Annotated in this window: 38 protein-coding genes and 7 tRNA genes (1 of these 45 cut by a window edge); 14 read left to right on the plus strand and 31 right to left on the minus strand. The window is 38.4% G+C overall.

Going from position 1 to position 46,904, the window contains the following annotated elements; all coding sequences use genetic code 11:
* The 7 genes in view from CHB66_RS13035 to CHB66_RS13065 are tightly spaced (at most 37 nt apart) and all read right to left on the minus strand, a layout consistent with a single transcriptional unit that may run on beyond the window.
* Window positions 1–904 carry the 5' portion of a cytochrome c oxidase subunit II gene (locus tag CHB66_RS13035; protein WP_089241652.1) on the minus strand. Its footprint begins 134 nt before the window's first position, so 904 of the gene's 1,038 nt are visible here — the first part of the coding sequence; its start codon is at window positions 902–904; its stop codon lies beyond the left edge, outside the window.
* Window positions 905–928: 24 nt separating this feature from the next.
* Complete coding sequence (locus CHB66_RS13040) at window positions 929–2,218, minus strand: quinol:cytochrome C oxidoreductase (protein WP_089241654.1); 1,290 nt, start codon at window positions 2,216–2,218, stop codon at window positions 929–931.
* Window positions 2,219–2,220: 2 nt separating this feature from the next.
* On the minus strand, window positions 2,221–2,847 hold the full coding sequence (locus CHB66_RS13045; protein ID WP_089241656.1) for a c-type cytochrome: 627 nt from the start codon (window positions 2,845–2,847) through the stop codon (window positions 2,221–2,223).
* Between the two features lie 13 nt (window positions 2,848–2,860).
* Window positions 2,861–3,391: a DUF3341 domain-containing protein gene (locus CHB66_RS13050; protein ID WP_089241658.1), complete on the minus strand. Its 531-nt coding sequence runs from the start codon at window positions 3,389–3,391 to the stop codon at window positions 2,861–2,863.
* Between the two features lie 2 nt (window positions 3,392–3,393).
* Window positions 3,394–4,758 (minus strand): NrfD/PsrC family molybdoenzyme membrane anchor subunit, encoded by a 1,365-nt coding sequence (gene nrfD, locus CHB66_RS13055; protein WP_089241660.1) that lies wholly within the window; start codon window positions 4,756–4,758, stop codon window positions 3,394–3,396.
* A gap of 18 nt (window positions 4,759–4,776) precedes the next feature.
* Window positions 4,777–7,860: a TAT-variant-translocated molybdopterin oxidoreductase gene (locus CHB66_RS13060; RefSeq protein WP_089241662.1), complete on the minus strand. Its 3,084-nt coding sequence runs from the start codon at window positions 7,858–7,860 to the stop codon at window positions 4,777–4,779.
* Window positions 7,861–7,897: 37 nt separating this feature from the next.
* Window positions 7,898–9,157: a c-type cytochrome gene (locus CHB66_RS13065; RefSeq protein ID WP_089241664.1), complete on the minus strand. Its 1,260-nt coding sequence runs from the start codon at window positions 9,155–9,157 to the stop codon at window positions 7,898–7,900.
* Window positions 9,158–9,486: 329 nt separating this feature from the next.
* Between CHB66_RS13065 and CHB66_RS13070 the strand changes: the two genes are divergently transcribed.
* The 3 genes from CHB66_RS13070 to CHB66_RS13080 all read left to right on the plus strand — a co-directional run bounded on the left by CHB66_RS13070 (window position 9,487) and on the right by CHB66_RS13080 (window position 12,399).
* A tRNA-Cys gene (locus CHB66_RS13070) sits at window positions 9,487–9,557 on the plus strand.
* A 148-nt stretch (window positions 9,558–9,705) separates the two neighbouring features.
* Entirely contained in the window at window positions 9,706–10,170 is a 465-nt protein-coding gene (locus CHB66_RS13075) for a (2Fe-2S)-binding protein (protein ID WP_089241666.1), read from the plus strand.
* A gap of 3 nt (window positions 10,171–10,173) precedes the next feature.
* Window positions 10,174–12,399 carry a xanthine dehydrogenase family protein molybdopterin-binding subunit gene (locus CHB66_RS13080; protein ID WP_089241668.1) on the plus strand — a complete coding sequence of 742 codons (2,226 nt, stop codon included), beginning with the start codon at window positions 10,174–10,176 and terminating at the stop codon, window positions 12,397–12,399.
* An 18-nt stretch (window positions 12,400–12,417) separates the two neighbouring features.
* Here CHB66_RS13080 and CHB66_RS13085 read toward each other — a convergent pair whose 3' ends face one another.
* The 4 genes from CHB66_RS13085 to rpsA all read right to left on the minus strand — a co-directional run bounded on the left by CHB66_RS13085 (window position 12,418) and on the right by rpsA (window position 18,350).
* Window positions 12,418–13,725: a TolB family protein gene (locus CHB66_RS13085; protein ID WP_089241670.1), complete on the minus strand. Its 1,308-nt coding sequence runs from the start codon at window positions 13,723–13,725 to the stop codon at window positions 12,418–12,420.
* 351 nt (window positions 13,726–14,076) lie between these two features.
* Complete coding sequence (locus CHB66_RS13095) at window positions 14,077–15,219, minus strand: hypothetical protein (RefSeq protein WP_089241672.1); 1,143 nt, start codon at window positions 15,217–15,219, stop codon at window positions 14,077–14,079.
* Window positions 15,216–16,400, minus strand: coding sequence for a hypothetical protein (locus CHB66_RS13100; RefSeq protein ID WP_089241674.1), 1,185 nt, complete (start codon window positions 16,398–16,400; stop codon window positions 15,216–15,218). The genes CHB66_RS13095 and CHB66_RS13100 overlap by 4 nt, the downstream gene beginning before the upstream one ends.
* 180 nt (window positions 16,401–16,580) lie before the next feature.
* Window positions 16,581–18,350 (minus strand): 30S ribosomal protein S1, encoded by a 1,770-nt coding sequence (rpsA, locus tag CHB66_RS13105; protein WP_089241737.1) that lies wholly within the window; start codon window positions 18,348–18,350, stop codon window positions 16,581–16,583.
* Window positions 18,351–18,678: 328 nt separating this feature from the next.
* On the opposite strand from rpsA, the gene CHB66_RS13110 reads away from it, so the two are divergent.
* Window positions 18,679–19,407, plus strand: a complete 729-nt coding sequence (locus CHB66_RS13110; protein WP_089241676.1) for a lysophospholipid acyltransferase family protein — start codon at window positions 18,679–18,681, stop codon at window positions 19,405–19,407.
* A 134-nt stretch (window positions 19,408–19,541) separates the two neighbouring features.
* On the opposite strand, the gene CHB66_RS13115 is transcribed toward CHB66_RS13110, so the two are convergent.
* From CHB66_RS13115 to CHB66_RS13125, 3 genes are read right to left on the minus strand one after another with little or no spacing between them, the layout of a single operon-like run.
* On the minus strand, window positions 19,542–20,276 hold the full coding sequence (locus tag CHB66_RS13115) for a 3-keto-disaccharide hydrolase (RefSeq protein ID WP_089241678.1): 735 nt from the start codon (window positions 20,274–20,276) through the stop codon (window positions 19,542–19,544).
* Window positions 20,277–20,282: 6 nt separating this feature from the next.
* Window positions 20,283–20,705 (minus strand): c-type cytochrome, encoded by a 423-nt coding sequence (locus CHB66_RS13120; RefSeq protein ID WP_089241680.1) that lies wholly within the window; start codon window positions 20,703–20,705, stop codon window positions 20,283–20,285.
* A 22-nt stretch (window positions 20,706–20,727) separates the two neighbouring features.
* Window positions 20,728–21,780, minus strand: a complete 1,053-nt coding sequence (locus CHB66_RS13125) for a sugar phosphate isomerase/epimerase family protein (protein ID WP_089241682.1) — start codon at window positions 21,778–21,780, stop codon at window positions 20,728–20,730.
* A gap of 448 nt (window positions 21,781–22,228) precedes the next feature.
* Here CHB66_RS13125 and CHB66_RS13130 point away from each other — a divergent pair, with 448 nt between their 5' ends.
* The 5 genes from CHB66_RS13130 to CHB66_RS13150 all read left to right on the plus strand — a co-directional run bounded on the left by CHB66_RS13130 (window position 22,229) and on the right by CHB66_RS13150 (window position 27,599).
* Complete coding sequence (locus CHB66_RS13130) at window positions 22,229–23,464, plus strand: nucleoside permease (protein WP_089241684.1); 1,236 nt, start codon at window positions 22,229–22,231, stop codon at window positions 23,462–23,464.
* Between the two features lie 13 nt (window positions 23,465–23,477).
* The gene (locus tag CHB66_RS13135) at window positions 23,478–24,353 is read left to right on the plus strand and encodes a hydroxypyruvate isomerase family protein (protein WP_089241739.1); all 876 of its coding nucleotides are present in this window, start codon (window positions 23,478–23,480) and stop codon (window positions 24,351–24,353) included.
* Window positions 24,354–24,382: 29 nt separating this feature from the next.
* Window positions 24,383–26,059, plus strand: a complete 1,677-nt coding sequence (locus CHB66_RS13140; RefSeq protein ID WP_089241686.1) for a GMC oxidoreductase — start codon at window positions 24,383–24,385, stop codon at window positions 26,057–26,059.
* Window positions 26,060–26,076: 17 nt separating this feature from the next.
* Window positions 26,077–26,634: a gluconate 2-dehydrogenase subunit 3 family protein gene (locus CHB66_RS13145; protein ID WP_089241688.1), complete on the plus strand. Its 558-nt coding sequence runs from the start codon at window positions 26,077–26,079 to the stop codon at window positions 26,632–26,634.
* A gap of 62 nt (window positions 26,635–26,696) precedes the next feature.
* On the plus strand, window positions 26,697–27,599 hold the full coding sequence (locus tag CHB66_RS13150) for a sugar phosphate isomerase/epimerase family protein (protein WP_089241690.1): 903 nt from the start codon (window positions 26,697–26,699) through the stop codon (window positions 27,597–27,599).
* Between the two features lie 54 nt (window positions 27,600–27,653).
* On the opposite strand, the gene CHB66_RS13155 is transcribed toward CHB66_RS13150, so the two are convergent.
* The 6 genes from CHB66_RS13155 to CHB66_RS13180 form a co-directional block, all read right to left on the minus strand.
* Entirely contained in the window at window positions 27,654–28,307 is a 654-nt protein-coding gene (locus tag CHB66_RS13155; protein WP_089241692.1) for an MCP four helix bundle domain-containing protein, read from the minus strand.
* A 174-nt stretch (window positions 28,308–28,481) separates the two neighbouring features.
* A tRNA-Arg gene (locus CHB66_RS13160) sits at window positions 28,482–28,555 on the minus strand.
* Window positions 28,556–28,674: 119 nt separating this feature from the next.
* Window positions 28,675–28,747, minus strand: a tRNA-Lys gene (locus CHB66_RS13165).
* Window positions 28,748–28,850: 103 nt separating this feature from the next.
* A tRNA-Arg gene (locus CHB66_RS13170) sits at window positions 28,851–28,924 on the minus strand.
* A gap of 47 nt (window positions 28,925–28,971) precedes the next feature.
* A tRNA-Pro gene (locus CHB66_RS13175) sits at window positions 28,972–29,045 on the minus strand.
* Between the two features lie 63 nt (window positions 29,046–29,108).
* A tRNA-Lys gene (locus CHB66_RS13180) sits at window positions 29,109–29,181 on the minus strand.
* Between the two features lie 225 nt (window positions 29,182–29,406).
* Between CHB66_RS13180 and CHB66_RS13185 the strand changes: the two genes are divergently transcribed.
* Window positions 29,407–30,024, plus strand: a complete 618-nt coding sequence (locus tag CHB66_RS13185) for a tetratricopeptide repeat protein (RefSeq protein ID WP_245812732.1) — start codon at window positions 29,407–29,409, stop codon at window positions 30,022–30,024.
* A 3-nt stretch (window positions 30,025–30,027) separates the two neighbouring features.
* Here CHB66_RS13185 and CHB66_RS13190 read toward each other — a convergent pair whose 3' ends face one another.
* The 3 genes from CHB66_RS13190 to gap form a co-directional block, all read right to left on the minus strand.
* Window positions 30,028–30,657, minus strand: a complete 630-nt coding sequence (locus CHB66_RS13190; RefSeq protein WP_245812733.1) for a peptidase — start codon at window positions 30,655–30,657, stop codon at window positions 30,028–30,030.
* Between the two features lie 51 nt (window positions 30,658–30,708).
* Window positions 30,709–31,362, minus strand: coding sequence for a hypothetical protein (locus CHB66_RS13195; RefSeq protein ID WP_089241696.1), 654 nt, complete (start codon window positions 31,360–31,362; stop codon window positions 30,709–30,711).
* A 192-nt stretch (window positions 31,363–31,554) separates the two neighbouring features.
* Window positions 31,555–32,559: a type I glyceraldehyde-3-phosphate dehydrogenase gene (gene gap, locus CHB66_RS13200; RefSeq protein ID WP_089241698.1), complete on the minus strand. Its 1,005-nt coding sequence runs from the start codon at window positions 32,557–32,559 to the stop codon at window positions 31,555–31,557.
* Window positions 32,560–32,880: 321 nt separating this feature from the next.
* Here gap and CHB66_RS13205 point away from each other — a divergent pair, with 321 nt between their 5' ends.
* Window positions 32,881–33,768: a S1 family peptidase gene (locus CHB66_RS13205; protein ID WP_089241700.1), complete on the plus strand. Its 888-nt coding sequence runs from the start codon at window positions 32,881–32,883 to the stop codon at window positions 33,766–33,768.
* Between the two features lie 89 nt (window positions 33,769–33,857).
* Here the strand turns inward: CHB66_RS13205 and CHB66_RS13210 are convergent, their stop codons facing one another.
* The 5 genes from CHB66_RS13210 to CHB66_RS13230 all read right to left on the minus strand — a co-directional run bounded on the left by CHB66_RS13210 (window position 33,858) and on the right by CHB66_RS13230 (window position 38,841).
* Window positions 33,858–36,086 (minus strand): NADP-dependent isocitrate dehydrogenase, encoded by a 2,229-nt coding sequence (locus CHB66_RS13210; RefSeq protein ID WP_089241702.1) that lies wholly within the window; start codon window positions 36,084–36,086, stop codon window positions 33,858–33,860.
* 180 nt (window positions 36,087–36,266) lie between these two features.
* A complete protein-coding gene (locus CHB66_RS13215) occupies window positions 36,267–37,067 on the minus strand; it encodes an amidohydrolase (protein ID WP_089241743.1) in 801 nt (266 codons plus the stop codon).
* Between the two features lie 51 nt (window positions 37,068–37,118).
* On the minus strand, window positions 37,119–37,673 hold the full coding sequence (gene def / locus CHB66_RS13220; protein ID WP_089241704.1) for a peptide deformylase: 555 nt from the start codon (window positions 37,671–37,673) through the stop codon (window positions 37,119–37,121).
* A complete protein-coding gene (ruvX, locus tag CHB66_RS13225) occupies window positions 37,670–38,083 on the minus strand; it encodes a Holliday junction resolvase RuvX (protein ID WP_089241706.1) in 414 nt (137 codons plus the stop codon). The genes def and ruvX overlap by 4 nt, the downstream gene beginning before the upstream one ends.
* Entirely contained in the window at window positions 38,083–38,841 is a 759-nt protein-coding gene (locus CHB66_RS13230) for a hemerythrin domain-containing protein (RefSeq protein WP_089241708.1), read from the minus strand. The genes ruvX and CHB66_RS13230 overlap by 1 nt, the downstream gene beginning before the upstream one ends.
* A gap of 156 nt (window positions 38,842–38,997) precedes the next feature.
* Between CHB66_RS13230 and CHB66_RS13235 the strand changes: the two genes are divergently transcribed.
* Both CHB66_RS13235 and CHB66_RS13240 read left to right on the plus strand, forming a co-directional pair.
* Window positions 38,998–40,641 carry a S41 family peptidase gene (locus tag CHB66_RS13235; RefSeq protein ID WP_089241710.1) on the plus strand — a complete coding sequence of 548 codons (1,644 nt, stop codon included), beginning with the start codon at window positions 38,998–39,000 and terminating at the stop codon, window positions 40,639–40,641.
* 148 nt (window positions 40,642–40,789) lie between these two features.
* On the plus strand, window positions 40,790–41,188 hold the full coding sequence (locus tag CHB66_RS13240; RefSeq protein ID WP_245812734.1) for a VOC family protein: 399 nt from the start codon (window positions 40,790–40,792) through the stop codon (window positions 41,186–41,188).
* A 32-nt stretch (window positions 41,189–41,220) separates the two neighbouring features.
* On the opposite strand, the gene CHB66_RS13245 is transcribed toward CHB66_RS13240, so the two are convergent.
* Window positions 41,221–43,179 carry a M1 family metallopeptidase gene (locus CHB66_RS13245; protein ID WP_089241714.1) on the minus strand — a complete coding sequence of 653 codons (1,959 nt, stop codon included), beginning with the start codon at window positions 43,177–43,179 and terminating at the stop codon, window positions 41,221–41,223.
* Window positions 43,180–43,437: 258 nt separating this feature from the next.
* Here CHB66_RS13245 and CHB66_RS13250 point away from each other — a divergent pair, with 258 nt between their 5' ends.
* Complete coding sequence (locus tag CHB66_RS13250; RefSeq protein WP_089241716.1) at window positions 43,438–45,294, plus strand: TonB-dependent receptor plug domain-containing protein; 1,857 nt, start codon at window positions 43,438–43,440, stop codon at window positions 45,292–45,294.
* A gap of 58 nt (window positions 45,295–45,352) precedes the next feature.
* On the opposite strand, the gene CHB66_RS13255 is transcribed toward CHB66_RS13250, so the two are convergent.
* Both CHB66_RS13255 and CHB66_RS17010 read right to left on the minus strand, forming a co-directional pair.
* Window positions 45,353–46,447 (minus strand): acyloxyacyl hydrolase, encoded by a 1,095-nt coding sequence (locus CHB66_RS13255; protein ID WP_089241718.1) that lies wholly within the window; start codon window positions 46,445–46,447, stop codon window positions 45,353–45,355.
* Window positions 46,448–46,614: 167 nt separating this feature from the next.
* Window positions 46,615–46,675 (minus strand) — tRNA-Leu (locus tag CHB66_RS17010).
* Window positions 46,676–46,904: the final 229 nt, after the last annotated feature.

A 46,904-nucleotide genomic window follows, 5' to 3' on the forward strand; every position in this document is an offset into this window, starting at 1 on the left:
CTCTGATTTCTCTACGCATTGAGAAATGACCCCTTCCACATATTTCAGTACAAGCAATTTCATAAACAAATTCCTCGTCACCCAGTTCTTGACGCATTTCTGCTGTTGTTTTTGTGGGCGTAAACCAAAATCTAGTAGGCATACCAGGAACTGCATCCATTTTCAATCTCATATGTGGTGCAAAAACAGAGTGAAGAACATCTCTAGCTCTAATTTTAAATAGAACAGGTTCTCCCTTTGGGATCACTACGACTGGAGATGTAAAATCATCTAAAGCATTTCTATCCGTAAAATCAACTCCAGAAGGATTATTTACTTCGTTGACTAATCTATAGTCATGATCACCTAGAACATTGTCCAAACCGGGATATCTAACTTCCCAAGCAAATTGATAACCCATGATCTCAACGACATGAGCATTTTCAGGTGCAGGAGCTGTAATATCAGACCAAGCTTTCCATCCGCCTATCACAAGAATAGCCAATACAACAGCAGGGACTACTGTCCAAATAACTTCTAGTTTATTGTTATCAGGGTAAAACGTAGCCTTCCTCTTCTCACTATATTGATACTTGTATGGGAAAATGAAAAGAAGAATATGAGTTATAATGAATACAACACCAGTTACAGCCATTGTAATCCAAAATAACTGATCTGTCACAGCACCATGTTCGGAGCCTAAAGGAAGATTGTAGTTATCAAACTCTTTAATTGAATACCAAAACATCAAACCTCCAGCTCCAAAAAGGAATACAACAAACAATAAGGCGTTTACCTTATTACTACTTGAAGCAATCTTCTTATCAGAACCTTTAACAACTGAAACTAGGGTTTGTATTCTGTAAACCATCCATATCAAGGACAGCAACAACAAAACACCAACTGCAATAAGAAATCCGTACATAATTTTTACTTTTTCGGATAAATATTAAATGTGATGATGATATGACTCTTCAAGCATTGGGTGATTTTTGGCTACCAAATTTTTACCTGCTAGAGATTTAAACACTACGAAAACAAAAGCGGCACCAAATATCAACAACATTCCAATTTCCATTAAGCCAAACCCTCCATTGTGACCTAAAGTACCTGGTTGAACCATCAAGAAGAAATCAAACCAATGTCCTAAGATAATCAAAGAACAAACAACTTTAAGAAAGACACCATGTCTTTTAGAATCACGTGTCATAAGAACAAGGAACGGCAACACAAAGTTTAGTGCTAGGTTTACAAAAATGAACGGGCTATACACGTCGCTTTGTAATCTTTCTACGAAGTAAACAGATTCCTCAGGAATATTGGCATAATAGATCAATAAGAACTGTGAAAACCAGATGTATGTCCAGAAAATAGAGAATGCAAATACAAACTTACCTAAGTCATGAATATGATTTTCATTGACCATTTCCAAGTAACCTTTACCTTTTAGATAAAGCGTAATCAATGTGATCACTGAAAGTCCTGCTACAAACCAAGATGCAAATACATACCAACCAAACATAGTAGAAAACCAGTGTGTATCGATAGACATGATCCAGTCCCAGGCAGCAATTGAAGAGGAAACAGCAAATAAAACTAGAAAAATAGCTGACCATTTTCTGATATTTGACCAATCATGAGACCCTGAAAGGTTATCCTCTGCAAAAGAAAGATTCTTCAATTTATTAAAGAAAAAGACCCATATACCAAAGAATGCAATCATTCTAATGATAAAGAAAATAGGGAAGGAACCTTTTTCCATTGGCCAATAGAAGAATGCTCCTTTACCATCTATGATGTAATCATATTGAGGATCATTTTTATCAAACAAATAGCTATGTGTCCAGTGAAATAAATCATGGCTAGCTACAAAGAAGGTAACAATCATTAAAACTCCAGCTATCGGTAACCAGTTGCCAAGTGAAAGCATCACTCTCAATATACCAGTTGACCAACCAGCTTGTGCAGCATACTGTATTGCAAAGAAGAAAACTCCGATAACAGCGATACCCGTGAAATAAACATTGTTGATCCAAAGGTTTGCAAAAACCCTATGATACCAATGATAAGCATGACCACTAGCATCAGCTGCTTCATCATGATGACCACCAAACAAAGATGTAATAACTCCAACAGCGAACAAAGCTACACCAAGACCCAAAACAGTCATGATGGACTTCTTCAAAGAAGCTGTGAAATCAAATTTTTGATCTAAATTATAACTTGATACCTGCGCCATGATTATTGCTTCTGAATTTCTTGTTTAACATAGTGAACAATTTTCCAAATTCTTTCTTGAGGAATTTGAGAGCCGTGAGCGCCCATTCTGCCTTTTCCTTTCATGATCACATGAAAAATATGGCCTTCAGGAAGATTGATATAAGCACCACCTTTAAGGTTAGCAACACCACCAATAACTTCACCAGCTTTACCATCTCCCTCACCAGCTGCACCATGACAGGCTGAGCAATACTGAAGATAAAGTTGTCTACCCTCTTCAAGAACTTGATCTGTCAATTCAACTGGGTTCTGGATTTCCGCGGCCTTTTCAAGTTCGAAAGCCTTCAACCTGTATGGCAACATTCCATCTTTAGTTCGAGGAACTGTATTAGCTACAGGTTCTCTCATATTCATTCTATGCGGGTTATTGATATTAGAGTTGAAGAACTCACCCTTTTCATCTTCTCTCGTAGACAACCATTTACCTTCATCTTCATTGATAATTTGAGTCAATGGTTCATACGCTACAGAATTGTACATTTGAGGTGCGTATTCGTACCCAGGATGATCTCCTGAGGCACTACAAGATGCAAGCCCTATGGCAACACCAGCAGTAGCTAATACATATATGGATCTTATCAATTTCATATTGTCTGAGTTACTATTCAAAACTTTTTTTATTGACTTCTGTAGCACCAGAAGATTTTAGAATATCACCAATCTTTTCTTCTCCCAAAGATGCATTAGTCGCTAAATCGATAGCCATCACATGCTTATCATCTGTGATTCTTAGATCGAAGATTCTTGGCTGAGCCCAAGGCTTCAAGTTGGAAGATACCATAAATACTCCCACCATACCGAAAGCAGCCAAAAGGACAGTCAATTCGAAAGTAACTGGGATAAAATCAGGGAATGCAGCATGATCCTTACCGCCTATAATCATAGGCCAGTCAATTTTCATCATATAAAATTGCATGACTAAAGCCAAAGTCGTTCCAAGTATCCCAAAAAGGAAAGCTGCAATAGGAAGCCTGCTCCTTTTATATCCAAGTACATCATCAATCCCATGAACTGGAAAAGGTGAATAAACTTCATGAATCTTAACACCACTACCTCTAACCTTAGATACGGCGTCTAACAAAACATCCTCATCATCAAATACACCGAGGACAAAATTCTTATCTCTTTCCATGATTATTTATTTACTTTTTCTGATGAAGACTTAACAATAGATTTCACCTCAGCCATGTTGATTACTGGGAAGAACTTTGCGAACAACAAGAATAAGGTAAAGAACAAACCAAAAGTGAATAAGTACACTCCGATATCTGACAAAGTAGGATAGAACATCGCCCAAGATGATGGCAAGAAATCCCTATGTAAAGATGTCACAATGATTACAAATCGTTCGAACCACATACCGATGTTTACTACCAAAGAAAGTATGAAAGTAGCGACAATTGAAGTTCTGATCTTTTTGAACCAGAATAGTTGTGGGGAGATCACATTGCATGTCATCATAGACCAATATGCCCACCAATAAGGGCCAAATGCTCTATTGATGAATGCGTACTGCTCTGCTGCTACACCAGAATACCAAGCTATAAAGAATTCAGTAATATAAGCTATACCTACAATTGAACCAGTAATGATGATTACGATATTCATCAACTCAATGTGTCCTATGGTAATGTAATCTTCCAGCTTAAACACCTTCCTTGTAATGATCATCAAGGTCAATACCATGGCAAAGCCAGAAAAAATCGCACCCGCCACGAAATATGGGGGGAAGATTGTAGTATGCCAACCAGGGATTACGGATGTCGCAAAGTCAAAGGATACAATAGTGTGAACTGACAATACCAAAGGAGTGGCCAAACCAGCCAAAATCAAAGCAACTGATTCGTATCTGCTCCAAGTTTTAGCAGCACCATCCCAACCAAAAGAAAGCGCACCGTAGATAGTTTTTCTAAGGCCAGTTGCTCTATCTCTGATCGTAGCGAAATCTGGAATCAAACCGATGTACCAGAATACCAAAGAAACAGAGAAATAGGTAGAAATCGCAAATACGTCCCAAAGAAGCGGTGAGTTGAAATTTACCCAAAGTGACCCAAAGGTATTTGGTAATGGTAGTGCCCAATAAGCTCCCAACCAAGGTCTACCCATATGTATTATTGGGAACATAGCGGCACAGATAACGGCGAAAATCGTCATGGCTTCCGCAGCTCTGTTGATCGCCATTCTCCATTTCTGTCTGAATAGCAGCAATACAGCCGAGATCAAAGTACCAGCGTGACCAATACCAACCCACCACACAAAGTTGGTGATATCCCATGCCCAACCAATAGTTTTATTTAGACCCCACATACCGATACCTTCCCAAAGGGTAGCTACCAGCGCAAGGCTTCCTAACAATAAGGCACCCACTGCAACCAAAAGGCCAAGGATCCAACCAAGAGTTGGTTTGCCTTCTACCTGTCTTGACACGTCATGGGTGACGTCTTTTAAGGTTTTACCGCCTGTAATCAGCGGCTCACGTACGGATGAAGTAACCTGCATATCTTATAAAATTATTTATTACGCTTCTGATTTATCCTTATTTCTGATTTTGGTAAAGTACCATACGTTAGGATTGACATTGATCTCTTCTAACACGTGGTATGCTCTTTCTTCATTCACCTCTTTAGTTGCAGAAAGAGTCTCTTCCTGAATCTTCAAAGTAGCTGTAATCTTACTATTTGGGTCATTCATATCACCAAATACAATCGCATCTGTAGGACACGCCGTAGCACAAGCTGTATTGATTTCTCCATCTTGGATTTTTCTACCTTCTTTCTTGGCAGTCAATTTTCCAGATTGAATTCTCTGAACACACATAGAACATTTTTCAATTACACCTCTAGCTCTTACAGTTACATCAGGGTTCAATACCATTTTACCCATATCGTCATTCTGAGCCACATTGACAGCAGCAAATGATTTATTGTCATGGTATTTGAACCAATTGAATCTTCTTACTTTATAAGGACAGTTATTAGCACAGTATCTTGTACCAATGCATCTGTTGTAAGTCATTTGATTAAGACCTTCAGAAGAGTGCGTTGTAGCAGCCACTGGGCATACTGTCTCACAAGGAGCGTTGTTACAATGCTGACACATCATTGGCTGGAATACAACCTCAGGATTTTCAGCAGCGATTTCCAAACCATCATTATCTCCAACCTCTGCATCAGAAGAATAGTATCTATCAATTCTGATCCAAGCCATTTCTCTTCTATTGAGCACTTCTTGCTTACCAACTACTGCCACGTTGTTTTCAACTTGACAAGCAACAGTACAAGCACCACAACCAATACAAGAGTTCATGTCTATAGCAAGACCCCAATGATGCTGGCTGTATTGATGGCCTTTCCAAAGAGATATTTTAGAAGGTTTCACAAACTCACCTTCCTTGTAAATTTTAGGCTGATATCTACCTGCAAAGGCATTTTCTTTGTACTCAGGAAGGATTGATTCCTGTACGACAAAGTTTCTACCCATGTAAGTTTGATGAGTCTGAGTTTGTGCAATCTTATATTTATCTGAGGTCAACTCTACAGTTACACCTTCAATTACGTCAAAGTTTACAAAACCATTATTAACAGATAGCAATTCATAAGCATTGATACCAACACCATTAGCAACTCTACCCGCTTTGGTTCTTCCATATCCTAATGCTAAGCCAACTGTTCCTATTGCTTGACCTGGTTGAACTAAAACTGGAACAACAATAGATTTATCACCGATAGTCACTTTGGCTTTCTGAGTTGCTCCTTCGAACATCTTCAAACCATTTTCATTTGCCCACTTCTGAGAAACTGTCAAATAGTTATCCCATGTAGCTTTAGAGATTGGATCAGACATCTCTTGCAACCATGGGTTGTTTGCAAAAGTACCATTACCAATACCTATTTTTGTATAAACAACCAACTCTGTTCCTGCATTATCAGCTTTGTAAGTCCTTGCAACGGCAGCAGCTGCAGCAGAAGCATCTCCATTAGCAGTTAAGGCAGAAGAAGTAGATTCTAGGCTATATACACCGTTGAAAAGTGATCTATCCCAGAATTCTTGAAAGTCTGAAGTTTCAGATTGAGCGGCAAAAAGTGAAGCTCTCCAATTTTCTTGTAAGAAATCGTAGTAGTTAGTTTCTTCACCAGCCCAAACCAAGAAAGACTCCTGCGCTTGTCTTGTATCGAAAAGAGGAGAAATAGTAGGCTGAGCAAGAGAGAATTCACCTTTTCTTGGATTAAAATCATTCCAAGACTCTAAGTAATGATGATCAGGAGCTACAAACTGTACCAAAGAAGCTGTCTCATCCATAGTGCCATTTGTTGCTACGGATACTTTTGCCTTTTCGATTCCTGAAGCTACCTCAGCACCTCTTACAAAATCATATACAGGATTACAGTTGTAGAAAACTACCCCTCCAACTCTTCCAGCATTCAAATCAGTAACAAACTGATTCATTTTAGCATCATCTCCTTTACGGAAATAAGAAGGTGTAGAGAAATCAACAGTAACACCATTATTATTTAGTAAGTCATTAATAGCATTAACAATGACTTGAACATTAGGATCATTTGAGCCTGATACTACTAAAGAGGCTCCTCTATTTGCCCAAAGTTCATTGGCTGCCTTATCAAGGTTTGAAACATCCACAGCAGCAGCATTAAAAGTAATAGCCCCTGCTTTTTTTGCTAATGCATTATATAAGGCAAGTACCGCCAAACCACTAGCAGAAGCCTTGATTGGTGTTCTATAATCAGCATTAGAACCTGTCAAAGAAAGGTTGGATTCAAACTGATAATGTCTAGACATTTCAGGCTTTTCTTTGGTAATTTTTCTACCTTTTGCATATTGCTTCGCAAACTCAATTGGTGAAATCCAAGTACCAAGGAAATCAGCACCGAAACTCACAATTACTTTTGCTCTGTCAAACCTATATGTAGGAAGCACTGCAGATCCATAAACAGTCTCAGATGCTTTGGTAATACCATAGCTTGAAACAGGATCATAGGTAATCACTTCAGCTCCTCCAAAAGACTCAGAAAACTTAGCTAAAGCTTTTTCTGTGGAAGGAGAAAGGATGGTGTTTGTTACAATTTTAACAGTACCAGCAGCTGCAAGCTTAGACTTCACTTCAGCGTCGATAGAAGACCAGTCTGACTTTTCCCCATTGATAAAAGGGCCAGCCAATCTTTGTTTGTCATAAAGAGAAAGTACAGAAGCTTCAACTATAGCGCTAACTCCTTTTCCATTGATCGGAGACAATTCATTTCCGTCAACTTTAATAGGTCTACCTTCCCTTGTTTTTACAACAACAGATGCATAATCACCTCCAGAAGCAAAAGTAGAAGCGTAATAGTTAGGAATAGATGGGCTGATATCAACAGGTTTGTTAACATAAGGAATAGCCTTTCTTACGGGAGCTTCACAGGCTGCTAATGATGCAGCCGCTAAGCTAAATCCCATCAACTTGAGAAAGTCTCTTCTAGAAGGCCCTTCTTCACCGTTGGAAGATGATGTAAATTCAGGGAATTCTCTATCAGCATTTTTAACAAACTCAGGATCGTTTGTCAATTGCTCTATTCCTTTCCAATATGTCTTATTATTTTCTTTCATTTTATAGTCAAGAAAAGTAGGTTCTGAATTGATTTAATTAATAGTGACACTTAGCACATTCCAAGCCTCCGATATCCTTCACTTTCAGTGCATTCTTGCTGTCGGAATGTAATTGCACCAATTTATCATAATACTCGTTGCCAGCAGCATTGATATCAGTCTGTCTATGACAGTCGATACACCAGCCCATTGTAAGTGAACTGTGCTGATAAACAACCTCCATTTCTTCAATCGGCCCATGACAAGTTTGACACTCGATACCACCTACAGCCACGTGCTGAGCGTGATTAAAATAGGCCAAGTCTGGTAGGTTGTGGATTCTCACCCACTCGATTGGTTGATTATTATCAACGGCATTATAGATTTTTTGAATTTCTGGTGAAATACCATCTTTACCACCCACATTTTGAATGTGTGTATGACAGTTCATACAAATGTTGGCTGAAGGGATATTTGCAGATTTACCGAGCTCTACACCGGTGTGACAGTATTGACACTCAATTTCATATTGACCAGCATGTAGTTGATGCGAAAATGCAATAGGCTGCTTAGGAGCATATCCTTGTTGTATACCTACGGAGTATAATCCATCTATGGCAGTCTTTGCTACAAGAGCAATAACAAGAGCTGTTACAATGATCACAAAAGCATCACTCTTAAGTACTTTAGAGAAATTAAACTTCTGATTGATGAATTCTTGATCTTCTTCATCTAATTTCTGACTATTAAGATATTTGGTCAAAACAGAGATGATCAGACCTAGAACAATTAATATGAGCAAAAGTACAACGACTAATACAGCTAGAATTATTGTCAAGTATTCACTAGGAACTCCTGAACCACCAGTAGAAGATGATGCACTACTTCCATCTCCTCCATCTGCGACAGCAGCTTCTTTGTCCCCATATTCAATATAAGAAAGTAGATTATCAAGATCAGAGTCACTTAAAAACTCATGATTTGGCATCGCAAGGTTATTGTATTCCTTGTAGATGGCATTAGCTTGGGCATCTCCTGATGCAATTAAAGCTCCAGAGTTTCTGATGAAACTTTTTGCCCAATCGATAGATCTTCTATCAGTCACTCCTCTCAGGGCAGGGCCTGTGTACTTTTGATCCAGTTTGTGACAAGTTTTACAGTTAGCATTGAAGATAGATTTACCAGCAGCAATCGCTTCTTCACTGTCAGAAACATCAGGATTAGCTCCAAAGGCTTGCGCTCCCAAAACTAGGAAGAACACCATGGCCAATGTGCTAATTCTTAAGGGAACACTTAATAATGAGCGTTTGATCGACATATTTATTACTTATTAAACAGTTTAATTCACGGTTTTCAAATAAACAGTGCAAATGTACTACCCCAATTCTACATTTCAAACTTGACTTCCATACATGGTAAGTAACAGTAAATAGCCTTACGGTAATTGTATTTATTTGTTTTTCAATGTCTTATAAATTTTAAACAGATGGTTTAGATAATTTAGAATCTTTATAAATAAATCTTTAAATACATAAAATATATGGATGATCATCATTAAAGAAATTTGAAAAAACTAGTAGGATTAAATTTTAGATCTTGTTTTGGAAAAATTGAGATATTCTCTACATTTGCATTCCGTTTACAAAGGGTCGGGTGGCCGAGTGGCTAGGCAGAGGTCTGCAAAACCTTGTACAGCGGTTCGAATCCGCTCTCGACCTCAAAATTCTAAAGCATCTTCATATAGAAGGTGCTTTTCTTTTTTCAGCAGAATACCATTCAGCACATCATCTTCGGCCCTTATAATTCTAAGTTAGTTTTTAAAAATCGTATTCTATATATTAAAGGTATCATCAAAATACCTTTCCAATGAAGACAATTTCTTTTCAGCTAAATGGCAAAAACCAAGAAATTCAAGTAGATCCTGAGGAACCTCTTTTATATATTCTCAGAGATGAATTTGAGCTTTCAGGCGCCAAATTCGGCTGTGGACTGCAGCAATGTTCGGCTTGTATGGTTTTGGTAGATGATCAAGCAGTACCGACTTGCCTGAGTCCTTGTGAGACTTTTCAAGGAAAAAACATAGAAACGATTGAAGGATTGAAACAAGGTAATAAACTCCATCCTGTTCAAGAAGCATTTGTTGAGGAGCAGGCTGCGCAATGTGGCTATTGCCTCAATGGTATGCTTATTTCTGCAGTTTCATTGCTCCGATCAAACAATAACCCATCAGAAGAAGAAATCAAAGAGGCATTGAATAGCATCATCTGCCGCTGTGGGACACATTCCAGATTTATCAAAGCAGTCAAAAAGGTTTCTTCATCAAATATCTAAGCCATGAAAGACTTTAAACTCCCAAACACCAACAGAAGATCATTTTTAAAAGCTTCCGGACAATTACTTATAAGCTTTCATCTTTTTCCCCTCGCCTTTTGCAGTCCCAAAGAAGCTGAAGAATTGAATACTTTATATGAAGGGATTCCTGAGCGGGCACATCAGGGGAAAGATATCATTGATTCTTGGATCAGATTGGATGCTGATGGCCATGTTACGGTATTGACTGGCAAGCAAGAACTCGGTCAAGGCATCAGAACAGCATTGATGCAGATTGCTGCTGAAGAACTTGATGTCCCTTTTGAAATCTGTCATATCATCAATGGAGACACAGGTCAAACTGCAAATGAAGGCTACACAGCTGGAAGTAATTCAGTCGAAGGTAGCGGAAGTGCTATTCGTCAAGCTGCGGCAGAGGCTAGGTTATACTTACTCAAAGAAGCTGCGAAAGAATGGGGAGTTTCTATAGATCAACTTGAAGTTAAAGATGGTGTCATACTTGGACCTGAAGGAAAGAAAATATCTTATTGGGAAATTTTGGATGGTAAGTTTTTAGAAGGAAATATCACTGGAGAGGCAAAAATCAAGTCTCCTGAAAAGCATCAAATCATTGGAAAAACGTTTCAACGAGCAGAAATCCTAGACATGGTTCAGGGAAAAGCTCACTTTGTACATGATTTGAGATTTCCGGATATGCTACACGCGAGAGTGGTCCATCCACCTTCGTATGGTTCAAAACTAAAATCGCTCGATACTGACTTAATTTCAGGAATGGCAGGGATTGAAAAAGTCATTGTCGATGGAAGTTTTGTGGCTGTTGTTGCCAAAAGAGAATATCAAGCCATCAAAGCTTGGCAAAAAATCAAAGAAATATGTCAGTGGGAAAAATCAGAAATTAAAGTAATGTCTGACGCTCTTTTTGCTGACATGGAGCGAAATTCCAATTCTCCCCAAGAGGTAGAAAAGCATCCAAATATCAAATCTGTGATTGACAAAGCAACTAGATCACATCAATCCATATACAGAAAACCCTATCACATGCACGGGTCTACTGGTCCTGGCTGTGCTGTAGCAAAATGGGAAAATCAGAATTTAACTGTCTGGTCTCCTACTCAGGGTGTTTATCCTTTACAAAATACACTAGCAGATTTATTGGGATTGGAAAAAGAATATATCAGATGCATAGGTATGCCGGGGTCTGGCTGCTATGGCCACAACAGCGCTGATGATGTTTCGGCAGAAGCAGCATTGATTGCCAAGCAGCTTCCTGGCAAGCATATCAGACTTCAATGGATGCGGGGTAACGAGCATCAATGGGAGCCTTATGGATCAGCAATGCAGATTGCGCTTGAAGCAGGTATAGATCAAGAAGGCAAAATCACAGCTTGGAAAACACAGATTTGGTCAGATACCCATAGCACCCGACCAAATGGCCGAGCCGGACATTATATCTCAGCCAGACATTTAGAAAATGCTTTTGAATTTCAAAAAGGAGGGTTTTCAGGTGGATCCTACAGAAATGCTTCTCCACTTTATACTATTCCAGATAGGAAGCTCTTACTCCATAATTATGAAGGACCATTAAGAACTTCTGCTTTAAGGGGATTGGGTGCTTATGGAAATATTTTTGCTTTGGAGTCATTTATAGACGAATTGGCAGTTCTTGCTGAGATTGATCCTTTTGAGTTTAGGATCAAAAACCTAGATAATCCAAGAGCCATTGAAGTGATCAAAACACTGAAAAGTAAATGTAATTGGGAAAATAGAGATCAAAGTGGGCGAGTAGGCTATGGGTTAGCATTTGCTCAATACAAAAACTCAGCTTCTTATTATGCTGTACTTGCGGAAGTCCACAAGAGTCCGAAAGAAGGTAAATTCAGATTGCACAAACTCACTGGAGTCATTGATTCTGGTCAGTGCATCAATCCTGATGGGTTAAAAAACCAAACCGAAGGAGGCATGATCCAATCCGCAAGTTGGACGATCATGGAAGCGGTGCAATATGATGCAAATGGTGTCACAAGTAAAGACTGGAACTCCTACCCCATCATGCGGACAAATGATGTTCCTGAAGTCGAAGTACATATCATCAATCGGCCGGAAGAAAAACCGCTTGGCGCTGGCGAGGCAGCTCAGGGCCCAGTCGCTGCAGCAATTGTCAATGCTTTGTCTTCACTTTTGGAAAAAAGGGTTTATGAATTGCCTTTGAAGGAGTATTTTGAGGTTTGATTTTTATAAAAACTAATTCTATAAAGGAATCTTCACCAACTCTCTTCCTCCTCTCGGACTTGAAACAGGAAAGAGCAGTGAATTGCCATCATCCCCCCAAGAAATTGAAGAACCAATCTTAGTAATTCTATAATCAGACTTCAGAATACTGAAAAATGTCATCTGCTTCAACTCTTTAGAAACCAAATCAAGCAACCAAACCTGTGAAATTCCAGAACGATCAGATATGAAAGCTAGCTTATTAGCATCGACCGGTGAAAAAGAAGGCGAAAAATCACTCCATTGGGAAACCATTAAATCTACTTTTTGCCCTCCACCTGCCATGTCAAATCCGAAAATTTGGTATACTGGCCTATCGTTAAACAATTGTAAGTGATCTACAGCCACCATTTCTGTGAGCTGAGAAACATCCAAGCCATAAAAAGGAGCCATCCCTGCTAAGAGTTCAGGATCCCGGAAAGAAGGAAATACCAGGGTAGAACCTCCTGAAAAATCACGTTGCCACAAACCAAAATCCTCTCTATTTAAGGAATCTGAATAAAAAAACACTTGCTCATCATCTTTGCTGAAACTTGGTAAGTATTGTTGATGAAAGCCCCCACTGATTAAGGTGAATTCTTCTCCTTCCAAATCAAATATTTCTAAATGGGAAGGCAAAACTCCTTGTACAGATTGAGAAAGTCCTGTTGTGGTGACGTAAATCAGCCTCTTCCCATCCGATGACCAATTAGGTTGGTTGGCATTTCTTTTTACTAATTGATGTTGCTGTGTTTCTTTATCCCAAATAAAAAGACTTAAGGCTCGGCGCTCCTCCCCTCCTTCTGTAAATTGTACATCAGAAACATAGGCCACTTGACTACCCAAAGGACTTAGCCTAGGATGCATAAGTGCGTGACCAGACATATCTAACCGAAAAACCAATTCAATTACTTGAACCTCCGCTGGAATAATCATAACCGTATTGGAATCAACCGAAGTACCTGCCCTATTGGACTTGATAAAAAATTCATAGGCTTCTCCCTTTCTTACATCTCCAAACAAAAATTGATTGGTACCGCTAGGCAAGCGAATTACTCTTTCAAAATTTTGAGCACCGGGTCTTTTTACAAACAGTTCATAATTACTGGCACTTACCTCATTTCGGATACAGTTAAACCCATTACAAATTCTTACATCCCCCCATTGAAGCATAATATTTCCATCTTCCGTAAGATCAGAATAAAGTGTGGATATCGCTATAGATGCTCCTTCAGGAATGGTATCTTCATATTGCTTTTCACAACTGAATAAAAGAAATATAAAAATAATCGCACTTAGCTTTTTCATGAATGTCAGTTATAAGCATTCTAAATTTGGGATCTATGTTCTAATGACGGAAAAATTTAGCAAAACGCTACAAAGAATCTTACTTTCACCAAAAACAGGATTAGTTTATGGAATCTTGGGAATTATTGGACATTTTGTACACGTTCAAACGATCTCAAAACATAGTTTCAACCTTTTACTTGTCGGCTTTATCGCCTTGGCACTTGGAACCTCTTTAAAAGGTATTTAAAAATAAAAAGGAATTATTCCATTATCACTAAATTAAAGAGGCTGTCCTAAATTGAAATTCAATATCCTATTTGACTTCATGTTTAAGACAGCTTGTTTCTTTAATTTTTTATAAATGATTTTTTATTTCCTGATCAATTGAAGTTTATAAAAAGTGACATAATCTCGTTCTTCCCCGATAAAATCATCATCTCTCACTGCGTAAAATGGTTTATCTACTGATTCTATATTCATTATTCTGCCTATTCTGTAAGGGACATTAATTTCATTGGAAAGCAAACCTTTCGGCGATATTATTTTCAAAATTTGATTTTGAAAATCTTTGAATTTGGGGAAATTAGCGGGGTCATTTAACTCATGCTGGATAAATACTTCTTCTTCAATCCCTTCAGTGTAATAGACAATAGCTGCTTCTTTAGTTACAAAAAACTGTTGAATATCTCCATCTAGCATCCTGTTGTAAGAAATATACTGATATTTTTCTGAGTGCTCTCCATTATCCTCAAAATTGGTTGGCTGAAAATCAATGGTATTCAAATAATCTCCTCCTTTACTTAAATCAAAAGTATGAATCATAGATTCATTACTTAGGGTTAAGTGAAGTATATCCCCAGAAACACCAAATTGGACCCAAGGTCTTTCGAAGTATTTATCTGAGGAATATCTTGAAGTATTTGGGATTTTAATTATAGGCTTTGAACCTCCTGTGCGTGGATCAATTTTTTCCAAGAGAAAGTGATCTCGGAAAAAATGTGGATCGTAAGGGTTTGCTCCGTCCCTACCTGGATAAAAACTTATCAATGAATCTTTCCAGTGATCCAAATTTCTCAGAAGGCCTCCACCATCCTTTGCTTCACTAAGAAATGAAAGTTTTATTTGTCGTTTTAAAGATAGATCCTCGTTTAATTCATACAACCAACCCATAAAACTTGCCGCAAAAAGCCTTCCATCCTCCCTGTATCTCAACTGTGTTGGGTACTGGACTTTTCCAGGCCCATCTTTTGGATAAGACGACACGTAAGAGATGTCTCCAGATGAATCAAACTCGATTAGTTTATTTTCCTGAAAATTGAAAAACACTCCTTTGCCATTTCTGAAATCCCCTCCATCTACACTACCCAAATAATCTACCTGAATAGAATCCAAAATCACAAGCTCCCACTCATTAGAAACTCCTTGGTTTTGAGAGTCATGCCTTGGCTCTGAGCAAGCTAGCGCTACCACTCCTATTATCAATGAAGTTTTCACTAGGTCGAATTTGTTCATTTCTCCACTAATTTAACCTTATAAACCCTTAAAAAATCCTCTTCCTCTTCAATATTAGGACTTCTCTGCATCCATAAGAATCCACCTCCTGATGCAAAACCACTTGTGCTTACCCCATCAATAAATGGAATATTTCCGACTTGTAATAAACTCTCCTTTTCAAGAATCATCATTCCTTGGGACACCTCTTCAGCTGCTTTGGCATAAAGCCTTTCTGATTCTTCTTGATTTCCTGATTCCCAAAGTGCATCAAGTTCTTTCATTATACTTTCAGGAATCCCTCCATAATAGTGCAGGATAAGGTAATCATCCACTACGTGGATATTTCTAATCGCTGGCGTACTTCCTTTAATCGTGACAGATCCTTTGTAAAACTCTTCCCTAGACGTCAAAGGCAGCTTTTCAAAACCCGGAATGATAAGATCGACCGTACTTTCTAACTCAGCTCCTGTCTGACTGAGCTTGTAAACACGCAATTTAGGTTCTCCTCCTAATGCAACATAAAGTCGATCACCACTCGCTTCCAAAGCTGGCGCGTAATCACTCTCATAAAATCCATTACCATTCAAAAATAAACTCCCTTCTTCAAAGGGTACTATTTCAGTAAATTCACCAAGTTCTATGTCAATAAGTTCAATCGCCCTGAATTCATCATAAAACCGCTGTTCCCCTGGATAGGTATCCCTTGTTCTCACCGATTTGCTCAATAAATACGGCTTGCCAATCAAATTCACTGTTTCCATCCCCTTACCAACAAAACTCATAAAGCCTGCCCCTCCTAAAGATTCAGGATGAGACATTTTCTTAACCATATTACCACCTAGGTCAAAAACAAAAACACCATTCATACCTGCCAAAGCAACTTGCTCTTCATCTATGAATCCTGGAAATTCCATCAAAAAACCATATGCATCAGGTGTGTCTCCTTTTTTAGAAAATCTACCAATAATTGTCCCATTCCTATCAGTAAAGAGAAACTCTTTGCTAGAATAATCATAGAATGCAAATCGATCCGCCAAAGGGCTGACGTCCACAAGCATAGGGCTACCTAAAACATTGATTTCTAATGAATCGACAATGACCAAAGAATAGCCATCTTCATTTTCAAAGCTTTGCTCTTTCGGACCGGAACATGAAATTATGGCTACTAGAACAAGGTATAAGTAAATGATCTGTTTCATAGAAAAGCTTTATCAATTAAGAAGTTAAATGTGATTTAAAAATCGACTATTAATTATAGTATAAAAAATAGGTTTTCCCAAAACTAACTAAAATAAAAAAAAGGTGACCACCTTTCGGTAGCCACCTTTTTTAGTATAGGATAAGCTAAGTCTAAAGTCTTACGTCTTTAGTCTCTTGTCTTATTTTTTCCCACCTTCCATCTTCTCTTTCAACTCAGCTAATGCATCCAAGTCACCTAGGGTTGACTTTTCAGCTGGAGCTGAAGAAGCTGGAGTATCTTCTTTCTTCTTAGCTTTCTTAGGGGCAGCAGCTGGTTTAGCTTCTTCTCTGAAAGTAGCAGTGTGAGAAAGTACGATTCTCTTATCATCCTTAGAGAATTCAGTCACTTTGAACTCGATAGACTCACCTACTTCTACTGAAGTACCGTCAGCTTTCTCCAAGTTTTTAGAAGTAGCAAATCCTTCAAGACCATAAGGAAGTTCAAGAACTGCACCTTTATCATTTTTAGAAACGACAGTACACTTATGATCAGATCCTACAGGGAATATACCTTCGAATGTATCCCATGGATTCTCTTCCAATTGCTTATGACCTAGTGCCAATCTTCTATTCTCAACATCTAGCTCAAGTACTGCTACATCAAGATTGTCACCAACCTTAACGAATTCAGATGGATGCTTGATTTTCTTAGTCCAAGAAAGGTCTGAAACGTGAACTAGACCATCGATACCTTCTTCCAATTCAAGGAATAGACCGAAGTTAGTCAAGTTTCTAACCACACCAGTGTGCTTAGTACCTACAGCATATTTAGCTGCCATGTCACCTTTAGTCCAAGGATCTTCAGTCAATTGCTTGATGCCAAGAGACATTTTTCTCTCGTCTTTATCAAGAGTCAATACCACTGCTTCGATTTCATCACCTACTTTTACAAAGTCAGCAGGGTTTCTTAAGTGCTGAGACCAGCTCATTTCAGAAACGTGAATTAAACCTTCTACTCCAGCAGCAAGCTCAAGGAATGCACCGTAGTCAGCTACGTTGACAATTTTACCTTTAACTTTTGAACCCACTTCAAGATCAGCAGAAAGTGCATCCCAAGGATGAGCAGTAAGCTGCTTCATACCCAATGATATTCTCTTCTTGTCATCATCAAAGTCAAGAACAACGATCTGAACTTTGTCATCAAGGTTAAGAACTTCTTCTGGATGATTGATTCTACCCCAAGAGATATCAGTAATGTGAAGTAAACCATCAACACCACCCAAATCGATGAATACACCGAAGTTTGTCATGTTTTTGATCACACCTTCTAGCACTTGACCTTTCTCAAGGTTGTTCAAGATCTCAGCTTTTTGCTTCTCAAGATCTTTCTCGATCAACACTTTGTGAGATACTACTACGTTATCGTTAGTGTGGTTAATTTTCACCACTTTCACTTCCATTTTCTTACCTACATAGATATCAAAATCTCTGATAGGCTTCACGTCGATCTGAGAACCTGGTAAGAATGCTTCTACACCGTAGATATCTACGATCAAACCACCCTTAGTTCTTCTTTTTACAAGACCTTCGATTACGTTATCATGCTCCAATGCCGCTTCGATATCACTCCAAGCACGGACCATTCTAGCTTTCTTTCTAGAAAGAACCAACTGACCAAGTGAGTTTTCTTGCTCTTCGATGAACAATTCCACCTCATCACCAATCTTAAGGTCTGGAAGGTCTCTGAATTCTGTTCTTGGTACCAAACCGTCAGATTTGAAACCAATATTGATGATCACATCTTTGTCATTGATACCTACTACAGTACCTTTGATGACTTCTTTTTCGGTGATCTCGTTCAAAGTCCCAGCATAAAGAGCTTCCATTTCGGCTCTTTTGTCTTTAGAATAACCTTCACCAAAACCTTTGGTGTCGAAATCTTCCCAGTTAAAATCTTTTTGATTAGACATATTGCAAATAACCCTGATTTTCAACATCCCTAGGGTCATCGGAATGAGGTTTTTAGTTTTGGATAAAACCCTGAATTTCAGTTTCCAGAGCCCCGTTCACCCGAACGGACTGCAAAGGTACTGATTTTTAATAAAAAGCTTACATGAGATTAAAAAAAACACTCACTATTGATACGGTGTCTTGTTTTATTTAGCTATTAATCCTGAGAGATTGGAAAAAGCCATCTATTTTTGTGTAAAACGAAACCCATGGAATTTCTTCCATGGGTTGCAAGCAAAGAGTTAATAATTAATTTTATTTTCCAAAATTAATCAAAGTCCCAACACTATGAAAATTATTCAGTGGATTTATACCATCTATGCTGCTGTACTTTTTGCTGTATTCATGCTGATCTTCGGCTGGTTTGTGGTCATCCCATATGCTATATCATCAAAAGCAGGAAAGTTTGCATTTTTCTTTATCCGTATTTGGGTGAGGGCCTGGTCCACTTTAGTTGGTATTCGATACAAAGTACATGGGAAGGAGCATATTGATCTAGATCAACCATACATTTACATCTTTAATCATCGATCATTCATTGACGCTCCAGTCATCCCCATGGCGATCATGCAAGAGGTAAGAGCTATTGGGAAAAAAGAATTGTCTAAGATTCCTATTTTCGGCTTCATCACCTCCAGACTAGCAGTCTGGGTAGATAGAAAGGATGCAGCATCAAGGAAATCATCTGTCAAAAGGCTACTTGAAATATTACAGACAGGAATATCCATAGTGGTTGCTCCAGAAGGAACTAGAAATGATACAAATCAAACTTTACTTCCATTTCAAAAGGGAGCATTCCGAATGGCAATTGACACAGGTGTACACATCATGCCCATGGCCGTGATCGGCGCTGACCAAGTTATGCGAAGAGGTTCAATTTTGCTAAGCCCAGGCGTAATCAATATCTATTTTTCATCTCCAATTGATCCAAAGCCATATATGCCAACACAGGACATTTCAGGCTTATCAGAAAAATGCTTCAATAGACTAGAAGCGATGATTTTGACTCATGAATAAATCATTCTTTTGAATGACCAAAAAGCAAAGCGCACTAAACTTTTACAAAATTCGCGACATTGACCTGTATAGGTTAAAATCTTCGTGCTTTATAAATGCCTAGTGCGCTTTGTGAAAATAATTCCTATTAAGGCCTAAAGCCTCTTAATCTCAATATTTCTGAACCAAACTTCATCCCCATGATCTTGGAGAGCAATTTTACCTGATTTGAAAGTACCAAATCCAGGCATGTCTTTAAACTTACTGCCAGCAATCAATTCCTCCCATTCAGGAGTCCAAAGTGTCGTTTCTACAACTTTAGTCCCGTTAAGGTGAAGCTGCAGTAGCCCATCTTTTGAGATAATCTCCGCAAGATTCCATTCACCTACAGGCCTCACAGTTTCTTCGGAAGACTCAATCAGGTCATACAAGTCACCTGCGCGGTGGGTTTTGATTTTTGCATCGGGGTGTCCATCATTGTCTAGCACTTGCATCTCCATACCTGTCATCCATGGATAGACATATTCTTCTGATTCATGCACGTAGAAAATAATCCCACTATTGCCGTCTTTTGCAATTTTCCATTCTACTTTAAGATGAAAATCATCAAACTCACCTTCAGTTACAATATCTCCTCCATCACCAGTTTGCCAACCATCCTTATTGGTGGCATCAAGGTAGATTGCACCATCTTGAATTTTCCATGCAGCACCTACGTCTCCCCCTCCATATTTTTTCCAGCCATCGAAAGACTCTCCGTCAAATAAGCTGATCCATTCTGATTCCACTTCTACTCCTTCTGTCTGAATAGTTACTTCTCTTACTTCTTGAGTACCTCCACATGCAAAAGCTGTGGATGCAATCAAAAATAAGCCATAAGTTGATTTCATCATGATTTATCTTTTAAGTAATAATACATATTTGATCATATCTTCCACATCTGCTCTTTCTAGATGTGGGTGTGACGGCATTTGGATTTCACCCCAATTACCCACATTGCCGTTGATCACATGGTCAGTAAGCAAAGCCACATTTTCTGGTGTGTTTTCATATTTTTCAGCTACATCAGCATAAGAGGGTCCAACAACTTTTCTTTCTACCATGTGACAAGCTGTACAACCTGCTTCTTTTGCCTTGGCTGAACCTGTGATGAATACAGGATCATCTTTGTATTTATCTTCGAGACTCACCTTAGTCTCTTGCGCAGGTGCAGAAGAGGTGGTTGAAGACTGTGAAGATTCTTGACTTCCTCCGCCACAAGCGTATGTCATCAAAGAAATGGCAACAAGGCCAAAAGAAAATAATTTGAGTGATTTCATTTTGTTTAATTTATTGATGGTCTTAGATTCCTAATATTTTTTTATTGAAGTTTTCATCAGCTCCAGTGCCTGCAAAATCATCAAAAGCCTTATCCGTCACTCTGATGATATGATCAGCAATAAGCTGAGCGCCCTCTATGGCTCCTTGCTCCGGGTGCTTGATCGCACACTCCCATTCTAACACAGCCCAACCGTCAAAGTCATACTGCGAAAGTTTGCTAAATATACCACTAAAATCAACTTGGCCATCGCCGAGCGAGCGGAATCTTCCTGCTCGATCGATCCAACTTTGATAACCTCCATAGACACCTTGCTTGCCCGTAGGATTGAATTCAGCATCCTTGACATGAAACATCTTAATTCGCTCATGATAAAAATCAATAAATTGTAAATAATCCAAGCATTGTAACACAAAATGACTCGGATCATAAAGGATATTTGCACGCTTATGGTTATTGACTTTTTCTAAAAACATTTCAAAGGTAATCCCATCATGTAAATCTTCTCCAGGATGCAATTCATAACAAAGATTTACGCCATTATCTTCAAAAACATCCAAAATTGGCATCCAACGTTTGGCCAATTCCGTGAAGCCAGTTTCTACCAAACCAGCTGGGCGCTGTGGCCATGGATATACAGTATGCCACATCAATGCTCCAGAAAATGTTGCATGGGCTGTTAATCCAAGATTTTTGGAAGCCTTAGCGGCATATTTCAATTGCTGTGTAGCCCACTTTGTTTTTCCTTTCAAGTCTCCAGCTAAATTTGCTGGTGCAAAACCATCGAAAAGTTCATTATACGCAGGATGAACAGCGACCAACTGACCTTGAAGGTGCGTAGAAAGTTCTGTGATTTCTAAACCTGCTTCATTGACAATTCCTTTGATCTCGTCAGCATATGTTTGACTTTCAGCAGCTTTTTGCAAATCGATCATTCTAGAATCCCAAGAAGGAATCTGCACGCCATAATACCCTACAGAAGCCATCCATTCACATATACTCTTTAAATTATTGAAGGGCGCTCGATCATCTGCAAACTGCGCGAGAAATATTGCAGGACCTTTTATTGTTTTCATAGGTTTGATTTTTATTGAAATTTGATTTTAGCTTATTTACTTTATGTCATGTCCACAATCTAACAAATCTATTTCCGAAGATTACAAGAATCAGTTGCGGATAAATGTATTGAAGTAATAATAAATAAATTGAGAAAACCATTCCCATCTTGATGCATTAAATTAGATTTGGGAATAGGCTTTCGCAACCGATTTCGACTTAATATTTTGAATATTTGAACCGAAAAGAACTTTTTAATTGACTTTATCTATCTATTGCCAAATAAATTGAAAATCCATTTTTTCAATTATTTTTGATACTTACCATTCCAATGACTTATATGACTATTCGGATTAGTAAAAATTAAAATTAACAGAAAAAGCCTAAATTTTAAACTTAAAATTAATAGTTTGCCATTCTATACGATTAAAATAAAGCTACTGTAAACCTATTAACCATTCTAAATTAATGAGTACAGGAATTCGTTTTCGCCTCTCTTTCATGATGTTCCTTGAGTTTTTTATTTGGGGATCATGGTTCGTAACTCTAGGCACTTTTCTTGGTGCCAATCTCAATGCTACAGGTACACAAATTGCCACCGCATTTTCTACACAATCTTTTGGTGCCATCATAGCCCCATTTATCATAGGGCTGATTGCTGATAGATATTTCAATGCAGAAAAAATCCTAGGACTGCTTCACCTGGTGGGGGGTGGATTGATGTTTTTACTTTATCAGTCCACAGATTTCACAGCATTTTATCCAATGTTATTGCTATACATGATCTTATATATGCCTACGCTTGCATTGGTCAACTCAGTTTCTTTCAATCAAATGAATGATCCTGAAAAAGACTTTTCAAGTATTCGTGTTTGGGGTACCATAGGCTGGATCGTTGCAGGCTTGGCCATCAGCTATGCATTTACTTGGGATACTGCTGAAAATATTGCTAATGGATTTCTTAAAAATACATTCCTAATGGCTGGCATAGCGGCAGTAATTTTAGGTTTATTTTCATTTACACTTCCAGCTACACCTCCCAAAGCAGATAGATCACAAAAGCTGAAAGTTTCCGAAATTCTTGGATTAGATGCACTTCGGCTACTAAAAGAAAGGAATTTTGCAGTATTCTTCATCTCTTCTATCTTGATTTGTATTCCATTGGCTTTCTATTATCAAAATGCCAATCCATTCTTGACGGAGATAGGCGTGACTAACCCAACAGGAAAAATGACTATCGGTCAAATTTCAGAAGCCTTGTTCTTGCTATTATTACCGATTTTCTTCAAGAGATTTGGTTTCAAAAAAACCTTGCTTTTGGGAATGATCGCTTGGGTTTTGAGATACATTTTGTTTGCATTAGGTAATGCTGATAGTGGGCTTTTCTTATTGATCATTGGGATTGCTCTACATGGCATTTGTTATGACTTTTTCTTTGTCTCAGGACAAATTTATACAGACTCCAAGGCAGGAGATAAATTCAAATCAGCTGCTCAAGGACTGATCACATTAGCAACTTATGGAATAGGAATGCTAATCGGATTCTTTGTTGCTGGGAAGGTTTCCGATATGTATTTAGCAACTGATGGATCACATAATTGGGAATCTATCTGGATGATTCCTGCAGGTATCGCTGCTATAGTTGTCGTATTCTTCTTGATCTTTTTCAAGGATGAATCAAAAAAATCAACAAACCTATCTTAACCTATATAATTGTATGAAATCAATCAATCGGCGAAATAGCCTGAAAAAAATGATGATGGGTACATTGGCTGCGGGAGCCGCACCACTCATACATCTGAACGCAAAAGCTATGCCTCAAACTCAACTCAAAGGGAATGTAAATCATGCCGTCTGTGCATGGACCATGCCTCACTTATCTCTTGACGAACTTTGTAAAGCAATCAAGAAAATCGGATTCAACGCAATAGATCTCGTTGGCCCTAAAAATTGGCATATTCTTCAAGAAAATGGAGTAGACTGCTCCATGTGTAATGGTGCAGAAATCAATCTTGTCCATGGGTTTAATAATAAAACTTATCACGATCAGCTTGTTAAAAATTACACAGAAGTCATTCCTCTTGTGGCCAAAGCAGGTTATAAAAACTTAATCTGCTTCAGTGGAAACAGAGATGGTATGGATGATGAAACGGGTCTTCAAAACTCAGTTGAAGGTTTAAAAAAAATAATAGGATTGGCAGAACAACACAATGTCACCTTAGTCATGGAACTACTCAACAGTAGAGTCAATCACCCAGACTACATGTGTGACAAGACATCATGGGGAGTTGAGTTGTGTAAAAGGCTTGGAAGTGATAACTTTAAGCTACTCTATGACATTTACCACATGCAGATCGACGAGGGTGATTTGATCCGTACGATTAGAAATAACCATCAATACATCGCCCATTATCACACAGCTGGTAATCCAGGTAGAAATGAAATTGATCACACGCAAGAGATTTACTACCCAGCTATAATACGTGCAATTGTAGAAACAGGATTTCAAGGTTATGTCTGTCAAGAATTTATCCCAAAAAAGGAAGATAAATTGGCATCATTGGAAGAGGCAATTAGAATCTGCGACGTTTAAAGAAAATTAATAAGCTCAAAATAATTATCATGGCAAATCAATATGATGCAATCGTAGTTGGCTCTGGAATCAGTGGCGGCTGGGCTGCGAAAGAACTTACAGAAAAGGGACTTAAAGTCCTTCTACTCGAAAGAGGTCAAAATGTAGAACACATAAAAGATTACAAGACAGCGACACAAGCTCCATGGGAAATCCCCCATAGGGGAAGAAGAACTATCGAAATGATAGAGAACCACCCAAACCTCAAAAGAGACTACGTCCTTAATGAACAAAACCTAGATTGGTGGGCTCATGAAGCTGATTCTCCTTATGTAGAAAAAAAACCTTTCACATGGTTCAGAGGCAATGTTGTAGGAGGGAGATCATTGATGTGGGGAAGACAGAGCTATAGGTTAGCAGACTTAGACTTTGATGCTAATCTTAAGGAGGGAATTGCAGTAGACTGGCCAATCAGATACAAGGACCTTGCACCTTGGTATAGCTATGTAGAGAAATTTGCCGGAATATCAGGATCTAAAGATGGCATACCACATCTTCCGGATGGTGAGTTTCAAAAACCAATGGATCTGAATTGTGTAGAAAAAGATGTAGCAGCCAGAATCAAGGCAAAATATGGCAATGCAAGACATATGACTATAGGAAGAGTAGCCAATATTACTGAGCCGCTACCGGGTCGAACTAATTGCCAGTACCGAAATAAATGCTGGCTAGGCTGCCCATTTGGAGGCTACTTTAGTTCACAGTCCTCAACACTCCCTGCCGCTATGAAAACTGGCAACTTAACCCTAAGACCTTACTCAATTGTAAGTAAGCTGCTTTACGATAAGGACACACAAAAGGCAACCGGAGTAGAAGTAATTGACGCAGAGACTAATGAAGTAATTGAATTCAAATCCAAAATTGTATTCTTGTGTGCTTCAGCTATAGCCTCTGCAGCAATATTGATGCGGTCTGCTACTGATATTTGGCCAGAAGGATTAGGATCAAGCTCTGGAGAGTTAGGTCACAACATTATGGATCACCACTTTAGAGTTGGTGCCAACGGAACTATGGAAGGCTACGAAGACAAATATTATTTTGGCAGAAGACCAAATGGCATCTATGTTCCAAGATTCAGAAACATCGGTGATGACAAAAGAGACTATCTGAGAGGCTTTGGCTATCAAGGTAGTGCTTCTAGATCAGGATGGAGTAGAAATGTTGCAGAAATCAACTTCGGAGCATCTCTTAAAGAAGCATTAAGCGAACCAGGTCCATGGAGTATGGGAATCACTGGTTTTGGCGAGATTCTTCCATACCATGAAAACAAAATTTCACTCAGCAAGACTGTCGTTGACAAATGGGGCCTTCCAGCATTAGAAATGGATGCAGAAATCAAGGAGAATGAGAAAAAAATGCGGGTTGACATGATGAATGATGCCGCAGAAATGCTCGAATCTGCAGGCTTGAAGAATGTCAAAACCTTTGACTCCGGTTATACTTTTGGCCAAGGTATCCATGAAATGGGCACTGCAAGAATGGGACGTGACCCAAAAACATCAGTCCTAAATGGAAATAACCAAGTATGGGATGCTAAAAACGTATTTGTAACAGACGGAGCTTGTATGACTTCCGCAGCAGCACAAAATCCATCTTTGACTTATATGGCCTTAACTGCAAGAGCTGCAGCGTTTGCAGTAGATGAACTCAAAAAAGGCAATCTCTAATTTTAAAAGAAAAAATTATGGCAATGAATAGAAGAGACGCAATTAAAAGCTTTGCCTTGATGATGGGTGGAGCTATGGTTGGTGCCAACGTAATACTCACAGGGTGTAGTCCTGAAGATCAGATCTTAGGTCTAGAATTTACTCCAGAGCAGATCGCCTTCCTAGATGAAATAGGAGAAGCCATCATCCCCACCACAGATACACCAGGTGCAAAAGCCGCGGGCATTGGGGAGTTTATGGTTATGATGGTCAAAGACACTTACAATGGAGACCAGCAATCTATTTTCATTTCAGGACTGAATAGCCTCAAAAAAGACTTCAAAACTGCTTATGGTAAGGATTTTATGAAAGCAACCATCGAGGAGCGTACTGATTTCTTGAATGAAATGAACCAGAAATCCAATCAAAGTGAAGATCGAGAACCAAAAGTAATCGGAATGCTCAAAGACCTTACCGTCTTAGGATACTTTACTTCAGAAATCGGTGCGACTCAGCAGCTGAGATTCGTTGAGGCACCAGGAAGATATGATGGTTGTATGGATTACCAAAAAGGTGATCGCTTGTTTGCTTTATAATATAATCTAACATCAAGGGAGACTTTAATAAGTCTCTCTTGAGCTTTAAAAACCTCTCACCTATGAAAGATAGAAGAAAATTCATTCAACTCACAGCTGCCATGAGTATGGGAGCCATTTTACCATTACAGTTTTGTAGCCCCAAAAAAGAACGTGACAACAGCTCACAGGAAGCCGCAATAGGACCCCTGAAAGGGAGTTTAGGAGCCTTCGGTCTACAACTATGGTCTGTGAAAGAAAGTATGTCTGAAGACCCAAAAGAGACCATAAAGAAAGTAGCTTCTTTTGGCTATTCACAGATTGAAGGCTTCAACGGCGGTAGAGGGATTTTTTGGGGAATGAAGAACACAGAATTTAAAAACATGATGGATAATCTTGGGTTAGACTTTTTTGCTTCCCATACCAATACATTTGAAAACTTAGAAAAGCAGGCAGCAGAAGCTGGAGAAATCGGCATGAAATACCTCATCAACCCATATGTAGGACCTCAAAAGTCAATGGATGATTTCAAACGTTTAGCCGACGATTTCAATCAACATGGAGAAATTTGTAAACAAAACGGTATTCGGTTTGCCTATCATAATCATGGTTATACTTTCGAAGAACTAGAAGGTCAAATACCTCAAGAATACTTGATAGAGAATACTGATCCAAACCTAGTAGATTTTGAATTGGATCTTTATTGGGTTTATACAGCAGGACATGATCCCATTAAGTGGTTGGAAAAGTACCCTAATAGATTCCCAATTGGTCATGTAAAGGATAAAGATGCCAATGTTGAAGTTTCAGAGCCTCAAGGTTCTACTATATTAGGCACTGGAGTTTTAGATTTTCCTGCAATTCTAGGAAAAGGCAAAGACAATGGAATGAACTACTTTGTAGTGGAGCAAGAACGCTTTGAAGGAACCACTCCAATGGAAGCTGCCGAAAAAAACGCTAATTACATGAAAAATCTTAGCCTTTAAATGAAACAAAGCCCCAAAAAAAGGGGCTTTGTTGCTTATTCTTTGGATTAACAATCAGTCTATAAGTTCAGATTTGATATTCCTAGAAGTATATATCAATAGATAGATAATTAGTAAAAGCATAGCTAAAGCTGCTATTTCAAATTGTGCCCATATTCTTGATCTATTGACTACTTTTTCTGAATTATCTGCTAGTCTCCGCCCCTCTTCTATTTGGATTAGAGATAATTTCTCCAAATCAGTAATCGCACGCTCTATATGTTCATTATAAATATGCACTTGAGCTGTATTGATCCCAAATTCATCTGAATACAAAGATTCATAATCACTGATCCTTAAATTATTCATAATAATACCTTTGAAATCTCCCAAAAACTCTTCCTCCGCATCTGTTAGATTAGTGGTCTCAAAAGTCTCCACTGTTTTTAAGATTTGGTCTTCATAATCTTCAATCTCCTCCAATACATGAGAGTAATCACTTTCTTCCCAACAATGATTAACCAATAGCTTTATTCGAAATAGATTTTCTGAAATAGAGAAAATATAACTCTCAACAACTAGTCTATCCTCATAAACTGATATGAATGATGCCTCAAGTTCATTGAAATTTTTCCTATCCAATATATTTTTTCCAAAAATCACCAACAATAGAAAGGTCAAAACAATAGCTGCTTTGAGTTTATTATTCAAAGATTTTGGGGTTTTCATAGTTTCTTCAATTTGGGGTTATAACTGTTTAATGATGCGAAAATTTGCTAAAAATTATCACAACTGAAATAAAGTAAAAGAAAAGTTTAAAACCAAAATTAAGTAGTGATTGAAGAATTATTATCTTTCATAAATTTATAAAAATAAAAAAAACCTCCATTGCTGGAGGCTCTGTGATCCTGTCAGGACTCGAACCTGAAACCTACTGCTTAGAAGGCAGTTGCTCTATCCAGTTGAGCTACAAGACCTTAATTCTATTTTATATTCTCTAACTCGAAACTGATACATTCCCGATTGAGTAGGGATGCTCTATCCAGTTGAGCTACAAGTCTAATAAAAAGGAAAACCTCCAAAAGGAGGTCTATTGTGATCCCGCTGGGGCTCGAACCCAGGACCCATACATTAAAAGTGTATTGCTCTACCAGCTGAGCTACGGAATCATATTCTTAATCTTCTGGTCTTTTACCAGAAATCATTATATCCATTCAAATCAAATGGAGCACTTTTTCTAAAATGCTCCATTGTCATATAGACTCTTTAAAGTGATCCTGTCAGGACTCGAACCTGAAACCTACTGCTTAGAAGGCAGTTGCTCTATCCAGTTGAGCTACAGGACCTGGATACTTATACTAAGTACTTCAATTAAATTCCTAAAAGGAAAGTGTCGGGGTGGCAGGATTCGAACCTACGACCTCCACATCCCAAATGTGGCGCGATACCGGGCTACGCTACACCCCGAACATTAAATTTTCAACTCCTTACGTGTTGACGGAAGATTCATAAGGACTATGAATCTTGCTGTGATCCCGCTGGGGCTCGAACCCAGGACCCATACATTAAAAGTGTATTGCTCTACCAGCTGAGCTACGGAATCATGTTTATTTAATTTTCTAAGCAGCTTTACAACTTAGATTTTTACGCTTTTTGATTTGTTTTTTCTTAAATCATTGCCGTAATTGGACTGCAAATTTAAGCGGACTATTTTAAAATGCAAAACTCAAAGGCAATCTTTCTGACAAAATTTATAATATTTTTATCGGTTATTTTACAAAGCTTTAATTGTCAAGCCAATACAAGTAGCCTCAAAAAAGCAGATTCTTTGTTTATTTCCAAAAACTATCAAGAAGCGATGGGAATCTATGAATCCTTGCTTCTAGAAGAAGATTCTTACTCTCCTGCTATGCTATTGAAAATGGCCTTTGTTGCGGAAGGAAGAGGAGATTATGCCAAGGCTAGTTTCTATTTAGCTAAGTATTATGACATCAACCCAAACCCTAGAGTAATCACTAAAATCAAAACGCTGACTGACCAATCCAACTTGATAGGCTACGAATTATCCGATTGGGACAGGTTCTTTAAATTTGCCTCAGATCTACAGCAAGAAATCACAGCTATATTTAGCTTGATGGTTTTGATAAGTATTATTCTTTTGTTGATTTTCAAGGAAAAAGCAACTCAACCTAAATATTACTTACCTGCACTGTTCTTTATCCTTCTTGCTTTTATGTCCAATAACTTTCTCCAAGAATCCTCAACTGGAATAGTGACGGGTAGTCCAACTATCGTGATGAATAAACCAACAGCTGGGGGCAAAATGATCCAAAATGTAGATCCAGGTCATAGGGTTATTATCAAGTCTTCAAAAGATATTTGGTATGAAGTTAAGTGGGGTAACAAGAATGCATTTATCAAAAAAGAAAGTATCACAAAACTATAAAACCTAGAATTCTAAAGGATCGAGGTTTTTAAAATGACCATTCAATTTAATTTTTTCTTTGGCTTTCTCCACCTCTCGCAATACAGGGATTACCTTGAGAAGGTGCTTAATCAAATAAATCGTCCTATCAGACTCTCTACGAAGTTTTAGAAGTTCATATTCTTCTTCTAATGTTAGTCCTATCTTATGAGCAAAAGAAAATGTATTCACTACTTCTGGCAAAAGTTCTACTTGATAGTCAACTAATCTGAAAAACTCCTTGAGATAAAAAATAAACTCAGCGTGGGCTGAATTTGAAACTTGGAAATCATTTTCAAATAGTATCACTTCACCTCCCGCATAAAGTCTATCTAGATATGGGTTTTCAAACCGAATCATTTCATATACCCTATTTACGATAGTTTTGATATCCATCCTTCCATCATCATAGACTTTTGATATCTCTTTGAGCTGAACTTCAGCTCCTAATGGCATGAGCCTATCCATGTAAACAGAAATTCCAAACCTACCGTCTCTTTGATCAATATCAGCGACTAGCTGCCTATACCTAGGTTCAAAAATATGGAGATTAAGCTGCTCTCCAGGAAAAGCAACTAGCTTAAGGGGAAAAATCGGGATTGTCTCGGTCATCATACCTTTTCAACAGTTTTTGACTGCGAAAAGTTATATCTCATTCTGAATACATCAACCCTCTTCCTCTTCAAGTTCTTCTTGTAAACTCAATATTTGTGCAGGAGACATATATAAGTCTCTAATTTTATTTCTGTATTTATCATCAAACCCTTCTTGGTTCAAAATATAATTTTTGACTGTAAGAATCTGGTGCCCCATACCACAAGAGATGGCATAGGTATCAGCGGCTATTTCAGCCTCTGTTAGCCTTTTATTTGAAATCATATACCTCATCCCAAAATGCATCATATTGACCGTGCTCCTATCCTTATAATCCATGATATGACCCAGCTCATGTCCTATCCATCCCACTAAAGCATCATGTGGTACATTTTCTATGGCTAAGACCTCATCTCCTAAGTCTAATTCTCGGGTAATCTTGATCCTATATTCTCTATTCTCCTTGCCTGTAACCAAAAGCGTCAAAACCCTTGGCTGCGCCTGCATGACAGCTCCATTAATTCTATCCTTGAATTCAAAATCAATCCTTACTCCAGCTAGTTCAGGGAAGTAGGCTAACGCTTCCACGACCGCATCTTTGATTTCCCAAGGAATGGTTTTGTTATCCACTTCAAATTTCTCTTGCTTATCCCGCTCAATAGAATCAGAAGGCAAGCTTTCAATGGATGATAGAAATAAAAGAAAGGTTAGAAACAAGACTGTCATATAGAGTTTTTTCTGTAAAGTCTTATTATAGTGAAAATGTTATACGATTCCAAAAAAAATACAGTATTTATAAGGAAAATCCCCAGAAGTTTCAAACCATTCACAACTTAAATTGTATTAGATCAAACTTCTAGGGACTTACATATTCTCCTAATTGCCTTTAATTGCAATTCTGAAAAACACTAATTCGCATTACTTGCTCGCGATATAAGCCAAAAGGTCAACTACTTTATTCGAATAGCCCCATTCGTTATCATACCAAGAAACAACCTTCACGAAGGTGTCGCTCAACTGAATACCAGCATCTTTGTCAAAGATCGAAGTTCTACTATCTCCATTGAAATCGGTAGATACGACTGCATCTTCCGTATATCCTAAGATTCCTTTCATGGTAGTTTCAGATGCTTCTTTCATCTTAGCGCAGATTTCCTCGTAAGATGCACCTTTTTTCAGTCTCACAGTCAAATCTACAACAGATACGTTTGGAGTAGGTACTCTAAATGCCATACCTGTCAATTTACCGTTCAATTCTGGAATTACCTTTCCAACAGCTTTAGCCGCACCCGTGGAAGATGGGATGATGTTTTGAGATGCTCCTCTACCACCTCTCCAATCCTTGGCTGAAGGGCCGTCTACAGTCTTCTGTGTTGCTGTAGTAGCATGAACAGTCGTCATCAAACCTTCCTCGATTCCCCAGTTATCATTCAAAACTTTCGCGATTGGAGCAAGACAGTTGGTAGTACAAGATGCATTTGAAACAAAAACCATATCTGAAGTGTAAGAACCTTCATTAACACCCATTACAAACATTGGTGTATCATCTTTGGAAGGAGCTGACATGATGACTTTCTTAGCACCAGCGTCGATATGACCTTGAGCAGTTTCTTTAGTTAAAAATATACCAGTAGATTCCACTACATAATCAGCGCCAACTTCGCCCCACTTGAGATTTGCAGGACTTTTTTCGGCGGTCACTCTGATTTCATTGCCATTGACTACTAGCTTACCGTTTTTCACTTCTACCGTACCGTCAAACTTGCCATGAGTAGAATCATACTTTAGCATGTAAGCCATATAATCTACATCAATCAAATCATTGATTGCCACAACTTGTACATCATCTCTTTGCTGTGCAGCTCTGAAAACCAATCTACCGATTCTTCCAAATCCGTTGATTCCAACTTTAATTTTGCTCATAGTTATTATTTTTTTATTGTTTATAGGTTTGATTACAAAATGATTTGAATCAAAATTTTAAAATAGTTTCTCCCCTAAATCATAGATATTTAAGTGTGTTAAAATTACCAATAATATCTCTCCTACCCAAATTATCCATCATCCTCCAAAGAGTCATTTTGGAAAAGTTGACTTTACAATCGATTCCGAAAAATAATATTTTCTTGTTCATGCCTAATTTTCATGAATCATTTCCAAAAATTACCTGCTTTTTGTTTTAAGATTTAGAAAAACAAAATTCAAAACTCTATCTTACATTAATCATATCAAAAACAAAAATCAATGTTTGTAAAAGCCATAGCAGAAGCATCTAAGTATACCAGAGCCATTCACTCTATCTCTAGAAATTACAAGACAAATAAAATAATCCCAGGTGCCGCTACCCTATTTTTTGTCAATGAAGAGGGGTATGCCATCACTTGCAAACACGTAATTCAATGGATCTCGCAAGGAATGCAGGTCGGTAAAAATTTCAATGCTTTTAAAGAATCACTTTCTAGAGTTCCAAAAGATGGGAAATATAAGCAAACACTAAAAAACCTGGAAGCGAAGCACCACCTTCAGGAAGGCAATATGATTCAAATGCGAACTACTTTTGTGGATTGTATTGACAGCATTTCTGGCTTTTCTTGGCACCTACATCCGGACTATGATCTTGCGATTTTGAAATTCAATGATTTTAATAAAACCCTGTATCATGATCATGCGATATTTCCTAAGGACAGCTCTGAAATTAATCAAGGAAAATTCCTTTGTAGACTTGGATTTCCTTTTCCTGAGTTCAACAACTTCAGGTACAATCCAATTAATGATGATATAGAATGGACCAATGAAGGAACAAAGGTTTCTCCTAGATTCCCTCTAGAAGGCATGGTGACGAGATTTATCGGAGATGCAAAAGGTGTGAAATTTGGAATAGAAATGAGTACGCCTGGCTTGAGGGGACAAAGTGGCGGGCCGCTATTTGATAAAAACGGTGTAGTGTATGGCATGCAAAGCCGTACCAAACACCTTCATTTAGGTTTTGATATTGAAAATAAAGAAATCTTTAGCAAAGGCAAATCCAAAAAAATTAATGACTACTCTTTTATCCACCTAGGCGAGTGTATACATGTAGATATCATCAAGGAATTCCTTAAAAAACATCAGGTGAAATTCACTGAAGTATAAAAAAGTGACTTGATATAGTCATCTAATTTTAATGAATAAAAAAGGCTGTCCAAATTAAGACAGCCCTTCTATCGTAGACTTAGGTTAAGTTAAGCTATTTTGGCTAAAATTGCATTCAGAGTACTTGAAGGCCTCATCACGGAAGAGGTTTTATCTTCATTAGGCTTGTAATATCCGCCGATATCAACTTTTACTCCTTGTGCATCATTGAGTTCAGTCATAATTTGAGTTTCCTTATCCCTCATTTCTTTAGCAATAGACCCAAATTTAGATTTAAGCTCTGCATCTTTATCTTGTGCGGCCAAAGCTTCTGCCCAATACATCGCTAAGTAAAAATGACTTCCTCTATTGTCCAATTCCTTTACTTTTCTAGAAGGAGACTTATCTTCTTCTAGAAACTTACCTGTAGCCTGATCCAAGGTTTCTGCTAACACTTTTGCTTTATCATTGGAAAAAGTAACTGATAAATGTTCAAGGGAAACTGCAAGTGCCAAGAACTCTCCTAATGAATCCCATCTCAGATGATTTTCTTCCACAAGTTGTTCGACATGTTTTGGAGCAGAACCTCCAGCTCCAGTTTCAAATAAACCACCCCCATTCATCAAAGGCACAATAGAAAGCATCTTGGCGCTTGTGCCCAACTCTAAGATTGGAAATAAATCTGTCAGGTAGTCTCTAAGCACATTCCCAGTTACAGAAATCGTATCTTTCCCAGATTTTATTCTTTCTAAGGAGAATCTAGTAGCTTCTACAGGTGACATGATGTGAATTTCGAGTCCTTTGGTATCATGATCTTCGAGATAAGTATTGACTTTCTTAATCAACTCTCTATCATGTGCTCGTTTCTCATCTAGCCAAAATACCGCTGGAACACCCGTAGCTTTTGCCCTATTGACTGCTAACTTTACCCAATCCTGGATCGGAGCATCCTTAGTCTGGCACATCCTCCAGATATCTCCTTGCTTCACATCGTGGCTGATCAGCACCTGATCACCTGACACTACTCTCACAACACCATCAGCTTCTAATTCAAAAGTTTTATCATGCGAGCCATATTCTTCAGCTTTTTGCGCCATCAAGCCTACATTAGGAACAGAACCCATTGTTGCTGGATCAAATGCCCCATGTTGCTTACAAAATTCAATGGTCTCTTGGTAAACGCCTGCATAAGATCTATCAGGTATGACTGCTTTGGTATCTTGCTGCTTGCCAGATTTATTCCACATCTGACCAGAAGTTCTGATCATTGCTGGCATAGAGGCATCGATGATTACATCTGATGGCACATGAAGGTTAGTGATTCCCTTATCAGAATTAACCATTGCCAAATCTGGCCCATCGACAAAACAAGCTTCAATATCTGCCTCTATAGCTGATTTTCGATCTGTCGGTAATGTACTGATTTTAGAAATTAAATCTCCAAATCCATTATTTACATCAACACCAAGCTCTTTAATGACTCCCGCATGCTTCTCAAATACGGGAGCAAAAAACACCTTGACTGCATGGCCAAAAATAATTGGATCAGACACCTTCATCATTGTAGCTTTCATATGAAGTGAGAATAAGACTCCTTCTTTTTTGGCAGCTTCTTTTTGGGACTGAAGAAATACTACTAGTTCATTTATACTCATAACAGAAGCATCTATCACCTCTCCAGCTTTCAAGGATAAAGCTTTCTTAAGTGGCTTTACTTCCCCCGTAGCACTTACAAACTCAATATCGATGCTAGTGGCATTGGCTACAGTTACTGATTTTTCACTTCCATAGAAATCCCCTTGGCTCATACTAGCCACGTGAGATTTAGATTCAGCAGACCATGCACCCATGCTATGTGGATTCTTTTTTGCATAATTCTTAACAGCTAAAGGCGCTCTTCTATCTGAATTTCCCTCTCTCAAAACTGGGTTCACAGCACTTCCTTTGACTCTATCATACCTTGCTTTGATATCTTTCTCTTGATCTGTTTTTGGATCGTCAGGATAATTAGGTAAAGCATAACCTTGCGCTTGCAATTCCTTAATCGCAGCTTTAAGCTGGGGAATAGATGCACTGATATTTGGCAATTTGACTATGTTAGCCTCTGGAGTTTTAGCAATCTCCCCTAATTCTGCTAACGCGTCATTTACTTGCTGATCAGGTTTTAAAAAATCGGGAAATTGAGAAATAATTCTACCTGAAAGCGATATATCTCTGGTCTCTACGGCTACTCCAGCAGAATCAGTAAAAGCCTTAACGATAGGCAATAATGAATAAGTAGCCAATGCAGGTGCTTCATCTGTCAACGTGTAGAGAATCTTAGCTGTTTTAGTGGTCATCTTTTTATATTTATTATCAAATAGGTTTTATTATAAAAAAGCAATCTTATCGTTCTCAAATTTAGAAAATCGGTCAATTGCTCAAAATTCGGGCTAAATTAAATAAAATATCCCAGTTTCAAAGGACGAACCAAATAAGTAAAAAGGCATTGGGCTACACTCGTCCTACTGAGGATATTTTTATGCAATAATTTGAAAATCATCGGCATCCTTCCATGCTGGGAACTTCTGTTTAAAAGAACTTAATTCCAGTTTATTTAATTCCACAACAAGAATTTCTTCTTGATTTTCACTGAAAATCAACTGATTACCCTTGAAGTCATAAGCACTTGTATGACCTGAAAATGGAATCCCATTACCATCCTGACCTATTCTATTGACCCCTACACTATAACAAAGGTTTTCAACAGCCCGTGCTCGTAGCAAAATATCCCACGCGGAGATCCTAGGAGCGGGCCAACTTGCCACATATATACACAGGTCATATTCCATTTGACTATCAATGACTCGATTTCTAGACCAAACCGGAAACCTGAGATCATAACATACCTGAGGCAAGATTTTCCAATTATTCAATTCGAAAACAACTCTTTTTTCACCCATATCAAAGTGCGCATCTTCATCAGCCATTCTGAATAGATGCCTTTTATCATACCATTGTATTTTGCCAGATGGCTCCACCCAAAGCATACGATTATAATATTTCCTACCTTCTTGTATGATCACACTTCCAGTTAGAATCATTTTTTTCTGTGCAGCGATTTGCTTCATCCACTTGCAAACAGTATGATTCATTGGCTCAGCCATCTCTGCTGCAGCCATTGTAAATCCTGTAGAAAACATTTCTGGCAACACAATCAAATCTACATCCTGATCCAGATCCCAGATTTTTTCTTCCAGCATGGCTAAATTTGCCACCTTATCTTTCCAATATAAGGCAGTTTGAACCAATGCTAGTTTAAGAATATTTGAATCTTTCATTGTATTCATATCTCGAATGAAAAAGCCAACAGTTCATGTTGGCTTAAAATTTTATTTTAATGGATAGATCATTCGGTAATCTGTAGGTACCCTTCCCTTGCTCACCTCAATCAACTTGCTTTGTAGAAGTCTTTTTTTCAAGCCTTTGAGATAGTCTACAAAAAGAATCCCTTCCAAATGATCATATTCATGCTGAATCACACGTGCTGTCATTCCTGAAAATTCCTCTTCTTTCAAATTCCAGTTTTCATCATAGTATTCGATGGTAAGCTTCTCAGGCCTGATGATCTCTGCTCTAACATCTGGAATGCTGAGACACCCTTCTTCAAAGCCGTAGTTATCTCCATATTCATCTAAAATTATCGGATTGATAAATGCTCTACGAATACCCTTCTCTGTATCATCCTCATCTAGCATCAAGGTGCTATCAATAACAAATAATCTAACGCCTTGATTGATTTGAGGTGCGGCCAATCCCACACCATTTGCATGATCCATTGTGCTAAACATATCCTGAATTAGGTTAGAAATTTCTTCCCCTTCATGGATTTCTTCAGCTTCTTTTTTCAAAATAGGATTTCCGTATGCTACAATCGGATATATCATAATTGCTCTAGGTATGTCTGTAATATAATCGCGGCACTGATTTTATCTAAATTGCCAGCCTTTTCTTTTCTATCTTTCTTTTTGCTCCCCATGGCAATCATACTCTGCATGGCCATCTTAGAAGTGTAACGTTCATCCACCAAAACCAATTTTTTCTCTGGAAATAATTTGGACAATCTACTCTTAAGACTGATTACTCTTGGAGTCATTTGATTATCAGTTCCGTCAAGTGACTTTGGATAACCTAGGACTATCGTCTCTACATCTTCTTTTTGGAAGTATTGGGTGAGATAATCTACAAGTTTACTTGTTTCGATTGTTTCTAGGGGGTTTGCGGTGATTTTCAACACATCTGTAACTGCCAGTCCCGTCCTTTTAGTTCCCAAGTCAATGGCTATAACCCTTCCCATTAGTTGCTGTGAATTTGTTTTTTAACCTTTCTAAGCACTTCTTTTTCCAATTGAACAGCCTTTGGGAAAAGTAATTCATCTTCAATAGTCGCATGGATAAACAGCTCTTTTTCAAAATTCTGCAGCTCATTGTACAAAATCTTCATACTCAAAGGTGACTCTTCTGGCAAAAAATATCCATTTGTCAACTTTCTGATCCCCACCATTTCATCGTCATGATCTTCGTGGGCATGAGCCATCGAGGCAATTGGACTAGATTCTAATATTTTCAAAGCGTCAAAAGTGGCAAATTGACCTGATTCGATATCATGAAGTAGTTTGATCCTATTGAAAACCCTACTTTCTTCTTCATGAATATGATGAATAAAATCTTCTACGAATAAAGGAAACATGATTTTGAGATCTGCCAAAATACCTGAATACTCACCCGCTACTTTGATTCCATCAACCATATTGGATAAAAAGGGTAATTCTTGTCTTACAAAATAATAATGCTTCTTTTTCAAATAAGCTACTAAAACCTCTATTGGATGCAAGTAAAGCTCTTCTCTACTAGGCTCCTTCACCAAGGCCCATGCTTCAAGTTCTTCTATCAAATGATTTGGATTAACCTTGAATTTGTCGCACACTTCTTGTAAAGAGCTTTCTTCATATTGATAAAAATTGATTCCAAAATAATGTAAGACAGCTGCAAAAACATAATTATCAGAGACGAGATCTCTGATTGGTTTATTCTGCATTTTTTTTGGATCCAACATAAAAACAAAAGTAAGGCATTTTGAATGAAAATGCCCGAATTCTTTATCTAAATTGAAATTGTTACGTTTATCAAAACGTTATGGAAACAAATACTGTTTAATAGTATATTTGAAGAATTTCCAAAAAGTAAGCATAATCAATAACCTGAGGATATCGTGAGCGAAATTAAAAACACCAAAGCACAAGTAAGACTTCCCATTATAATAGCCCTTGCTATTTCAGCTGGTATTTGGGTAGGAGCTACTTTTGCAGAACCTAAAAGTGACAGAAATGACCTCAAAGCTGCTATCTACAAGCTGCAGGAGATCATTACATACATCAATCGAGACTATGTAGACAGTGTCAACACCAATGAATTAGTAGAGTTTGGCATTGAAAAAATGCTTGAAAAGCTTGATCCACACTCCAGTTATATTCCTGCAAAAGACGCAGCACTGGCAAGATCTCAGCTGGATGGTAATTTTGATGGGATTGGAGTAGAATTCGGCATCATCAGAGATACTATTTATGTAGTAGCTCCACTGACAGGAGGCCCCTCGGAAAAACTCGGCATTCAATCAGGAGATCAAATCATCAGTGTAAATGGTAAAACAGTCGCAGGAACTGGAATTACCAACAGAGATGTCTTTGACTTGCTGAGAGGGCCAAGTGGAAGCACAGTAAATGTAGAAGTCAAGAGAAAGTCTCAGAAAGATTTACTTTCTTTTGACATCGTGAGAGATAAAATTCCTCAATACTCTGTAAACGCTTCATACATGATCAATGATGAAATTGGCTATATCAAAGTAACTAGATTCGCAGCGACCACTTATGAAGAATTTAAGAAATCAGTAGCTGAGTTACGAGAACAAGGGATGAAAAAGCTTGTCCTAGACTTACAAAGTAACCCTGGCGGTTACATGGGTGCTGCGATCAATATGGCAGATGAGATACTTGGCAGCAATGCAGTGATTGTCTCTCAAGAAGGTAAAACAAGCAGATTCAATCAGAAAGCCTATGCAGTAAGACAGGGTATTTTTGAGGATGGCTCTGTAGTAGTACTGATCAATGAAGGAAGCGCATCTGCATCAGAAATCGTAGCGGGAGCCATCCAAGACAATGATCGAGGCTTGATCGTGGGTAGAAGGTCATTCGGGAAAGGCTTGGTACAGATGCCGATAGACTTATCAGACGGCGCAGAATTGAGATTAACCATAGCTAGATATTATACACCATCAGGCCGATCTATTCAGAAGCCTTATGGGGAAGAAGAGGATTACAGTTTAGATTGGATCAAAAGATTTGAGCATGGTGAATTTTTCTCCGCTGACAGTGTCAAATTCAATGACAGCTTGAGATACGAGACAGTATCTGGAAGAGCTGTGTATGGCGGAGGAGGCATTATGCCAGATTTCTTCGTACCGCTCGATACTACCATGTCATCTGCCTATGTCAATAGACTTTTCAATTCTGATTCTGCAAGGGAATTTGTACTAGATTATCTCGATAAGAATAAGAAGAAATTTGAAGGCATGTCATTTGAGGATTATTATTCCAAGTATCAAGTTTCAGACGCTATGCTTCAGGAATTGATCAAGGTAGGAGAAAAGAACAAAGTCAAGTTTGACGAAAAAGATTACAAAAAATCAAAAGAATATCTCAAAGTATTGGTAAAGGCTAATATGGGTAGAAACTTATTTGATGATAATGCCTACTACAAAGTCATCAATGATATCAATGAAATCTATCTACAAGCCATCAAATTATTTGATGAAGCCGAAAAGTTGGCTTTTGCTGGAAAAGTGAGTGAACAAGAATAGGTCAATCAAAAAAAAGGGAGTCGGAAATCGACTCCCCTTTTTTTGATTTATATCCTTAAATTAGCATTGAAATAAGAAATAAGCCTAGTTCAAACCCAAAATGAAAAAAATTGCGTCAACCCTATTTCTATTAACCCTCCTATTGCTAATGAGTGAATCTATAAAAGCACAAGCTAAAATCACACATATCGCTGTATATGTAAAGGAGCTAAAAAGAAGCTCAGAATTTTACCGAGATGTTCTAAATTTCAAGGAAATAAACGAGCCATTCAAAGATGGGCTGCATGCCTGGTTTGATATCGGCAATCAAGTACAGTTACATCTAATTGAAGCCGAGTGGGAGCCAGTGACCATCAATAAAATTAATCATCTTTGCTACAGCGTTCCAAACATGGATGATTTCATTACAAACCTTCGACAACATCAGGTAGAATTTGAAGATTGGCCTGGGGAGAAAAATAAAATCACCACTAGGCCAGATGGTATCAAGCAGATATATCTCAGAGACCCAGATGGGTATTGGATAGAGTTCAATGACGAATATTAAAAAAGGAGGCAATTGCCTCCTTTTTCAATTGATTAATCTTGGTACAAGGTAGACGGCCAAGCGTCATTTCCCGAGTTGACATCTGTGATGATTTTATCAGGGTCTATTTCTACCTTGACTACTTTCTTATCTACTTTCATCAGATGCTGCCATGTATTCCCTTTGAACCAGATCTCAACCGGAAGTTCACGTCTTTCATTAGTCCCATCTTCATAAGTGATTTCGAAATTCACTGGCATTGGCATATCCCCTTTATTGGAGAATACTACGACATAATTTGCTCCATATGGATAAACCCCTTCTATAGCAAGGTCAATATTAGCATTGCTGTAGAACCAACCTTTCCAAAACCAATCTAAATTTTCGCCTGCTACATTTTCCATGTGATTAAAAAAGTCAGTAGGCTGAGGGTGCTTGTAAGCCCATGTTTTAATGTAAGATTTGAAAGCTCTATCAAATCTATCATGACCTAGCACATATTCTCTCAACATCATCAATCCTAAGGCTGGTTTCATATACGCCACCATACCGAGGTTATTAGACTGTGTGCGGTCTGGGTGTGTCGCGATTGGCTCTCTATTTTCATTTGTCAACCAACCCACATATTTTCTAGTTTGAATCAGGTCGTTGGTATATTCACCATCATTGAAAGCCAAATAGCTGTAATAGTTGATAAAGGTATTGAATCCTTCATCCATCCAAGCATGTCTCCTCTCATTTGTACCTACTATCATTGGGAACCAGTTATGCCCAAATTCATGATCTGTGACTCCCCAAAGAGATTCACCTTTGGATCTGTAACTACAGAAATTCAACCCCGGATACTCCATTCCTCCTATATCTGCTGCTACATTCACTGCTACAGGATATGGATACTCGTACCACATTTCAGAGTAATGCTCCACAGATGCTTTTGAATACTCCGTAGATCTACCCCACGCTTCTTGACCATCGCTTTCTTTAGGGTAGACAGACTGAGCCATTGCTTTTTTACCGCTTGGAAGGTTGATTCTAGCCGCATCCCAAATAAATGCTTTGGAAGAAGCAAAAGCTATATCCCTAGTGTTATTCATTTTGAAATGCCAAGTGAGCTTTCCTTCTTGCTTAGGTCTAGTCTTAGCAACATCTCCTACCTCAGCAGGCTCGATAATATAAACTCTGTCGTCACTTTCAGACGCTTTTTTCATTCTATTTTGCAATTCTCTAGGAAGAACCTGATTTGGGTTTTGCAATTCTCCAGAAGCTACCACGATATGGTCAAATGGAACAGTCACTTTATAATCAAAGTCTCCATAACCCAAATAAAACTCACCTGCTCCCAAATATGGATCTGTATTCCAACCCGTCACATCATCAAACACTGCTACCCTAGGATACCACTGAGCAAGTGCATAGATGGTTCCATCCTTCACATCCAATCTACCCATTCTATCCATCCCTTTGACAGGGATTTTATACTCAAAATCCATGGATACTGTAGCTACTCCCCCATTCGCTGGCAATGGCTCTGCAAAAACCACTTGCATGCGCGTGTCATTGATCAAATAATCATTGCTCGTCGGTCTGTTTTTTCCTGTTAACTGAGCTTTTACGTTTGAGACTTTGTATCCACCATCTGTATCTCCACTATATCTATTCCCTTGTACTGGAGTGGTCAAAGTACCTCTTGAATCTTCAGTAAATCTATTTTGCTCTAGGTACAGCCATATAAAATCCAAAGATTCTGGGCTATTGTTAGTGTAGGTAAGTGTTAGACTTCCTTTGATTAAGTGATTCTCTTCATCAAGTTCTACATTGATACTGTAGTCAGATTTGTTTTGCCAATAGCTCGGTCCAGGCTTTCCTGAAGCTGTTCTATAAGCAGAGCCTTGACGATAGCCAAATTCAGTAAAAGCCCCGTCCTTGTTATCCTTCACTACTTGCGCATCTGATGTCCAGATACTACCAAAAGTTAAAAAGGCATATAATAGCCCCCTAATACTTATTTTCATATTTTGTGGATTATATTGATTTATTTGGCTAAAATAATGAATCAAAACCTAAGAAAAAACTAACCAAATATTCTGTTGGTTTTCGTTTGTTAAAGTGACAAATCCCTTAGATTATTTGCATCACTGAGATTTTAGAATCTATTTTGCTCCTTATTTTAAACCAACCGTACGAAACATAAAGTGTCCATCAAGTCAATAAAGAAGTGGACTTGCAAATTCACATACTTCTAAGACGATTGAGGGACCAAAATCAAACACATGAAAAAAAGATTACTACTACCCGTTTTATTACTTGGTTCCTTACAAGTGATTGCAAATCAAGACAGCGTGACCGTTGATCTCGGCGAAGTGATTATCAAAGAGAATAGAATTGAGATTCCTTTCAACAAAGTTTCAAGGAATATCTCAATCATCAGTAGAAAAGATATAGAAACTACCCCTGCCCGAAGTCTTCAAGAAGTACTTTCATTTACTCCAGGTGTAGATGTCAGGCAGCGTGGTGTGACAGGTGTTCAAGGTGACATTGGCATCAGAGGTGGTGGTTTTGAGCAGACCCTTATGTTGATCAATGGTATCAAGCTAACTGATCCGCAGACAGGACATCACATCATGAATATCCCTGTACCGCTGCAGGCTATCCAAAGGGTCGAAGTCATGAAAGGCCCAGGCTCAAGGATTTTTGGGCAAAATGCTTATGCTGGCGCTGTGAATATCGTCACCATGCTGCCAGAAGAGAGGAGTCTAAATCTTCAATCTTATGCTGGAGATTTTGGTATGAAAGGCATCAGCATGGTCTCTTCACTACCAGTAGATTTACCTTTTGGTAAATACAAGCAAACGCTATCCATCTCTCATGACGCCTCAAATGGTCATTGGTACAATTCTGACTATAAAGTCACCAATGTATTTTATGAAGCGGGAATGGATCTCAATGAGAAAAATGAAATCAGAGCGATGGCTGGGTACACTGATAGAACCTTTGGTGCTAATGGCTTTTATACCGATAGGTTTCCTGATCAATGGGAAAGCATTCAGACATTCCTTACATCCATAAGTCATACTTATGATCACAATGACATTTATGTACAAACAAGGGCTTATTGGAGACAAAATACTGACGAGTTCAGGTTGAGAAGAAATGAACCTGAATTTTTCACCAACAACCACGTCTCAGATGTCCTAGCCTTGGAGGTAAATGGAAGATATCAGAGCAAATTCGGAACGAGTGGTTTTGGAGTAGAAGGAAGAAGTGAAAAGATCAGCAGCACTAATCTAGGGGATAGAGAGAGGGCTTTTCTTGGCGTTTTCGCCGAGCATAGGATTGAGTTTTGGTCTGATTTTGACTTCAGAGCAGGGGTATATTCCAACTACTATGATGAATACGACTGGAGACATTTCCCAGGTGCGGAATTAGGATACCAACTTACCGATCGTTCTAGGTTTTATACTAATTATGGAGCAAGCTACAGAATCCCTTCATTCAATGACCTCTATTACGAAGATCCGAGCAATGTGTCCAACCCCAACCTACTTCCTGAAGAAGCGCAAAGCTTTGAAATAGGCTACAAATACTTCAACAAAGGTGTGCGATTTGAATTGGTGTACTTCAACAGATACACCAAAAACCTGATAGACTGGAGCAGGGCTCCAAGCGATGTTAGCCCCAATCCAAACAGATGGACACCAAGTAATATCTCTGAAGTCACTTTCCAAGGGATAGAGACAGGTATTCAATACACCCTAAATCTTGGAGGCAAAAACTTTAAAATCAGAGAAGCATCATTTAGCTACAATTTTATTGATGCCAATTTGCAGCAAATCCTAGGTGTAGAATCAAGAAATACTTTAACGGCGCTGAGACATCAAGTGATCGGTGGGTTACAAGCTGAATTTTTCACAAACTTCGAAACAAACATCAAAGCTAGATACATAGAAAGAATGGCCTTGGATCCATATTTCTTATTGGATATCAGACTTGATTATAACAGACTCAAAACATTTGGCCTATTTGCAGAAGCTTCTAATGTCACCAATGCAAATTACATAGAAGCTGGATTTGTCCAAATGCCTGGCAGGTGGTTCAGGGCTGGAATCAACCTCAACCTTTTCAAATAATTAATCAAGGCCCGAGCATAAGAATTCTCGGGCCTTGATCATTATCAGCCTAATCCTCTCAAAAAGAATACCCCAAAGTCCACTCCATATAATCGGCTCTTCCACCATGTGCTCTCAAAGTAGCTGCCGCCAACCAATTTTTCGTTAGGTGATATTTTAAGCCGTATCGTTGATAGAATAAGTTATGATCAGCTCTTGGTCGCTTCAGGTAAGTAGCAAACTGTGTCAAAAAGCTAAGCTTATTCATGTGAAACTCATGACCAAACGCAATGCCTGTTCTCCACCTTACAAAATCTCTTTCTTCGCCAGAAGATTCATTTACGGCCATATTTTCTCTCACATATCCTCTGTTATAGTCCAAATCTAATCCTGCAGTCCAAGAGCCAATTGTAGAATATCTTAAAGCTGTCGTATAGTTAGCGCCATAAGCAGGAAATACCGCAAAATCTAGTGCCCTGATACTTTTTACTCCCGAGCGCAACATGAAAGTATGTGTAAACCTTCCTAATTCATATGGAAGATTCTTATGATTGAATTTCTTATAGATCTCTGCACTTTCCTCTGAAAGCTGATAGCTTAACCCTAGACCCAAAAAAAGTATATTCAAACCTGAATTAGGAAGCTTGCGCGCAGCATTGCTGATATGGGTAATTCCTGTTTGAAAGTTAAGATCAAATTTATCACTGAGATCAAAAGTATAGATTAACTGAGCTTCTCCCAGATAATTGACATTTGATCCAATAGCCTTTTGGAGTTGATTATTGACTGGATCAAACGGATTGGTAACATATGCTAAACCCAGTGAAATTCTAGTAGAAAGCTCATTACTCCCCCATCTACCAAGAGTTGGTTGCAAAAACCCACTGATAGAATAGGAACGCCCTGTATCGCGATTATCATGATTGATATAAGTGAGGCTCATACCCGCAAGAGGATGCTTCAAATGATCGTGATATTCCTTTCCCTTGAGCCGAGATGCATAATCAAGTTTAAAAAGAAATGGATACCCTTGCACCTCTCTTACATCAGAATTGTGAGCGACAGTATAGCCTTGAGAAGCTTGAAATTGGAGGTAGCTTTGGGAAAACAACCTCCCACTCAAAAACCATAAAACCAATATTACAATCAAGCAAAATTGCCACTTATACATCATACGAACTCTTCTTCCACAAAACTAAGATAATCAAACCTTGCAATTATTACGGAGATTCACAAAGATTGTTGATGGGGTAATTGAGTAAATCCTTAAAAATCAATTTCCTTAAAAATAGCATGACATAAATGAAAAAAAGCCTCTTCTTTGAGGCTTTCTGTGGGAGTTGAGGGATTCGAACCCCCGACCCTTCCGATTTTAATCGGAATGCTCTGAACCAGTTGAACCCTCAGACAAGAGAGTCTCTATTCGTTTTCTACTTTTCCATGACTTAACTTGTCTCTCCCTAAAATAGGCTTCTTCCTTAGTGTCAAACTCTTCAAAATAAGTAAGCTCCCAGTCTGCAGTACTCCCAGTGAAACCGGATCAGTCTTAAAATCTGGGGAGGTTCAAAATTTAGCCATAGATATTAGCTAGTCTAAATAGGAAGAACTCTACATTTGAAACGCCTCTAAAC

The organism is Belliella buryatensis, from assembly GCF_900188245.1.
Taxonomy (GTDB): domain Bacteria; phylum Bacteroidota; class Bacteroidia; order Cytophagales; family Cyclobacteriaceae; genus Belliella; species Belliella buryatensis.

Bases quoted from the DNA above. Each gene is read 5' to 3' on its own strand.
- CHB66_RS13040 (WP_089241654.1), bottom strand. From the start codon at position 2,218: ATGGCGCAGGTATCAAGTTATAATTTAGATCAAAAATTTGATTTCACA.
- CHB66_RS13045 (WP_089241656.1), bottom strand. From the start codon at position 2,847: ATGAAATTGATAAGATCCATATATGTATTAGCTACTGCTGGTGTTGCC.
- CHB66_RS13050 (WP_089241658.1), bottom strand. From the start codon at position 3,391: ATGGAAAGAGATAAGAATTTTGTCCTCGGTGTATTTGATGATGAGGAT.
- nrfD (WP_089241660.1), bottom strand. From the start codon at position 4,758: ATGCAGGTTACTTCATCCGTACGTGAGCCGCTGATTACAGGCGGTAAA.
- CHB66_RS13060 (WP_089241662.1), bottom strand. From the start codon at position 7,860: ATGAAAGAAAATAATAAGACATATTGGAAAGGAATAGAGCAATTGACA.
- CHB66_RS13065 (WP_089241664.1), bottom strand. From the start codon at position 9,157: ATGTCGATCAAACGCTCATTATTAAGTGTTCCCTTAAGAATTAGCACA.
- CHB66_RS13075 (WP_089241666.1), top strand. From the start codon at position 9,706: ATGAAGACAATTTCTTTTCAGCTAAATGGCAAAAACCAAGAAATTCAA.
- CHB66_RS13080 (WP_089241668.1), top strand. From the start codon at position 10,174: ATGAAAGACTTTAAACTCCCAAACACCAACAGAAGATCATTTTTAAAA.
- CHB66_RS13085 (WP_089241670.1), bottom strand. From the start codon at position 13,725: ATGAAAAAGCTAAGTGCGATTATTTTTATATTTCTTTTATTCAGTTGT.
- CHB66_RS13095 (WP_089241672.1), bottom strand. From the start codon at position 15,219: ATGAACAAATTCGACCTAGTGAAAACTTCATTGATAATAGGAGTGGTA.
- CHB66_RS13100 (WP_089241674.1), bottom strand. From the start codon at position 16,400: ATGAAACAGATCATTTACTTATACCTTGTTCTAGTAGCCATAATTTCA.
- rpsA (WP_089241737.1), bottom strand. From the start codon at position 18,350: ATGTCTAATCAAAAAGATTTTAACTGGGAAGATTTCGACACCAAAGGT.
- CHB66_RS13110 (WP_089241676.1), top strand. From the start codon at position 18,679: ATGAAAATTATTCAGTGGATTTATACCATCTATGCTGCTGTACTTTTT.
- CHB66_RS13115 (WP_089241678.1), bottom strand. From the start codon at position 20,276: ATGAAATCAACTTATGGCTTATTTTTGATTGCATCCACAGCTTTTGCA.
- CHB66_RS13120 (WP_089241680.1), bottom strand. From the start codon at position 20,705: ATGAAATCACTCAAATTATTTTCTTTTGGCCTTGTTGCCATTTCTTTG.
- CHB66_RS13125 (WP_089241682.1), bottom strand. From the start codon at position 21,780: ATGAAAACAATAAAAGGTCCTGCAATATTTCTCGCGCAGTTTGCAGAT.
- CHB66_RS13130 (WP_089241684.1), top strand. From the start codon at position 22,229: ATGAGTACAGGAATTCGTTTTCGCCTCTCTTTCATGATGTTCCTTGAG.
- CHB66_RS13135 (WP_089241739.1), top strand. From the start codon at position 23,478: ATGAAATCAATCAATCGGCGAAATAGCCTGAAAAAAATGATGATGGGT.
- CHB66_RS13140 (WP_089241686.1), top strand. From the start codon at position 24,383: ATGGCAAATCAATATGATGCAATCGTAGTTGGCTCTGGAATCAGTGGC.
- CHB66_RS13145 (WP_089241688.1), top strand. From the start codon at position 26,077: ATGGCAATGAATAGAAGAGACGCAATTAAAAGCTTTGCCTTGATGATG.
- CHB66_RS13150 (WP_089241690.1), top strand. From the start codon at position 26,697: ATGAAAGATAGAAGAAAATTCATTCAACTCACAGCTGCCATGAGTATG.
- CHB66_RS13155 (WP_089241692.1), bottom strand. From the start codon at position 28,307: ATGAAAACCCCAAAATCTTTGAATAATAAACTCAAAGCAGCTATTGTT.
- CHB66_RS13190 (WP_245812733.1), bottom strand. From the start codon at position 30,657: ATGATGACCGAGACAATCCCGATTTTTCCCCTTAAGCTAGTTGCTTTT.
- CHB66_RS13195 (WP_089241696.1), bottom strand. From the start codon at position 31,362: ATGACAGTCTTGTTTCTAACCTTTCTTTTATTTCTATCATCCATTGAA.
- gap (WP_089241698.1), bottom strand. From the start codon at position 32,559: ATGAGCAAAATTAAAGTTGGAATCAACGGATTTGGAAGAATCGGTAGA.
- CHB66_RS13205 (WP_089241700.1), top strand. From the start codon at position 32,881: ATGTTTGTAAAAGCCATAGCAGAAGCATCTAAGTATACCAGAGCCATT.
- CHB66_RS13210 (WP_089241702.1), bottom strand. From the start codon at position 36,086: ATGACCACTAAAACAGCTAAGATTCTCTACACGTTGACAGATGAAGCA.
- CHB66_RS13215 (WP_089241743.1), bottom strand. From the start codon at position 37,067: ATGAAAGATTCAAATATTCTTAAACTAGCATTGGTTCAAACTGCCTTA.
- def (WP_089241704.1), bottom strand. From the start codon at position 37,673: ATGATATATCCGATTGTAGCATACGGAAATCCTATTTTGAAAAAAGAA.
- ruvX (WP_089241706.1), bottom strand. From the start codon at position 38,083: ATGGGAAGGGTTATAGCCATTGACTTGGGAACTAAAAGGACGGGACTG.
- CHB66_RS13230 (WP_089241708.1), bottom strand. From the start codon at position 38,841: ATGTTGGATCCAAAAAAAATGCAGAATAAACCAATCAGAGATCTCGTC.
- CHB66_RS13240 (WP_245812734.1), top strand. From the start codon at position 40,790: ATGAGTGAATCTATAAAAGCACAAGCTAAAATCACACATATCGCTGTA.
- CHB66_RS13245 (WP_089241714.1), bottom strand. From the start codon at position 43,179: ATGAAAATAAGTATTAGGGGGCTATTATATGCCTTTTTAACTTTTGGT.
- CHB66_RS13250 (WP_089241716.1), top strand. From the start codon at position 43,438: ATGAAAAAAAGATTACTACTACCCGTTTTATTACTTGGTTCCTTACAA.
- CHB66_RS13255 (WP_089241718.1), bottom strand. From the start codon at position 46,447: ATGATGTATAAGTGGCAATTTTGCTTGATTGTAATATTGGTTTTATGG.